Origin of the sequence: Micromonospora okii, assembly GCF_020884795.1 — a bacterium.
Classification (GTDB): Bacteria; Actinomycetota; Actinomycetes; order Mycobacteriales; family Micromonosporaceae; genus Micromonospora; species Micromonospora okii.
In genome coordinates this window covers 111,508-168,526 of the sequence record NZ_BBZF01000014.1, presented here as the reverse complement: position 1 = coordinate 168,526, position 57,019 = coordinate 111,508, and the positions used below count along the sequence as shown (strand labels likewise).

The 57,019-nt window shown below is 74.6% G+C and carries 50 protein-coding genes (1 of these 50 cut by a window edge); 32 read left to right on the top strand and 18 right to left on the bottom strand.

All coding sequences use genetic code 11. The annotated features are described in order from the left end of the window. On the top strand, positions 1-99 hold the end of the coding sequence (locus LPU43_RS07345; RefSeq protein ID WP_229399494.1) for a hypothetical protein. 555 nt of this gene lie to the left of the window's left edge; only the last 99 of its 654 coding nucleotides appear in the window; its start codon lies off the left edge, out of view; its stop codon occupies positions 97-99. A 115-nt stretch (positions 100-214) separates the two neighbouring features. Here the strand turns inward: LPU43_RS07345 and LPU43_RS07340 are convergent, their stop codons facing one another. Next, positions 215-1,501 carry a glycosyltransferase family 87 protein gene (locus LPU43_RS07340; protein ID WP_229399493.1) on the bottom strand — a complete coding sequence of 429 codons (1,287 nt, stop codon included), beginning with the start codon at positions 1,499-1,501 and terminating at the stop codon, positions 215-217. A 74-nt stretch (positions 1,502-1,575) separates the two neighbouring features. On the opposite strand from LPU43_RS07340, the gene orn reads away from it, so the two are divergent. Then, positions 1,576-2,166, top strand: coding sequence for an oligoribonuclease (orn, locus tag LPU43_RS07335; protein ID WP_255684278.1), 591 nt, complete (start codon positions 1,576-1,578; stop codon positions 2,164-2,166). A gap of 56 nt (positions 2,167-2,222) precedes the next feature. Here orn and LPU43_RS07330 read toward each other — a convergent pair whose 3' ends face one another. Then, entirely contained in the window at positions 2,223-2,414 is a 192-nt protein-coding gene (locus tag LPU43_RS07330; protein ID WP_373321669.1) for a DNA repair protein, read from the bottom strand. A gap of 227 nt (positions 2,415-2,641) precedes the next feature. Between LPU43_RS07330 and LPU43_RS07325 the strand changes: the two genes are divergently transcribed. After that, positions 2,642-3,316, top strand: coding sequence for a GNAT family N-acetyltransferase (locus LPU43_RS07325; protein ID WP_373321668.1), 675 nt, complete (start codon positions 2,642-2,644; stop codon positions 3,314-3,316). 285 nt (positions 3,317-3,601) lie between these two features. On the opposite strand, the gene LPU43_RS07320 is transcribed toward LPU43_RS07325, so the two are convergent. Beyond that, complete coding sequence (locus tag LPU43_RS07320; RefSeq protein WP_229399492.1) at positions 3,602-5,056, bottom strand: glycoside hydrolase family 3 protein; 1,455 nt, start codon at positions 5,054-5,056, stop codon at positions 3,602-3,604. Between the two features lie 170 nt (positions 5,057-5,226). Between LPU43_RS07320 and LPU43_RS07315 the strand changes: the two genes are divergently transcribed. Further along, complete coding sequence (locus LPU43_RS07315; protein WP_229399491.1) at positions 5,227-6,402, top strand: ROK family transcriptional regulator; 1,176 nt, start codon at positions 5,227-5,229, stop codon at positions 6,400-6,402. 15 nt (positions 6,403-6,417) lie between these two features. On the opposite strand, the gene LPU43_RS07310 is transcribed toward LPU43_RS07315, so the two are convergent. Both LPU43_RS07310 and LPU43_RS07305 read right to left on the bottom strand, forming a co-directional pair. Then, on the bottom strand, positions 6,418-7,425 hold the full coding sequence (locus LPU43_RS07310) for an ABC transporter permease subunit (protein ID WP_229399490.1): 1,008 nt from the start codon (positions 7,423-7,425) through the stop codon (positions 6,418-6,420). Further along, complete coding sequence (locus LPU43_RS07305; protein ID WP_229399489.1) at positions 7,422-8,468, bottom strand: ATP-binding cassette domain-containing protein; 1,047 nt, start codon at positions 8,466-8,468, stop codon at positions 7,422-7,424. Before LPU43_RS07305 ends, LPU43_RS07310 begins: the two co-directional genes overlap by 4 nt. 131 nt (positions 8,469-8,599) lie before the next feature. On the opposite strand from LPU43_RS07305, the gene LPU43_RS07300 reads away from it, so the two are divergent. After that, a complete protein-coding gene (locus LPU43_RS07300; RefSeq protein ID WP_229399488.1) occupies positions 8,600-9,442 on the top strand; it encodes an ABC transporter ATP-binding protein in 843 nt (280 codons plus the stop codon). A gap of 17 nt (positions 9,443-9,459) precedes the next feature. Next, a complete protein-coding gene (locus LPU43_RS07295) occupies positions 9,460-10,359 on the top strand; it encodes a ribokinase (protein WP_229399487.1) in 900 nt (299 codons plus the stop codon). A gap of 97 nt (positions 10,360-10,456) precedes the next feature. On the opposite strand, the gene LPU43_RS07290 is transcribed toward LPU43_RS07295, so the two are convergent. The 3 genes from LPU43_RS07290 to LPU43_RS07280 all read right to left on the bottom strand — a co-directional run bounded on the left by LPU43_RS07290 (position 10,457) and on the right by LPU43_RS07280 (position 12,381). Continuing rightward, a complete protein-coding gene (locus tag LPU43_RS07290; RefSeq protein WP_229399486.1) occupies positions 10,457-11,071 on the bottom strand; it encodes a hypothetical protein in 615 nt (204 codons plus the stop codon). 37 nt (positions 11,072-11,108) lie between these two features. After that, positions 11,109-11,588 carry a DUF6232 family protein gene (locus tag LPU43_RS07285; RefSeq protein WP_229399485.1) on the bottom strand — a complete coding sequence of 160 codons (480 nt, stop codon included), beginning with the start codon at positions 11,586-11,588 and terminating at the stop codon, positions 11,109-11,111. 202 nt (positions 11,589-11,790) lie between these two features. After that, positions 11,791-12,381: a DUF6232 family protein gene (locus tag LPU43_RS07280; RefSeq protein ID WP_229399484.1), complete on the bottom strand. Its 591-nt coding sequence runs from the start codon at positions 12,379-12,381 to the stop codon at positions 11,791-11,793. Between the two features lie 98 nt (positions 12,382-12,479). Between LPU43_RS07280 and LPU43_RS07275 the strand changes: the two genes are divergently transcribed. Both LPU43_RS07275 and LPU43_RS07270 read left to right on the top strand, forming a co-directional pair. Continuing rightward, positions 12,480-13,253, top strand: a complete 774-nt coding sequence (locus LPU43_RS07275; RefSeq protein ID WP_229399483.1) for an enoyl-CoA hydratase-related protein — start codon at positions 12,480-12,482, stop codon at positions 13,251-13,253. Between the two features lie 71 nt (positions 13,254-13,324). Then, positions 13,325-14,944 carry an acetolactate synthase gene (locus LPU43_RS07270; protein ID WP_229399482.1) on the top strand — a complete coding sequence of 540 codons (1,620 nt, stop codon included), beginning with the start codon at positions 13,325-13,327 and terminating at the stop codon, positions 14,942-14,944. Positions 14,945-14,955: 11 nt separating this feature from the next. Here the strand turns inward: LPU43_RS07270 and LPU43_RS07265 are convergent, their stop codons facing one another. The 3 genes from LPU43_RS07265 to LPU43_RS07255 are packed head-to-tail and all read right to left on the bottom strand — an operon-like array spanning position 14,956 to position 16,091. Then, positions 14,956-15,375, bottom strand: a complete 420-nt coding sequence (locus tag LPU43_RS07265; protein WP_229399481.1) for a PLD nuclease N-terminal domain-containing protein — start codon at positions 15,373-15,375, stop codon at positions 14,956-14,958. A gap of 27 nt (positions 15,376-15,402) precedes the next feature. Beyond that, the gene (locus LPU43_RS07260) at positions 15,403-15,702 is read right to left on the bottom strand and encodes a DUF202 domain-containing protein (RefSeq protein WP_229399480.1); all 300 of its coding nucleotides are present in this window, start codon (positions 15,700-15,702) and stop codon (positions 15,403-15,405) included. Next, positions 15,699-16,091: a YidH family protein gene (locus LPU43_RS07255; protein ID WP_229399479.1), complete on the bottom strand. Its 393-nt coding sequence runs from the start codon at positions 16,089-16,091 to the stop codon at positions 15,699-15,701. Before LPU43_RS07255 ends, LPU43_RS07260 begins: the two co-directional genes overlap by 4 nt. 41 nt (positions 16,092-16,132) lie before the next feature. Here LPU43_RS07255 and LPU43_RS07250 point away from each other — a divergent pair, with 41 nt between their 5' ends. From LPU43_RS07250 to LPU43_RS07210, 9 genes are all read left to right on the top strand, one after another. Continuing rightward, a complete protein-coding gene (locus LPU43_RS07250) occupies positions 16,133-16,930 on the top strand; it encodes a GNAT family N-acetyltransferase (RefSeq protein WP_229399478.1) in 798 nt (265 codons plus the stop codon). 2 nt (positions 16,931-16,932) lie between these two features. Next, the gene (locus tag LPU43_RS07245) at positions 16,933-17,337 is read left to right on the top strand and encodes a hypothetical protein (RefSeq protein ID WP_229399477.1); all 405 of its coding nucleotides are present in this window, start codon (positions 16,933-16,935) and stop codon (positions 17,335-17,337) included. Positions 17,338-17,520: 183 nt separating this feature from the next. After that, positions 17,521-18,300: an electron transfer flavoprotein subunit beta/FixA family protein gene (locus LPU43_RS07240; RefSeq protein WP_229399476.1), complete on the top strand. Its 780-nt coding sequence runs from the start codon at positions 17,521-17,523 to the stop codon at positions 18,298-18,300. Positions 18,301-18,311: 11 nt separating this feature from the next. Continuing rightward, positions 18,312-19,271, top strand: coding sequence for an electron transfer flavoprotein subunit alpha/FixB family protein (locus LPU43_RS07235; RefSeq protein WP_229399475.1), 960 nt, complete (start codon positions 18,312-18,314; stop codon positions 19,269-19,271). Positions 19,272-19,516: 245 nt separating this feature from the next. After that, on the top strand, positions 19,517-20,692 hold the full coding sequence (locus LPU43_RS07230) for a cysteine desulfurase family protein (RefSeq protein WP_229399474.1): 1,176 nt from the start codon (positions 19,517-19,519) through the stop codon (positions 20,690-20,692). 88 nt (positions 20,693-20,780) lie between these two features. After that, entirely contained in the window at positions 20,781-21,854 is a 1,074-nt protein-coding gene (gene mnmA / locus LPU43_RS07225) for a tRNA 2-thiouridine(34) synthase MnmA (protein ID WP_229399473.1), read from the top strand. Positions 21,855-21,991: 137 nt separating this feature from the next. Then, on the top strand, positions 21,992-22,999 hold the full coding sequence (locus LPU43_RS07220) for a uroporphyrinogen decarboxylase/cobalamine-independent methonine synthase family protein (protein WP_229399472.1): 1,008 nt from the start codon (positions 21,992-21,994) through the stop codon (positions 22,997-22,999). A 95-nt stretch (positions 23,000-23,094) separates the two neighbouring features. Continuing rightward, positions 23,095-23,466, top strand: a complete 372-nt coding sequence (locus tag LPU43_RS07215) for a VOC family protein (RefSeq protein WP_229399876.1) — start codon at positions 23,095-23,097, stop codon at positions 23,464-23,466. A gap of 384 nt (positions 23,467-23,850) precedes the next feature. Beyond that, complete coding sequence (locus LPU43_RS07210; protein WP_229399471.1) at positions 23,851-24,852, top strand: ADP-ribosylglycohydrolase family protein; 1,002 nt, start codon at positions 23,851-23,853, stop codon at positions 24,850-24,852. A 67-nt stretch (positions 24,853-24,919) separates the two neighbouring features. Here the strand turns inward: LPU43_RS07210 and LPU43_RS07205 are convergent, their stop codons facing one another. Then, entirely contained in the window at positions 24,920-25,552 is a 633-nt protein-coding gene (locus LPU43_RS07205) for a type II toxin-antitoxin system PemK/MazF family toxin (protein ID WP_229399470.1), read from the bottom strand. 246 nt (positions 25,553-25,798) lie between these two features. On the opposite strand from LPU43_RS07205, the gene ligA reads away from it, so the two are divergent. From ligA to LPU43_RS07175, 6 genes are all read left to right on the top strand, one after another. Further along, the gene (gene ligA, locus LPU43_RS07200; protein ID WP_373321667.1) at positions 25,799-27,916 is read left to right on the top strand and encodes an NAD-dependent DNA ligase LigA; all 2,118 of its coding nucleotides are present in this window, start codon (positions 25,799-25,801) and stop codon (positions 27,914-27,916) included. A gap of 179 nt (positions 27,917-28,095) precedes the next feature. Next, positions 28,096-30,645, top strand: a complete 2,550-nt coding sequence (locus LPU43_RS07195) for a putative bifunctional diguanylate cyclase/phosphodiesterase (protein WP_229399468.1) — start codon at positions 28,096-28,098, stop codon at positions 30,643-30,645. Positions 30,646-30,789: 144 nt separating this feature from the next. After that, complete coding sequence (gatC, locus tag LPU43_RS07190; protein ID WP_007075103.1) at positions 30,790-31,095, top strand: Asp-tRNA(Asn)/Glu-tRNA(Gln) amidotransferase subunit GatC; 306 nt, start codon at positions 30,790-30,792, stop codon at positions 31,093-31,095. Beyond that, positions 31,092-32,567 carry an Asp-tRNA(Asn)/Glu-tRNA(Gln) amidotransferase subunit GatA gene (gene gatA, locus LPU43_RS07185; protein WP_229399467.1) on the top strand — a complete coding sequence of 492 codons (1,476 nt, stop codon included), beginning with the start codon at positions 31,092-31,094 and terminating at the stop codon, positions 32,565-32,567. Before gatC ends, gatA begins: the two co-directional genes overlap by 4 nt. Before the next feature lie 13 nt (positions 32,568-32,580). Continuing rightward, a complete protein-coding gene (gene gatB, locus LPU43_RS07180) occupies positions 32,581-34,074 on the top strand; it encodes an Asp-tRNA(Asn)/Glu-tRNA(Gln) amidotransferase subunit GatB (RefSeq protein ID WP_229399466.1) in 1,494 nt (497 codons plus the stop codon). 189 nt (positions 34,075-34,263) lie between these two features. After that, positions 34,264-36,621: a thiamine pyrophosphate-binding protein gene (locus LPU43_RS07175; RefSeq protein ID WP_229399465.1), complete on the top strand. Its 2,358-nt coding sequence runs from the start codon at positions 34,264-34,266 to the stop codon at positions 36,619-36,621. Between the two features lie 88 nt (positions 36,622-36,709). On the opposite strand, the gene LPU43_RS07170 is transcribed toward LPU43_RS07175, so the two are convergent. Together LPU43_RS07170 and LPU43_RS07165 are read right to left on the bottom strand one after the other, a co-directional pair. Next, the gene (locus LPU43_RS07170) at positions 36,710-38,272 is read right to left on the bottom strand and encodes a metallophosphoesterase (protein WP_229399464.1); all 1,563 of its coding nucleotides are present in this window, start codon (positions 38,270-38,272) and stop codon (positions 36,710-36,712) included. Between the two features lie 72 nt (positions 38,273-38,344). Further along, the gene (locus tag LPU43_RS07165) at positions 38,345-39,514 is read right to left on the bottom strand and encodes a PQQ-dependent sugar dehydrogenase (RefSeq protein WP_229399463.1); all 1,170 of its coding nucleotides are present in this window, start codon (positions 39,512-39,514) and stop codon (positions 38,345-38,347) included. 159 nt (positions 39,515-39,673) lie between these two features. On the opposite strand from LPU43_RS07165, the gene LPU43_RS07160 reads away from it, so the two are divergent. Then, positions 39,674-40,600, top strand: a complete 927-nt coding sequence (locus LPU43_RS07160) for a 2-hydroxyacid dehydrogenase (protein WP_229399462.1) — start codon at positions 39,674-39,676, stop codon at positions 40,598-40,600. A 133-nt stretch (positions 40,601-40,733) separates the two neighbouring features. Here the strand turns inward: LPU43_RS07160 and LPU43_RS07155 are convergent, their stop codons facing one another. After that, on the bottom strand, positions 40,734-41,111 hold the full coding sequence (locus LPU43_RS07155; protein ID WP_229399461.1) for a PH domain-containing protein: 378 nt from the start codon (positions 41,109-41,111) through the stop codon (positions 40,734-40,736). A 204-nt stretch (positions 41,112-41,315) separates the two neighbouring features. Between LPU43_RS07155 and LPU43_RS07150 the strand changes: the two genes are divergently transcribed. Continuing rightward, entirely contained in the window at positions 41,316-42,875 is a 1,560-nt protein-coding gene (locus LPU43_RS07150; RefSeq protein ID WP_229399460.1) for a hypothetical protein, read from the top strand. A 10-nt stretch (positions 42,876-42,885) separates the two neighbouring features. On the opposite strand, the gene LPU43_RS07145 is transcribed toward LPU43_RS07150, so the two are convergent. Then, positions 42,886-43,848, bottom strand: coding sequence for a hypothetical protein (locus tag LPU43_RS07145; RefSeq protein WP_229399459.1), 963 nt, complete (start codon positions 43,846-43,848; stop codon positions 42,886-42,888). Positions 43,849-43,976: 128 nt separating this feature from the next. Here LPU43_RS07145 and LPU43_RS07140 point away from each other — a divergent pair, with 128 nt between their 5' ends. Together LPU43_RS07140 and LPU43_RS07135 are read left to right on the top strand one after the other, a co-directional pair. Beyond that, a complete protein-coding gene (locus LPU43_RS07140; protein ID WP_229399458.1) occupies positions 43,977-45,116 on the top strand; it encodes a phosphorothioated DNA-binding restriction endonuclease family protein in 1,140 nt (379 codons plus the stop codon). A gap of 281 nt (positions 45,117-45,397) precedes the next feature. Then, positions 45,398-46,129: a hypothetical protein gene (locus tag LPU43_RS07135; RefSeq protein WP_229399457.1), complete on the top strand. Its 732-nt coding sequence runs from the start codon at positions 45,398-45,400 to the stop codon at positions 46,127-46,129. 439 nt (positions 46,130-46,568) lie between these two features. Here the strand turns inward: LPU43_RS07135 and ilvD are convergent, their stop codons facing one another. Next, positions 46,569-48,416 carry a dihydroxy-acid dehydratase gene (gene ilvD / locus LPU43_RS07130; RefSeq protein ID WP_229399456.1) on the bottom strand — a complete coding sequence of 616 codons (1,848 nt, stop codon included), beginning with the start codon at positions 48,414-48,416 and terminating at the stop codon, positions 46,569-46,571. A 128-nt stretch (positions 48,417-48,544) separates the two neighbouring features. Here ilvD and LPU43_RS07125 point away from each other — a divergent pair, with 128 nt between their 5' ends. From LPU43_RS07125 to serA, 5 genes are all read left to right on the top strand, one after another. Next, entirely contained in the window at positions 48,545-50,896 is a 2,352-nt protein-coding gene (locus LPU43_RS07125; RefSeq protein WP_373321674.1) for a putative bifunctional diguanylate cyclase/phosphodiesterase, read from the top strand. Between the two features lie 188 nt (positions 50,897-51,084). After that, entirely contained in the window at positions 51,085-52,950 is a 1,866-nt protein-coding gene (locus LPU43_RS07120) for an acetolactate synthase large subunit (RefSeq protein WP_229399454.1), read from the top strand. A 120-nt stretch (positions 52,951-53,070) separates the two neighbouring features. After that, complete coding sequence (gene ilvN / locus LPU43_RS07115) at positions 53,071-53,586, top strand: acetolactate synthase small subunit (RefSeq protein WP_229399453.1); 516 nt, start codon at positions 53,071-53,073, stop codon at positions 53,584-53,586. Between the two features lie 99 nt (positions 53,587-53,685). Further along, positions 53,686-54,699, top strand: coding sequence for a ketol-acid reductoisomerase (gene ilvC, locus LPU43_RS07110; RefSeq protein ID WP_229399452.1), 1,014 nt, complete (start codon positions 53,686-53,688; stop codon positions 54,697-54,699). A gap of 264 nt (positions 54,700-54,963) precedes the next feature. Continuing rightward, a complete protein-coding gene (gene serA / locus LPU43_RS07105) occupies positions 54,964-56,562 on the top strand; it encodes a phosphoglycerate dehydrogenase (RefSeq protein WP_229399451.1) in 1,599 nt (532 codons plus the stop codon). Positions 56,563-56,658: 96 nt separating this feature from the next. Here the strand turns inward: serA and LPU43_RS07100 are convergent, their stop codons facing one another. Beyond that, positions 56,659-57,015, bottom strand: a complete 357-nt coding sequence (locus LPU43_RS07100; RefSeq protein WP_229399450.1) for a hypothetical protein — start codon at positions 57,013-57,015, stop codon at positions 56,659-56,661. Positions 57,016-57,019 lie beyond the last annotated feature (4 nt).

Genomic DNA, 57,019 nt, shown 5'->3' with positions numbered 1-57,019 from the left:
CCGTTCGCCCCCGAGCCCACCACCCAGCCGGTACGCCTCGAGACCCGCCGCCTCCGCCCGGCCGCCCCGGGCGGCCTCCGCGCCCGCCAGCGCTCCTGACCCCCTCATGCGAGCGGCCCTCCGCGCTGCCGACGCGGAGGGCCGTCTCTGCACCGGGGGAGCGGTGCTGCGGGGGGGTTCCCCGCTATATGGGACAGATTAGCCGTTCACGGCGCTACTCGGGAGATCTGTCCAGTTGGCGCGATTTTTCGCCCGACTCGGCCGGCGCGTCCGATCGCCTGACCGGCAGGGCCGCCACCAGCACCAGGCTCAGCAGCACGTACGCGTTGCGGACGAGGAACTCGCCCGGCGAGTCGGTGCGCACCGGGGCCACGCCCCAGTCGTGGAACGACACCACCCCGTAGACGATCACCGCGCCGGTGCCGACGGCCAGGCCGGTCAGCCACCGACGCCGCCGGAGCCCGGCTGGGGTCGCCGGGTCGGCCCGCAGCGCCGCGTCGGTCAGCGCCACCACCGCCGGGACGAACCAGTAGACGTGGTGGGTCCAGGTGATCGGGCTGACCAGCGCGCCGACGAGCCCGGTCAGGGTCAGCCCGGTGAGCAGGTCTCCCGCGCGGGCGGCCCGGGCGGCGCGCCACAGCCCGTACGCGGCGACCAGCAGGGCCAGCGCGAGCCACAGCGCCCGGCTCGGCTCGGCCGGTGCCGTGATCCGGCTGAGCAGGCCGAACAGCGACTGGTTGCCGGTGTAGTCGGTGCGCCCCACCCGGTCGGTGGCCCACAGTTCGTGGGTGAAGAACCGCCACGAGTCCCCGGGCGCGACGGCCGCCGCGAGCAGGGTCGCCCCGGCGGCGGTCGCCGAGGCCACGACCGCGTCCCGCCACCGCCGGGTCGCCAGCAGGTAGACGATGAAGATGCCGGGGAAGAGCTTGAGCGCCGTGGCAAGCCCGATCCCCACCCCGGCCCAGCGTCGCCGCTGCGGCACGGCGAAGAGGAGGTCGGCGAGGATCAGCACGACCAGCAGCATGTTGATCTGGCCGAGGGTGATGGTCTCCCGGGTGCTCTCCACGGCGAGGACCAGCAGCACCCCGACGGTGAGGGTGAACACCCGGGGCAAGCCGTGCCGGGCGATCACCGGGGCGAGCAGCCACCGGGTGGTCACCACCACGCCGATCCCGGTCAGGACCGTGAAGACCGCGATGGTGAGGCCGAGGGGCAGCAGCGCGAACGGGCGCAGCAGCAGCGCGCTCAGCGGGGGGTAGGTGAAGTACAGCGCGCCCTGCACCCGGTCCGGCTGCACGTAGTCGTAGAGCGGGTTGCCGGCGGCCCACCAGTCCACGGCCCGCATGTAGATCTTCAGATCGAAGAAGTCGTGCACCAGCCCGGGCAGGTACAGCGCCGGCAGCACGGCCGCCAGCGCCAGCACCGTGACCAGCCGGCGGGCCCTACGGCCACCCGGCTCGTCGACGGTGACGGAGGGTGGCGCGATCGGTTCTGCTGGCACGAGGAAACCCTAGCGGTCCGGCCCACCGATGGTGCCGAGGCGCGGTGGCGTGGGCTGCGCGTAGGCTGTGCGGCGTGGCTGACCTCCTCGTCTGGATCGACTGTGAGATGACCGGCTTGGACCTCGGCAGGGACGCCCTGATTGAGGTCGCCGCGCTCGTCACCGACCCCGACCTCAACGTGCTCGGCGAGGGCGTCGACGTGGTCATCCACGCCGACGAGGCGGCGCTGGAGGGGATGCCGGAGGTCGTCCGGACGATGCACGGCAAGTCCGGCCTCACCGAGGAGGTCCGCCGTTCCACGGTGACCCTCGCCGAGGCGGAGGACCTGGTGCTCGACTACGTCACCAGCCACGTGAAGGACCCGCGCAGCGCACCGCTGTGCGGCAACTCGATCGCCACCGACCGCGGCTTCATCGCCCGGGACATGCCGCGCCTCGACGCGCACCTGCACTACCGGATGATCGACGTCTCCTCCATCAAGGAGCTGTGCCGGCGCTGGTACCCCCGGGTGTACTTCGGGCAGCCGCGCAAGGGCCTGGCCCACCGGGCGCTGGCCGACGTGCGCGAGAGCATCCGCGAGCTGGAGTACTACCGCCGGACGATCTTCGTCCCGCTGCCCGGCCCGGACGTGGACGCCGCCAAGGCCGTCGCCGCCGAACTCTGAGCGGTTCCGCTCTCCAGCGCGGGGCCCAGCGGGCGTTCAGGCCGCCCCGGCGTGGCTCAGCGGGCGTTGAGGCCGCGCCGCGTCGAGGCCCCGGCCGGGAGCCGGTTCAGCTCCGCCCAGGACAGCGCCGGCTCCGCGCGCCGGGTGTGCCGCCCCTGCCGGTACGGCGGCTGCGCCGGAACCCGTACCTGGGCCGCCCGCCAGCGCCCCTCGACATCCTGCTCGTACCGGTCGTCACGCAGATTCATGACCATACCGTCCCAAAGAAAGTTGTACATGTATGGAATTAGGTGTGACGCGGAAGCGCTGCCTCCGGTTCCCGACTCCGCGCCGCTGACGCGAACCGAGCAACCACCCGGCGGTTCTGGATACGTCTACCCGCCGGCCGTACGCCTCAACCGGCGGGAGCCGCCCGGCCCGAGCGCCGTCGGCGTACGGTGATCATGTGGGTGCCGGCTCGGGGCGCGGTCGGCGCGTGGCGGAGGGAGCGGGGCGGGTGCTCGACCGGCGGTTGTACCTGCACCTGGCGACCTGGCTCGGGCAGTGGCCCGCCGGCACCGGGCTGCACGTGGTCCGCTCGCACCGGCGCGTCCTGCCCGCCTGGGACGGCCGGCTCCGCCCGGCGATCGCGGTCGGCGACGGTCGCGGCACGGTGCTCTCGGTCGCGCCCCGGCACGTCCCGGCGGTCCGGGCGCTCGCCGGCCGGTCCGGGCTGATCGCCGGCCTGCCCGCCGCCGTGGACCACCCCGACTGGGTGTGCCACACCGACGTGTTCCGGTGGACGCTGGCCCCCGCCCCGCTGCCCGACGTGGGGGAGTGGACCGCGCCGACCGGGCCGGGGCTGCCCCGGTGGCTGCGGCTGTTCCGCGAGGTGCTCCTGGTGCGCGACGCCGACGGGCGCTACCTGGCCGCCGCGGCGATCAAGCGGCACGACGCCCACGGGCGCGAGCTGGCCGTGGGCACCGCGCCGGACGCCCGGGGCCGGGGGCTGGCCCGCCGGCTGGTCGCCCAGGCCGCCCGCCGGGTGCTCGCCGAGGGCGCGGTGCCGACATACCGGCACGACCCGGCCAACGTCGCCTCGGCGCGGGTCGCGGAGGCGGCCGGCTTCGCCGATCGCGGCTGGCGGTCGTACGGGGTGTACCCGCCGTGACCCGGTGCCCGGCCCGTCCGGTGCGGAGCCGGGGGCGGGCCGGGCAGGGCGCGGACCGTGGATCCCGGGCCGGATCCACGGTCCGCAGCCTCCCCCCCCAGGTCCTCCCCACGGGGCGGTCGGTCGCTGCCCCGGCCGTCGTCCCGCCCATGACGTTACGTATCGAAATTGGGCCAGGCAAGACGTCGCCGGCGGGTCGGCGGTGTCGTCTATCGGTCTTGACCTGCGACGCAGCGCGCCGGGCGTCTCTCGGGGTCGTGACGCAGCGTCGCGGGTCGGGTGTCGTCAGCCGGTCAGGCCGAGGGCCTCCGCCGCCGCCCGGCCGTTGGCGTGGCTCGCCCCGTGCGTGGTGACGTAGGCGCGGACACCCGTCGGCCGCCACCGCCCCGGCCAGCCCATCTCCACCACGGCCACCGGGTGCGCGGCGGCCAGTGCGTCGACCAGGTCGACCCCGCCGGGCAGCCGGTGCAGGTGCCGGCCGACCAGCACGATCGGCCGCGCCCCGGCGAGCCCGCGCAGGCTCGCCGCGTCGGTCTCGGCAGCCACCACCCGGATCTCCTCCAGCCCGTCGAGGTGCGGCCCGAGGCCCCACGGCACCCGGCCCTCCGCGATCGTGGAGGCGGCGTGCAACTGCACCACGAGGGGGCGGCCCAGCCCCGCGACGTCGCCCTCGACCCGGACGGCCCGGCGCGCGGCGGCGTACCCCAGCTCGGGGTCGGGGGCGGTGGCCGGCGTGCCGGCGGCCCGGGTCCAGGCGGCGAGCGCGGCGGCCCGGCCGGCGGCCTCCTCCACCCGGGCGCGCTCCAGCCGGCCGTCCCCGATCGCGGCCACGATCCCGGCGGCCACCTGCTCGACCAGGTCCGCGTCCACCTCCGCGCCGATGCAGAGCAGGTCCGCCCCGGCGGCCAGCGCCAGGACGGCGGCCGGGGCGACGCCCCCGGCCGCCAGCACCGCGCCCTTCATCTCCAGCGCGTCGGTGACCACCGTTCCGGTGAAGCCGTACTCGCGGCGCAGCAGGTCGACTAGGACCGCCCGGCTGAAGGTGGCCGGGGCGTCGCCGGTCAGCGCGGGAACCCGGATGTGCGCGGTCATGATCGCTTGGACCCCGGCGTCGACGACCGCCGCGAACGGCGGCAGGTCGCGCTCGCGCAGCACGGCCGGCGAGACCTCCACGGTGGGCAGTTCGTAGTGGGAGTCGGCCATCGTCGCCCCGTGGCCGGGGAAGTGCTTGGCGCAGGCGGCGACCCCGGCGGACTGGAGGCCGGCGACGGCGGCGGCCGAGTGGACGGACACCCGGGCCGGGTTCGCGCCGAACGACCGGGTGCCGATCACCGGGTTCTCGTCGGCGGTGTTCACGTCCACGGTGGGCGCGAGGTCCACGGTGATCCCGAGGGCGGCCAGGTCGCCGCCGATCGCCGCGTACACCTGCCGGGTCAGCGCCGGGTCGTCGACCGCGCCGAGCGCCGCGTTGCCCGGGTACGGGCTGCCGGTGGCGTGGGCGAGCCGGGTGACGTCGCCGCCCTCCTCGTCGATGGCGACGAGCACGTCGGACCGGGCCGCGCGCAGCGTCGCGGTGCTCGCCGCGATCTGCGCCGGGTCGTGCACGTTGGTGCCGAACAGCGTGTGCCCGGCCAGCCCCTCGGCGACCAGGTCGACGGCCCAGTCCGGCGGAACCGGCCCCGGGTACGCGCCGAGCAGGGTGCCCAGCGCGAGCCGGCGCAGTCCTGGATCGATCCCCACGAGAACTCCCCTCTGCCGTGCCGTTCGGCACGCGCTTCCCGCCACGGATACCCGCGCGACGCCGGGGGTCGCGCGGTCACCCCGGCCCGGGTCGGCCGTTACGCTACGGTCATCCCCGCGCCCGTAGGTCGGTGTGGTGGGCAAAGTTTATGAAAATCAGAGGACGTGGCATGAGTGCGACCCGGCTGCCCGGCACCCCCCGCCTGTTGCGGGCGCTCAACGACCGCGCGGCGCTGGAACTGCTCCTCGAACGCGGGCCGCTGACCCGCGCCCGGCTCGGCGAGCTGACCGGGCTGTCCAAGGTCACCGCCTCCCAGCTCGTCGAGCGGCTGGAGGAGCGTGGCCTGGTGACCCGGGTCGGCGAGCAGGCCGGCGGGCGGGGCCCGAACGCCCAGCTCTACGCCGTGCGCCCCGGCTCGGCGTACGTGATCGGGGTGGACGTCGGGGCCGAGCGGGTCGTGGCGGCCTGCGCGGACATCACGGGCCGGGTGGTCGGCCGGGTGGAGCAGTCCACCGAGGACACCGACGACCCGGTCGGCGTGGTGCACAACGCAGTCGTGCAGGCGGCGAGCAACGCCGGGGCCGAGCTGTCCGGCGTGCGGCGGGTGGTGCTGGGCACCCCCGGCCTGGTCGACCCGGGCACCGGCGACATCACGTTCGCCTTCAACCTGCCGCGCTGGCACCGGGGTCTGCTCGCCGCGTTGCGGGAGGACCTGGACCTCCCCGTGGTCTTCGAGAACGACGTCAACCTGGCCGCCGTCGCCGAGGCGCAGTCCGGGGCGGCCCGGGAGCACAGCGAGTTCGTGCTGGTCTGGGTCGGCGCCGGCATCGGTCTGGCGATCATGCTCGGCGGCCGGCTGCACCACGGCAGCAGTGGCGCGGCCGGCGAGATCGGCTACCTGCCGGTGCCCGGCGCGCCCATCCCGCGCGACGTCACGCGCCGGGCGAAGCCGGCGTTCCAGCAGATCGCCGCGGCCGACGCGGTGCTCGCGACGGCCCGGGAGCACGGGTACGCCGCCGACTCGGCCCACGACGCGGTGCGCGCGGCCGTCGCCGCCGGCACGGCCGGCGGGCCGCTGCTCGACGAGCTGGCCCGCCGGCTGGCGCTGGGCGTGGCGGGCGCCTGCGTGGTGCTCGACCCGCCGCTGGTGGTGCTCGCCGGGGAGGTCGGGCAGGCCGGCGGGCTGGCGCTGGCCGAGCGGGTGCAGCACGAGGTCGCCGCGATCACCCTGGTCCGGCCCCGGGTGGTGCCGACCGGGCTGACCGAGGAGCCGGTCCTGCGCGGGGCGCTGCGCACCGCCCTCGACGCGGTGCGCGACGAGGTCTTCGGCAGCACCATCGGCTGATCGGCTCCCGCACCGTCACATCAGGTCGCGGCGGCGGAACGCGGCGAACGCGCTCGCCGTCAGCACGCCGACGAGCGTCAGCAGCACCGCCAGCCCCAGCGCCCAGCCGATCTGGTAGTTGCCGTCGCAGTAGCCGGTCACGCCCCGGCACGCCGTGGCGTCGGAGAGCCGGGCCTGACCGGTCAGCCACGCGTCGAGGTACGTGGAGAGCATCCAGTCCTCGCCGCGCGGCATGCCCACCACCTCCCACACGACCCGCACGCCCAGCTCCCACACCACCGCGTACGCGGTCACGGCACCGAGCGCCGCCGCCGTGCGCCGGCCCAGCGTGGCGATGGCGAAGCCGGCCGTCGCGGCCAGCAGCACCAGCACCAGCCCGCGCAGCCAGGTCAGCCCCAGCGCCGGCCAGAAGTCGCCCCCGGTCGCCCCGGGCAGCCCGGCGGTCTGCCCGATCAGCCAGAACGCCCCCAGGTAGGCCGCCGAGGCCAGCACCGACAGCAGCACCAGCGCGCCGAGCAGGGTGCCCAGCTTCGCGCCGAGCACCACGAGCCGCCGGGGACGCCAGATCAGCAGGTTGACCACCCCGCCGGTGGAGAGGTCCGCCCCGATGTACGACGCGCCCACCAGGAACCCGAACAGCACCAGGAACGCGACCAGGAAGTAGAGCAGCGGCCGGGCCTGGTCGGCGAAGGTGAACACGCCCTGGAGGTGGTCGGCGGCCACGGGCAGCCGCTCCCGCTGGCCGGGGTCGAACACGGAGCAGTCCTGCGGGTACTCCTGCGCGGCCTCCGGCGGCAGCGTGCCCCGCACGGCCGCCAGGCACTGCTGGAACGTGTCCTCGATCGCCTGTCGCTGCTGGGCCGCCGCCTGCTGCGCGGAGACGATCTCCTCCGGCGACGGGCGGTGCGAGCCGACGAGGGTGGTCACCGCCGTGACCGCCGACGCCAGCACCAGCAGCACCAGCATGAGCTGCACGAAGCGGCGCGCGGCCAGCCGCTCCAGCTCGGCCCGGACCAGGTTCACGCTTTCGCCTCCCCGGCGTCGTCGGTCGGCTCGTCGCCCGGTTCGTCGGTCAACCGGTCGCCCGGTTCGTCGGTTGGCTCGTCGCCCGGTTCGTCGGTCAGCCGCTCGCCCGGTTCGTCGGTCAGCCGCTCGCCCGGTTCGTCGGTCAGCTCCAGGAAGACGCTCTCCAGGTCGGGTCGTAGCGGGACCAGCTCGCGGACCCAGAGCCCCTGCTCGCCGAGCACCCGGCTGATCTCGCCGGGGTCCGCCGCCCCGCCGACCACGAGGTGGTCGGGGCGCTCGTCGACGGGCAGCCCGGCCCCGCGCAGCAGCTCCGCCGCCCGGTCGGGCTCCGGCACCCGGACCCGCCACTCGTGCTGGTCGTGCCCGGCGAGCACCTCCTCGACCGGGCCGGCGGCGACCCGCCGGCCCCGGGAGACGATCGTCACATGGTCGCAGACCAACTGGATCTCGCCGAGGATGTGGCTGGACAGCAGCACGGTCACCCCGGCGGCGGCCAGCGACCGCAGGAGGTCCCGCATCTCCCGGATGCCGGCCGGGTCCAGCCCGTTCGCCGGTTCGTCCAGGACCAACAGCTCCGGCTCCTTGAGCAGCGCCGAGGCGACCGCGAGCCGCTGCCGCATGCCCAGCGAGTAGCCCCGCACCTCGTCCTCGCCCCGGCCGAGCAACCCCACCCGGTCGAGCACCTCGTCCACCCGGCGGGTCGGCACCCCGCCGGCCACGGCGAGCAGGCGCAGCGTCCGGCGCCCGCTGAAGTTGCCGAAGAACTGTGGCGTCTCCACGATGGCCCCGACGCGGCCGGCCACCCGGGCCTGGGCGCGCGGGACCTCCTCGCCGAACAGCCGCATCCGCCCGGAGTCGGCGCGGACCAGCCCGAGCAGGGCGCGCAGCGTGGTGGTCTTGCCGGAGCCGTTCGGGCCCAGGAAGCCGTGGATCTCGCCCCGCTCCACCCGCAGGCCGAGGCCGTCCACTGCGACGTGCCGGCTGCGGTACGGGCCGTGGAACGTCTTCCGCAGCCCCTCGATCTCGATGACCGCGCTCACCCGGCGCGCTCCCCGTCCCGGTGCGGCATCCGCGTCCTCCCCCGTGCGGTGATCAACGACACGGTGGCCCACCCTAGGGCGTGACCGCCGCCCGTGGGGGGCGCTGCGGCGGTGCGTGGTTGGATGGGCGGGTGACTGGTGACCTGATCCCGGGCGCCGCCGGCGCCGCCCCCACCGCCACCCCCGTGGACGCGGATCTGGTGGTCAGCCTGGACGGCGTCGGCGTGCGCCGCTCGGGCACCGCGCTGCTGCACGACGTGGACTGGCGGGTCGAGCTGGACGAACGCTGGGTCGTGCTGGGTCCCAACGGGGCCGGAAAGACGACCCTGCTGAACCTGGCCGCCGGCCGGCTGCACCCGACGACCGGCAGCGCGCACGTGCTGGGCGAGCGGATCGGCCGCACCGACGTCAACGAGCTGCGCACCCGCATCGGCCTCTCCACCGCCGCCCTCGCCGAGCGGGTGCCCGCCGAGGAGCGGGTCGCCGACGTGGTGGTCACCGCCGCCTGGTCGGTGGTGGGCCGCTGGCGGGAGAGCTACGACCGCACCGACGAGGCCCGGGCCCTCGCCCTGCTCGGCCAGCTCGGCATCGGCCACCTCGCGGACCGCGGGTACGGCACCCTCTCCGAGGGGGAGCGCAAGCGGGTGCAGATCGCCCGGGCGCTGATGACCGACCCGGAGCTGCTGCTGCTGGACGAGCCCGCGGCCGGGCTCGACCTGGGCGGCCGGGAGGACCTGGTGGCCCGGCTCGCCGAGCTGGCCCACGACCCGGACGCCCCGGCCCTGGTGCTGGTCACCCACCACGTCGAGGAGATCCCGCCGGGCTTCACCCACGCGCTGCTGCTGCGCGGGGGCGGCGTGGTGGCGCAGGGTCTGCTCGGTGCCACGCTCACCGCCGACAACCTCTCCAAGACCTTCGGCGTGCCCCTGACGATCGACCGCGTCGGCGACCGCTGGGCCGCCCGCGCCGCCTGACCCTGCGAGGAGCGAGCGTGCCGCAGACCCGGGTCGCCGTGGTGGGCAGCGCCAACATGGACCTGGTCGGGAAGGCCCCGGCCCTGCCCCGGCCCGGCGAGACGGTGCTGGGCGGCGACTTCGTCATGGTGCCCGGCGGCAAGGGCGCGAACCAGGCGATCGCCGCCGCGCGGGCCGGCGCGTCCGCCGTCTTCCTCGGCGCGATCGGCTCCGACGCGTTCGGGGTCACCCTCCGGGCCCGGATCACCGCCGCCGGCGTGGACACGGGGCAGACCCGGGTGGTGTACGGGGCGTCGGGTGTCGCCCTCGTGATGGTCAGCGCCGACGGGGAGAACGCCATCCTGGTGACCCCCGGCGCGAACGCCGCCTTCACCGGCCTCACCGGGGGCGAGCTGGCCGCCGTGCGGGACGCGGACGTGCTGGTCGCCCAGCTGGAGGTCCCGGTGGCCACGGTGACCGAGGCGGCGCTGGCCGCCCGTGCCGCCGGCACCCGGGTGATCCTCAACGCGGCTCCGGCGCAGCCCGTGCCGGCGGAGCTGCTCGACGCCGTGGACCTGCTGGTGGTCAACGAGAACGAGGCGTTGGCCCTCACCGGGCGCGGCCGGGACGACCCGGGCGCGCTGCTCGCGTTGGTGCCCCGGGCGGTGCTGACCCTCGGCGGCGCGGGCGCCTGGTACGTCGACCGGGACGCCGATTCGCTGCACGTCCCGGCGGTGCAGGTCGACGTGGTCGACTCGACGGCCGCCGGCGACGCGTTCACGGCGGCGCTCGCGGTGGCCTGGGGCGAGGGGCGGAAGCTGCCGGCCGCGCTGCACTGGGCGGCGGCGGCCGGGGCGGCGTGCGTGCGCCGGCTCGGCGCGTCCGTGGCGCTGCCCGACCGGGCCGAGATCGACGCGCTCCACACCCCGCCGGCCTGACCCCGCGCTCCCCTGGTGGGGCGGCGGCCACCCGGCGTGGCGGCGCCCCGGGGTGGCGGCACCGGTCCGCCCGCCCCCCGGGCAGCCGCCCGGCGGCTCACTCGTCGGTGAGCCGCTCGCCCCGGCGACGCAGCACGCCCAGGCCGGGGATGCCGGCGACGGCGAGCTTCAGGTCCCGGGTGACGTCGAGCAGGTCGTGCAGGTCCGGCCCGACCCGGTCCAGAGTGGCCAGGATCGGCAGGACGTCCGAGGTGAGGTGCTGCTTGAGCTTCGGCAGCTCGTCGACGAGCCGGATCGCCGCGGTCACCTCCTCGTGGCTGAGCTGCTCGACGAACCGGGTCGCCATGGGCGCGCCCCGGCGCAGCGGCGGCTCGTACGCGGCGAGCAGCTCGGCGGCGGTGCCGGCCGCCCCTGCGGCGGCGTCCACGGTCGTGGCGGCCCGGCGGGCCACCGCGTCGGCCTCGCCGACCACGACGGCTGCCGCCGAGGCGACCTTGGTGGCGTCGTCGAGCACCCGGTCGGTCCGGTCGAGGGTCTCCTCGATGCGGTCCACCACCCCGTTGATCCGGGCCAGCAGCGTCTCCACCGCGTCGAGTACCGCGAACGCGCGGGCCGGGACGGCGGCGAACGAGGCGGCCGACCCGAGGGCCTGGTCGAGGGCGGACCGGGTGAGGCCGACGACGGCGCTCGGCCGCGGGAGGGGAGGAAACATGCCTCCCAGTGTGCGCCGAGCCCGCCAGGACCGCTGGTCAGCGATCTGTCTGCTGCTCGACGGCCCGCTGCACCGCGCGGTAGATCTGCCCGAACCGGAGCGCGTCCGGCGTGCTCAGCAGCATCACCTCCTGGCCGTGGTGCTGCACCCACAGCTCGTTCACCCGGTTGCCCCGCTCGTACGACCGGTCCAGCCAGCCGAGCGGCAGCTCCAGGAACGGCACCAGGGCCAGCGCGCCGACGGCGCAGGCGGCCAGGACGATCAGGGCCAGCGTCCAGTTGCCCCGGTCCTGTGCGGACCAGGCGAGCGACACGACGCAGACCAGCGCCACCAGCGGGGGCAGGGACAGCAGCAGCACCAGCACGCCCCGGCCGACGACCCGGCCCCGGACGGCGAGGGTGGTCCGCCCGCGCGCGTGCCAGACGTACGCGACGTCGGCGATCCGGACGATGTGGCCGCCCACCTGGATCGACTCGGAGGTGACCTGTACCGCGTCGTCCCGGTAATAGAGGGCCATCACTAAGCCTAACCGCGCCCCGGCGTGTCCGCCCAGACCCAAGGGAACGGCTCATCCGTGCCCTTTGGAGCTGAGTCGGCCATGACATCGCCCGGGTAGGGGCCCGCATCTCCCCGATCCGTTCACGCCATCAGCTCCAAAGGAGCCGAGCCACCGGGTGCCGACCACTCCCAGGATCGTCGGGGTCCGGCGGGCGGCGGCGCTACGGCCTGGGGCGGGGCCGGACGATGCTCCCCGGCGAGCCGATCGCCTTGCGCGGTTCCCGGGCCGCATCGGGGGCCTGCCCGGTGGGTTGGCCGGCGCTCCGCTTGGCGGGTTGGCCGGCGCTTCGTTTGGCGGGCTGGCCGGCCTCCACGGCCCGCTGCACGGCCCGGTAGACCTGCCCGAAGCGCAGCGCGTCGCGGGTGTGGAGCAGCCGTACCGGCTGGCCGCGCCAGCGGACCCACAGCTCCAACTGGCGGCTGCCCCGGGCGTACGAGCGGTCCAGGTGCTCGAAGAGGAAGTCCGCGACCGGCCCGACGGCGAGCCCGACCAGCACCGAGACCCCCACGACGGCGATGGTGACGGTGAGCGAGCGGTGCAGCCACAGCGCCAGCGCGACCCCGAGCGCGGCGGCGACCAGCGGGCCGGCGAGGGCGGCCCCGATCGCGCCCCGGCCGGCGACCACCCGCCAGGAGCGGCTGCCCCGCAGGTGCCAGACCATGCTGATCTCGGCCAGCGGGTACGTCCGGCCGTCCACCCGTACCGCCGTGGAGGTGACCTGCACCGACCTGTCGTCGTAGTACGTGACCATGGCGGACTCCGGGGTGGCGGGGCGGATGCCGGACTACTTACCCCAACGATCCAGGTCGTAAGGTTGGCGCGCGACTTCGACGAGGAAGTGAGGGCAGCGTGAGCGAGTTCGTACGGCTGGAGACCCGGGACGGCATCGGCACCATCCGGCTGGAGCGGCCGCCGATGAACGCGCTGAACAAGCAGGTCCAGGAGGAGTTGCGCGCCGTCGCGTCCGCCGCCGCCACCGACCCGGACGTCCGCGCCGTCATCGTGTACGGCGGCGAGAAGGTCTTCGCGGCCGGCGCGGACATCAAGGAGATGGCCGCGATGTCCTACGTGGACATGGCGGAGCGGGCCGCCGGGCTGTCGAGCGCGCTCGGCGAGTTCGCCCGCATCCCGAAGCCGGTGGTCGCCGCCATCACCGGGTACGCCCTCGGCGGCGGCTGCGAGCTGGCCCTGGCCTGCGACTGGCGGGTGGTGGCCGAGGACGCCAAGCTCGGCCAGCCGGAGATCAAGCTCGGCGTCATCCCCGGCGCGGGCGGCACCCAGCGGCTGGCCCGCCTCGTCGGCCCGGCCCGCGCGAAGGACCTGATCATGACGGGTCGGATGGTGGACGCCCAGGAGGCGCTGCGCATCGGCCTGGCCGACCGGGTGGTTCCGGCCGCCGAGGTGTACGACGCCGCCGTCGCGCTGGTCACGCCGTACGTGAACGGGCCGGCGCAGGCGTTGCGCGCGGCGAAGCTGGCGGTCGACGGCGGCCTGGACATGGACCTGAACTCGGGCCTGGCCTGGGAGAGCCAGCTCTTCGCGGCGCTGTTCGCCACCGACGACCGGCGCGAGGGCATGGCCGCGTTCGTGGAGAAGCGCAAGCCCGACTTCACCGGCCGCTGAGTCGAGAACGGTTCACTTTCTCCCTACCGGGCAGTAGCGTGTGGCTCCGGCCACGGACGAGGGGAGCGGCGATGACGCGGGTCGAGGGTCACGGCGGGGAGCTGGCGCTCGCGGCGCTGCGCGCGCACGGCGTCCGGGAGATGTTCACGCTCTCCGGCGGCCACGTCTTCCCGCTCTACGACGCGGCCCACTCCGCCGGCTTCCCGCTCTACGACGTCCGGCACGAGCAGTCGGCGGTCTTCGCGGCCGAGGCGGTGGCCAAGCTCAACCGCCGCCCCGGCCTCGCCGTGCTCACCGCCGGCCCCGGCGTCACCAACGGCGTCTCCGGCCTGACCAGCGCCTTCTTCAACGCCTCGCCGGTGCTGGTGCTGGGGGGTCGGGCCCCGCAGTTCCGCTGGGGCTCCGGCAGCCTCCAGGAGATGGACCACCTGCCGCTGGTCGCCCCGGTCACCAAGCACGCCGAGACGGTGTTCAACGCCGACGACATCCCGCGCGCGGTCGACGCGGCGCTCACCACCGCGCTCACCCCGCACCGGGGCCCGGTCTTCCTCGACCTCCCCCTGGAGGCCGTCTTCTCCGTCGGCGACGCCGAGCTGCCCGAGGCCGCCCCGCCCGCGCCGGTCGAGGCCGACCCGGCCGAGGTGGCGAAGGCCGCCGGGCTGATCGCCGCCGCCCACCGCCCGGTGATCATCGCGGGCTCCGACGTGTACGCCGGGGACGCCGTCGACGCCCTGCGGGCCGCCGCCGAGGCGCTCGGGGTGCCCGTGTTCACCAACGGCATGGGCCGGGGCGCGCTGCCCCCGACCCACCCGCTCGCGTTCGCCAAGGCCCGCCGGGTCGCCCTCTCCGGCGCCGACGTGGTCGTGGTGGTCGGCACGCCGCTGGACTTCCGGCTCAGCTTCGGCGACTTCGGCGACGCCCGGGTCGTACACGTGGTGGACGCCCCCAGCCAGCGGGCCACCCACGTCACGCCGGCCGCCTCGCCGGCCGGGGACCTGCGGCTGATCCTCACCGCGTTCGCCGACCACCCGGGCGACCGCGTCGACCACGCCGACTGGGTCGCCGAGCTGCGCGTCGCCGAGGACGCCGCGAAGGCCCGCGACGCCGAGGCGATGGCCGCCGAGACCGACCCGATCCGCCCCGCCCGCGTCTACGGCGAGCTGCGCAAGGTCCTCGCCCCGGACGCCATCACCATCGGCGACGGCGGCGACTTCGTCTCGTACGCGGGGAAGTACCTGGAGCCCGCGCAGCCCGGCACCTGGCTCGACCCCGGCCCGTACGGCTGCCTCGGCACCGGCATGGGCTACGCGATGGGGGCCCGGGTCAGCCACCCCGACCGGCAGGTCTGCGTGCTGATGGGCGACGGCGCGGCCGGCTTCTCGCTGATGGACGTGGAGTCCCTGGTGCGGCAGAAGCTGCCCGTGGTGATCGTGGTCGGCAACAACGGCATCTGGGGCCTGGAGAAGCACCCGATGCGGGCCATGTACGGCTACGACGTCGCCGCCGACCTCCAGCCCGGCCTGCGCTACGACCGGGTCGTCGAGGCGCTCGGCGGCGGGGGCGAGACGGTGGAGAAGGCCGCCGACCTGGCCCCGGCCCTGGAGCGGGCCTTCGCCTCCGGCGTGCCGTACCTGGTCAACGTGCTTACCGACCCGACCGACGCGTACCCGCGCTCGTCGAACCTGGCCTGAGCGCCGGCCGGTCAGACCTCCGGGCGGTCCTCCTCGCGGGGCGGGTCGCCCTCCCGGCGGCGCAGGTCGTCCTCGCGCCGCCGCAGGTCGTCCTCCCAGCGGCGGAACAGCTCCTCGTCCCGCTGCCGGGAGCGCTCCTTGAGGGAGTCGAGGAACTCGGGGTCGTCGTCCGGCGCGACCGGCCGGCGGCGGTGCTCCTCGGAGAAGCCGTTCCCCATCCGCCAGGCGGTCCGGGCCGGCCGGCCGCCCGGCGCCCGGCCGGCGACGAACCAGGCGATCGAGCCGACCAGCGGGAAGAACAGGACGATCAGCACCCAGGCGATCCGGGGCAGGCCCCGGATCGCGCCCTCCTCGGCGGAGAGACAGCTGATCAGCGCGCAGACCGCGAGCACGATCTGGGCCAGGAAGAGCAGGACGTACAGGCGGGCCATGCGCCCATCATGGCGCACCCGGGCCCGTCACCACAGCCGGGTGAGCACGCTGAGTGCGCCTAGTGTGGCCGCCCCGGCGGCGGCGAGCGCGACCACCGGCATCGTCCGCGAGCCGGTGCGGACCGGGCCCGACCCGGTGGCCCGGCCCCAGCACGACGTCAGCGTCGCCGCCCAGCCGGCCACCGCCGCGCCGGCCAGCGCGGCCCCGACGCCGCCGCCGCCGAGCGCCTGCCGGACGGTCAGCGCGGTGACCACGGTGAGCGCGAGCAGGGTGCGCCGCCAGGCCAGCCGGGTCCGCTCGGGTTGCAGCCCCGGGTCCCCGGTCACCGGCTCCCGACCCCGCCCGCCAGCACGGCCACCACCAGCAGCAGCGCGCCCAGCCCCACGACGAGGGCGAGCACGGCCGGGAAGCGGGAGGCGGGCAGCTCCTCGCCGAGCCGGATGGCCCGCTCGGTGCGGGCCCAGTGGTCCACGGCCCGCACCGCCACGACCCCGCCGAGCAGCAGCAGCGCGACGGCGATCGCCTCCCGCAGGTGCCGCAGCGGCAGCGGCGGCAGGAACTGGGCGACGGCCAGCCCGCCGCCGACCAGCGCCAGCCCGGTGCGCAGCCAGGCCAGGAACGTCCGCTCGTTGGCCAGGGAGAAGCGGTAGTCGGGCGGGTCGCCCACCGACCGCAGCTCCCGCGGGTCGAACCACCGCCGCACCGACTCCCACACGACCCCGATTATCCGCTTGGCTCCGGGCATAGCCTGGACCGATGACCGATCTTGATGTGACGACCCTGCGCGAGGCGTACGATGCCCAGCTCCGCCCGGAGATCCCCGACCCGCTGCCGGCCGGCGTGACCGTCGAGCGCGACGGCCCGCTGGTGCGCGTGCTCGGGCTCGACCACCGCGGCTTCCTGACGTACCGGAACCTGGGCGGGCTGGCCGGGGCGGAGCTGGACGAGCTGATCGCCCGGCAGGTGGCGTTCTTCCGGGAGCGGGGCGAGGCGGTGGAGTGGAAGCTCAACGGCCACGACGAGCCGGCCGACCTGGCGGATCGGCTGCGTGCCGCCGGGTTCGAGCCGGAGGGCCAGGAGACGGTGGTCGTCGGCCCGGTCGCGGCGCTGGCCGGCGCCGTCCCGGTGCTGCCCGACGGGGTACGGCTCCGCGAGGTCACCGCCCGCGCCGACCTGGAACGGATCGCCGAGCTGGAGCGGAAGGTCTGGGGGGTCGACCGGAGTCACCTGGTGCCCGGGCTGCTCAAGGAGATCGAGGCCGACCCGCAGTCGATCACCATCGTGGTGGCCGAGGCAGGGGAGACGGTGGTCTGCGCCGGCTGGGTCCGCTACCTGCGCGGCACCGGCTTCGCCAGCTTCTGGGGCGGCGCCACCCTGCCCGAGTGGCGGGGCCGGGGCATCTACCGGGCGCTGGTGGGGTACCGGGCGCGGCTGGCCCAGCAGCGGGGCCTGACGCTGGTCCAGGTGGACTGCTCCCCGGACAGCCGCCCGATCCTGGAACGACTCGGGCTCGTCGCGGTCACCACCACCACGCCCTACATCTACACTCCGTGACCATGGGACGGGGACTGACGGACGACGAGCGGCTCACCCTGAAGACCGGCGCGTTCGGCGCGGTGGCCCTGGTGGCGAACGCCGACCCCGGGATGCTCCCGCTGCTGCGGGAGAGCTTCGCGGCGTCCGGGGTGCTGGCGCGGGCGCGCGGCCCGGTGCGCGAGGCGCTGACCACCGGCCCGCTGCCGGAGCTGCCCGGCGACTCGACGCTGGAGATCGAGTCGACGGTGCTGCCGGCGCTGGGCCGGGCGGTGGAGATCCTCCGGGAGGTCTCGCCGGGGGACGTGGCGGCGTACCGGTCGCTGGTGCTGGCCGCCGCGGACGAGGTGGCCCGCGCGCACCGGGGGGTGGCGCCGGCCGAGGCGGCGGCGATCGACCGGATCCGGGAGGCGCTGGGCGGGGAGTGACCCGTCGTCCCGGTGAGCTGTGTCACTCTGACCCTCCCGGGAGCCAAAGCTACTTGTGGGTAACATTGCCCCGTGGGCAAGTGCACAACAGCCCGCGGTTGACCGGGCGTCACCGACGCGCGAGGCTGCGCCCGTGACCGGGCGAGCAATCGCAACACCAACAGGAGGGGTCGTCGAAGCGCGATGAACATCGTCGTACTCGTCAAGCAGGTGCCCGATTCGGGCGCGGACCGCAACCTGCGTTCTGACGACAACACCATCGACCGCGGTTCGGCGAACAACGTCATCAACGAGATGGACGAGTACGCCATCGAGGAGGCGTTGAAGATCAAGGAGGCGCACGGCGGCGAGGTGACCGTCCTGACCATGGGTCCGGACCGGGCGACCGAGTCGATCCGCAAGGCGCTCTCCATGGGCCCCGACAAGGCGGTCCACGTCGTGGACGACGCCCTGCACGGCTCCTGCGCCGTGGCGACCTCGAAGGTGCTCGCCGCCGCGCTGAACAACCTCAACGCCGACCTGGTGCTCTGCGGCGCCGAGTCCACCGACGGCCGGGTCCAGGTCATCCCCCACATGATCGCCGAGCGGCTGGGCGTCGCCGCGCTGACCGGCGCGCGCAAGCTCACCGTCGACGGGGCCACCCTGACCGTCGAGCGGCAGACCGAGGAGGGCTACGAGGTGGTCACCGCCTCGACCCCCGCCGTCGTCTCCGTCTGGGACACCATCAACGAGCCGCGCTACCCGTCGTTCAAGGGCATCATGGCCGCCAAGAAGAAGCCGGTGCAGACCCTCTCCCTGGCCGACCTCGGCGTCGCCCCGGCCGAGGTGGGCCTCGACGGCGCCACCAGCGCCGTGCTGGAGCACAGCAAGCGCCCGCCGCGCTCCGGCGGCGCGAAGGTCACCGACGAGGGCTCCGGCGGCGCGCAGCTCGTCGAGTTCCTCGCCACCGAGAAGTTCGTGTGAGGGGTCTGGACATGTCTGAGGTTCTCGTCGTCGTCGAAGCCACCCGCGAGTTCGGCGTCAAGAAGGTCACGTGCGAGATGCTCACCCTCGCCCGCGAGCTGGGCACGCCGAGCGCGGTCGTGCTCGGTGGCCCCGGTGCCGCCGAGGCGCTGAGCGCCAAGCTGGGCGAGTACGGCGCGGAGAAGATCTACGCCGCCGAGAGCGAGGAGATCGACGGCTACCTGGTGGCCCCGAAGGCCACCGTGCTGGCCGAGCTGGTGCGCCGGGTGCAGCCGGCCGCCGTGCTGCTCGCCTCCGCCCAGGAGGGCAAGGAGATCGCGGCCCGCCTGGCGGTCAAGCTGGACAACGGCATCCTGACCGACGTCGTCGGCCTCGACGCCGACGGCACCGCCACCCAGGTCGTCTTCGCCGGCTCCGCCATCGTCAAGTCCAAGGTCACCCGGGGCCTGCCGCTGGTCACCGTCCGGCCGAACTCGGTCACCCCGGCGCCCGCCGCCGCCACCCCCGTCGTCGAGCAGCTCACCGTGACGGTGGGCGACGCCGACAAGCTGGCGAAGGTGGTCGACCGGGTTGCCGAGCAGAAGGGCTCGCGCCCCGAGCTGACCGAGGCGTCCGTGGTCGTCTCCGGCGGCCGGGGCGTCGGCAACGCCGACAACTTCAAGCTGGTCGAGGAGCTGGCCGACCTGCTCGGCGGCGCCGTGGGCGCGTCCCGCGCGGCCGTCGACTCCGGCTTCTACCCGCACCAGTTCCAGGTCGGGCAGACCGGCAAGACGGTCTCCCCGCAGCTCTACGTCGCGCTGGGCATCTCCGGCGCGATCCAGCACCGGGCCGGCATGCAGACCTCGAAGACCATCGTCGCCGTGAACAAGGACGGCGAGGCCCCGATCTTCGAGCTGGCCGACTTCGGCGTGGTGGGCGACCTCTTCAAGATCGTCCCGCAGGCCGCCGAGGAGATCCGCAAGCGCAGGTGACGCCGCCCTCTGTCCGGGCGCGCCCGGAAAGAGGGGAGCTGATCGGCGGGCCGGGGAGCTGAGCCGGCCCGCCGATCAGCCCGTCAGGGTGCCCCTCGGGGCGATCGGTCATCCCTCGTAGTACCCCGCGACGGCCGGGAAATTCGCCCCGCGCGGGGCGCAGTCGTCGGCGGGGCCCTCCCGCCCGGGGCGCGGGCCCCCTCCGGCGTCGTCCTTCCGGCGCCCCGGTCAGTAGTCTGAACGGAATGGCATACCTGGATCACGCCGCGACGACTCCGATGCTCGACGAGGCACTGGAGGCGTACACGGCCACCGCACGCGAGGTCGGCAACGCGTCGTCACTGCACGCGGCCGGCCGCCGTGCCCGGCGTCGGGTCGAGGAGTCCCGCGAGCGGGTGGCCGCCGTCCTGGGCGCCCGCCCCTCCGAGGTGATCTTCACCGGCGGGGGCACGGAGAGCGACAACCTGGCGGTCAAGGGCATCTTCTGGGCCCGCCGGGCCGCCTCGCCGGCCCGGCGTCGGGTGGTCTCCAGCGCCGTCGAGCACCACGCCGTCCTCGACACGGTGGACTGGCTGGCCGAGCACGAGGGCGCCGGGGTGGGCTGGCTGCCGGTGGACGCCGCCGGCCGGCTCGACCCGGAGGCGCTGCGCGCCGAGCTGGCCGCGCACGGCGACGCGGTCGCGGTGGTCACCGCGATGTGGGCCAACAACGAGGTGGGCAGCCTCCAGCCGGTGGCCGCGCTGGCCGCCGTCGCCGCCGAGCACGGCGTGCCGTTCCACACCGACGCGGTCCAGGCGGTCGGCCAGGTGCCGGTCGACTTCGCCGCCAGCGGGGTCTCCGCGCTGACGGTCACCGGCCACAAGCTGGGCGGGCCCGTGGGGGTGGGCGCCCTGCTGCTCGCCCGGGACGTCGCGGCCACCCCGCTGCTGCACGGCGGCGGCCAGGAGCGCGACGTCCGCTCCGGCACGCTCGACACCGCCGGCATCGTCGCCTTCGCGGTCGCGGTGGAGGCGGCCGTGAAGGGCCAGCAGGAGTACGCGGCCCGGGTCGCCGCCCTCCGCGACGACCTCGTACGGCGGGTGCGGCACGCCGTGCCCGAGGTGGTCTTCAACGGCGACCCCGTCGACCGCCTCCCCGGCAACGCGCACTTCTCCTTCCCCGGCTGCGAGGGCGACGCGCTGCTGCTGCTGCTCGACGCCCGGGGCATCGCCTGCTCGACGGGCTCGGCCTGCTCGGCCGGGGTGGCCCAGCCCTCGCACGTGCTGATCGCGATGGGCGCCGACGACGACCGCGCCCGCTCCTCGCTGCGCTTCACCCTCGGCTACACCAGCACCCAGGCCGACGTCGACGCCCTGATCGCCGCCCTGCCGACGGCGGTCGACCGCGCCCGCCGCGCCGCCGCCCTCCGCGCCCCCCGCTGACCGCCGGCCATGACCCTGCCCACGGTCGCGCGATCGACGGCGGGCCGGCGCGGGCCGGTAGGCTCGGGCGGGAAGGGAGCGTGACGGGGTGAGGGTTCTGGCGGCCATGTCGGGCGGGGTGGACTCGGCCGTGGCGGCGGCGCGGGCGGTGGAGGCCGGGCACGACGTCACCGGCGTGCACCTGGCGCTGGCCCGCAATCCGCAGACGTACCGCACCGGGGCGCGCGGGTGCTGCACGCTGGAGGACTCCCGGGACGCCCGGCGGGCCGCCGACGTGCTCGGCATCCCCTTCTACGTGTGGGACATGGCGGACCGGTTCCACGCCGACGTGGTCGACGACTTCGTGGCCGAGTACGCGGCCGGCCGTACCCCGAATCCCTGCCTGCGCTGCAACGAGAAGATCAAGTTCGCGGCGGTGCTGGACCGGGCCGTGGCCCTGGGCTTCGACGCGGTGGTCACCGGCCACCACGCCCGCCTCGGCCCCGACGGCCTGCTGCGCCGCAGCGTCGACGCGGCGAAGGACCAGTCGTACGTCCTCGCGGTGCTGACCCGCGCCCAGCTCGACCGGTCGATCTTCCCGCTCGGCGACTCGACGAAGGCGCAGGTCCGCGAGGAGGCGGCCCGGCGCGGGCTGGCCGTGGCCGACAAGCCGGACTCGCACGACATCTGCTTCATCGCCGACGGCGACACCCGGGGCTTCCTCGCCGGGCGGCTCGGCGAGGCCCCCGGCGACGTGGTCGACGCGCTCACCGGCGCGGTGGTCGGCAGCCACAACGGCGCGTACGCGTACACGGTGGGGCAGCGGCGCGGCCTGCACCTGGACCGCCCCGCCCCCGACGGCCGGCCCCGCTACGTGCTCTCCATCACCCCGAAGACCAACACCGTCACCGTCGGGCCGGCGGAGGCGCTGGAGGTCTCCTCGGTGCGCGCCGAGCGTCCGGTCTGGACCGGCGGCGAGCCGCCGACCGGGCCGATCGAGTGCGAGGTGCAGCTCCGCGCCCACGGCGACGTGGTGCCGGCCACCGTCGAGCTGACCGGCGACACCCTGCGCGCCGAGCTGCGCCGCCCGGTGCGCGGCGTCGCCGCCGGCCAGGCCGTGGTGGCGTACCGGCCGGACCCGACCGGCGACGCGGTCCTCGGCTCCGCCACGATCGCCGCCTGACGCCCGCTCCGGGCCGTCCCGCCGCCCTGGTCCCTCTCCGCCACCCGCTCCGGGCCGTCCCGCCGCTCTGGTCCCTCTCCGCCTCGTCCTGGCCCGTCCCCGCCGCCCGGCCCCGGCGGCCCGTATACCCTTCGCCCGTGACAGAACTCGCGTGGCCCTGGCCGCCCGGCGCGGCGACCGGCATCGGCTCGCTGCCCGGCACCGACGTCGCCGAGGCGCAGCGGGTGATCCTCGGGGAACTGCCCGCCCTGCCCCACCTTCCCGAGCTGCCGGCGCGCGGCCCCGGCGCCGACCTGATCGGCCGCACGGGCGGCCTGCTCGTCGAGCTCCCCGTCGAGCTGTACGCGGCCCGCTGGCGGGTCGCCCCGCGCCCCGGGCGGGACCTGCGCCGGGCGCGGGACCTCATGGAACGCGACCTCGACCAGCTCGCCGAGCAGGCCGAGGAGTACCCCGGGCCGGTCAAGGTGCAGGCCGCCGGCCCGTACACCCTGGCCGCCTCCCTCGACCTGCCCCTCGGCGGCCGGATGCTGCGCGACCCCGGCGCGGTGCGGGACCTCACCGGCTCCCTCGCCGAGGGGCTGCGCGCCCACGTCGCCGCCGTCGCCCGCCGGCTGCCCCGCGCCACGGTGCTGCTCCAGCTCGACGAGCCGTCCCTGCCGGCCGTGCTCGCGGGGCGGGTGCCCACCGAGAGCGGCTTCGGCACGTACCGCCCTGTGCCGGAGCCCGACGCGGCGGCCCTGCTGCGCGCGGTGGTCGAGGCGGTCGGGGTGCCGACCGTGGTGCACTGCTGCGCCCCGGACGTCCCGTTGGGGCTGATCCGCGCGACCGGCGCGGCGGCGGTCGCGCTCGACCTGAGCCTGGTGCGGGATCTGGACCCGCTCGGCGAGGCGATCGACGCCGGGCTCGGCCTGCTGGCCGGCGCCGCGCCGGCGACCCCGCCACCGGACGGCCGCGCGCCGACCTCCGCCGAGGTCGCCGACCGGGTACGTCAGCTCTGGGACCGCCTCGGCTTCCCCCGCCGCCGGCTCGCCGAGCAGGTGGTGGTCACCCCCGCCTGCGGCCTCGCCGGGGCGACCGGGCAGTACGCGCGGGCGGTGCTCGCGGCGTGCCGCGACGCGGGCCGCCGCCTCGCCGACGACAGGTAAGGAAGGGCCCCCTGTTAACGCCTGGCGTAGAGAAGGGCACCCCTTTCACCCCCGAATGGGGTTTTCTGTCGTACAGGGTGGGCAGGATGACCGGCATGATCGGACAACTGCGCTCCACTGTGATCGACTGCCCCGACCCGCGCGCGCTCGCGGCGTTCTACGCCGAGCTGCTGGGCCTGTCGCTGTCGGAGGACGACTCCGACGGCGACGAATGGGTGGTGCTCGGCGGCCCGCCGGGGCGGCAGCCCCGGCTCGCCTTCCAGAAGGCGCCGGACCTGCGCCCGCCGACCTGGCCGGACCCCGAGCGGCCCCAGCAGTTCCACCTCGACGTCACCGTCACCGACATCGAGGCGGCCGAGAAGGCGGCCCTGGCGATCGGCGCGCGGCGGCTCGCGAGCCAGGACGAGGAGCGCTTCCGGGTCTACGCCGACCCGGTCGGCCACCCGTTCTGCCTCTGCTGGGACTGAGCCGTCCGCCCGCTTCGCCGGGCTGACCGCCCGTCCGCCTGCTCTGCCGGGCTGACCGCCCGTCCGCCTGCTCTGCCGGGCTGACCGCCCGTCCGCCTGCTCTGCCGGGCTGACCGCCCGTCCGCCTGCTCTGCCGGGCTGACCGCCCGTCCGCCTGCTCTGCCGGGCTGACCGCCCGTCCGCCTGCTCTGCCGGGCTGACCGCCCGTCCGCCTGCTCTGCCGGGCTGACCGCCCGTCCGTCGCGGTCGCCGGTCACGGCCCGCCCGCTCCGCCTTTGCTCCTCCCGGCGGGCGGGCGGCCCCGGCGCGACCGCTTCCGCCCGCTTCCGCCTGCGTTCCCGGCTGGTGTGGCGGCGGTTGCGCCGGCGGGGCATCATCGCCAGGATGATCGACTCCTCGCTCCGGCGGGCCTCCGGCTCGCTCTTCGGCCTCGCCTACGGTGACGCGCTGGGCCGCCCGACCGAGTTCCTGACCATCGCCGAGATCCACCGCCGCTACGGTCCGTCCGGCCCACGTGAGCTGGAGGGCGACCCGGCGCTGGTCACCGACGACACCCAGATGGCCCTCGCGGTCGGCTGGGCACTGCACGAGGCTCCCGCGCTGACCCCGGAGGCGGTCGAGCCGCTGCTGCGGCAGCGCTTCCTGGCCTGGGCGATCAGCCCGGACAACAACCGCGCCCCCGGGATGACCTGCCTGCGCGCCTGCGGCGAGCTGTCGCGGGGGGTGCGTTGGCAGGAGGCGACGGTCGCCGACTCGAAGGGCTGCGGCGCCAACATGCGGGGCACCCCGGTCGGGCTGCTCCCCGTCGACCTCGACACCCTGGCCGGGCTCGCCCAGCTCCAGGCCGGCCTGACCCACGGCCACCCGACCGGGCTGGCCGCGAGCGAGCTGACCGCGTACGCGGTGCGCCTGCTGCGCGAGGGCGCGGAGCTGGCCGAACTGCCGGGGCTGCTCACCGACCGGGCCCGGGAACAGCGCCGGGTCTACCGGGCCGACTGGCTCGGCGACCTGTGGCAGCGCCCCGGCGTCGACTCGCCGCAGGAGTTCATCGCCCTCGGCTGGGACGAGTGCCTGGCCGTCCTGGACCGGCTCACCGCCACGCTGACGCGCCCGGACGACGGCGGTGACCCGTGCCGGCGTACCGGGGAGGGTTGGATCGCCGAGGAGGCGCTGGCGACGGCGCTGCTGTGCGCGCTGTGGCACGCCGACGACCCGGTCGCCGCGCTGGCCCGGGGCGCCACCACCGCCGGTGACTCCGACTCCATCGCCGCCCTGGCCGGCGCCTTCGTCGGCGCGGCCCACGGCATGCCCGCCTGGCCCCCCACCTGGTCCGCCCAGATCGAGTACGCGGACCAGCTCACCGCCCTCGCCACCCCCCACGACTGACCTCCACCCCGTCGATCATGGGGTTGGCGGCACGACACGCCGGTGCGGGGTGCCGCCAACCCCATGATCAACCGGAGAGGTGGGGGAGGGTGCGGAGGTGGCGCCAGAGGTGGGGGGCCAGGTCGCCGGCGCGGTTGTCGAGAGCGGCCAGGGGGATGGGGATGGGTTCGGCGATGTCCAGGTAGCTGTCGTGGTCGGCGGTGGGGTCCCAGTCGCGGGTGGGTATGCGGACGTGGTCGTCCCGGTCGGACTTGTCCCGACTGGTGATCTTGAGCACGTCGACGCCGCGGTCGTCGACGCGCAGCACGAGGCAGGGGCGGACCTTCGAGCCGGTGCCGTCGGCGTACGGGACGTCGGCCCACCAGATCTCGCCCGGTCGGGGCGTGCCGGTGGGGGTGGTGGTCGGCTCGGCGCCGCGCGGGCGGGGCGTGGCGGTCGGGCGGCCGGGTGCCCCGGTGGTGGGCCGGCCCGGGCGGGCACGCCCCGGGCGGTCCCGCCCGGGGCGGTCGGAAGCGCGGTCCGGGCGGTCGGGGGTGCGGTCGGTGCGGGGGCGCTGCGGGCCGGTTCCTCCCCGGCCGGTGCGGGGGCGTCGCGGGCCGGGGCGTTCCGGGTCGTGGCTTCGCCCGCGCCACTCGCTCCACGCCCAGCCGGCGGCCACCGCCAGCAGGATCGCCGCCGCCCAGAGCAGCCAGTCCGGCATGCGCACCTCCGTCGTCCCCGGCGGCCCGCGGCGGGCGATCCGGCGGAGGCGGTGCCGCCGCGCCGGAAGGGCCCACCGGCCGCCGTCGTGCCGCGATCCTCGCACGTCGCGGGCGGGACGGCCGGTCGGGCGTGCCGGGTGGGCCGCGTATTGTCCGACCGGCCCGATACGGTGCGGGGGTAGCAGGATAACGGGAGGTCGTTAGCGGTGTCCGAAGCCGGCAGGGTGTCCGAGGAAGCCGTCCCCATGGAGACGACCCCCGCGCAGGAGGCGGCGGCGGGGGTGGAGCCGCCCCCCGAGGCGCGGGAGCGCCACGCCACCCTGAGCCAGGAGCTGACCGAGCACCAGTACCGCTACTACGTGCTGGACGCCCCGACGATTCCCGACGCCGACTTCGACCGGATGCTGCGGGAGCTGGAGGGGCTGGAGGCCGAGTTCCCCGCCCTGCGCACCCCCGACTCCCCGACCCAGCGGGTCGGGGGCACCTTCTCCACGGAGTTCACGCCGGTCACCCACGCCGAGCGGATGCTCTCGCTGGACAACGCCTTCGCCGACGAGGAGCTGGCGGCCTGGGCCGAGCGGGTGGAGCGGGACGCCGGCGGCCCGGTGCCCTACCTCTGCGAGCTGAAGGTCGACGGGCTGGCGATCAACCTGACGTACGAGAAGGGCCGGCTGGTGCGCGCCGCCACCCGGGGCGACGGGCGCACGGGCGAGGACGTCACGGCCAACGTCCGCAGCATCCGGGACGTGCCGGCCCGGCTGACCCCGTCGGCGGAGTTCCCCGACGTGCCCGAGTTCGTCGAGGTGCGCGGCGAGATCTACTTCCCGGTGGCCGCGTTCGCCGACCTCAACGCGGGCCTGGTCGAGCAGGGCAAGGCGCCGTTCGCCAACCCGCGCAACGCCGCCGCCGGCAGCCTGCGCCAGAAGGACCCGCGGATCACCGCGTCCCGGCCGCTGCGGCTGGTGGTGCACGGCATCGGGGCCCGGCGCGGCTTCACCCCGACGGCCCAGTCCGAGTCGTACGCGGCGCTGCGGGCGTGGGGCCTGCCGACCAGCGACCGCTGGCGGGTCGTGCCCGACCTGGCCGGGGTCGCCGAGTTCATCGCGTACTACGCCGAGCACCGGCACGACGTCGAGCACGAGATCGACGGCGTGGTGGTCAAGGTCGACCCGGTCTCCATCCAGGGCCGGCTCGGCTCGACCAGCCGGGCCCCCCGCTGGGCGATCGCCTTCAAGTACCCGCCGGAGGAGGTGACCACCAAGCTGCTCGACATCGACGTCAACGTCGGGCGCACCGGCCGGGTCACCCCGTTCGCCGTCCTCGAACCGGTCCGGGTGGCCGGCTCCACGGTCGCCCTCGCCACCCTGCACAACGCCCGCGAGGTGGAGCGCAAGGGGGTGCTGATCGGCGACACGGTGGTGATCCGCAAGGCCGGAGACGTCATCCCCGAGGTGCTCGGCCCGGTGGTCGACCTGCGCCCCGCCGACGCCCGGCCGTTCGAGATGCCCACCACCTGCCCGGCCTGCGGCACCCCGCTCGCGCCGGCCAAGGAGGGCGACGTCGACATCCGCTGCCCCAACAGCCGGAGCTGCCCGGCGCAACTGCGCGAGCGGGTCTTCCACCTGGCCGGGCGGGGCGCGTTCGACATCGAGGTGCTCGGCTACAAGGGAGCCGGCGCGCTGCTCGACGCGCAGGTCATCGCCGACGAGGGCGACCTGTTCGCCCTCGACGCCGAGCGGCTGCGCCAGTCGCCGTTCTTCGTGAACAAGGACGGCAGCCTCGGCAGCAACGCCACCAAGCTGCTCGACAACCTCGCCGTGGCGAAGGAACGCGACCTGTGGCGGGTGCTGGTGGCGCTCTCCATCCGGCACGTCGGCCCCACCGCCGCCCAGGCCCTCGCCCGGCACTTCCGCTCGATGGACGCGATCCGGGCGGCCACCGAGGAGGAACTCTCCTCGGTCGACGGCGTCGGCCCGACGATCGCGGCCAGCATCGTCGAGTGGTTCACCGTGGACTGGCACCGCGAGGTGGTCCGGAAGTGGGCCGACGCGGGCGTACGGATGGCCGAGGAGGCCGGCGAGGAGGGGCCGCGCCCGCTGGAGGGGCTGACCGTCGTGGTGACCGGCACCCTGAGCGGCTTCTCGCGGGACCAGGCGGCCGAGGCGGTGCAGACCCGGGGCGGCAAGGTCAGCGGCTCGGTGTCGAAGAAGACCGGCTTCGTGGTGGTGGGGGACAACCCGGGCTCGAAGGCCGACAAGGCGGCCACTCTGAAGGTGCCGATCCTGGACGAGGAGGGCTTCCGGGTCCTGCTCGACCGGGGCCCGGACGCGGCCCGCGAGGTGGCCCGCACCGCCGAGGAATGACCCGACCGGGGGCCGCGGCGGGCGTGGCGAACCTTGACCGCACTCGGCCGCGTATACCAACTTAATTACGACTCCGACCGATTCGTGGGCGTCATCTCTGAAAAGCGGCACCCAGGGCGTTTCATGGGTGCGTGCACGACGGGCGTGGGGCCCGCCGGGGCCGTTGTCCGGGAGGTGCGATGGAGCCCGCCGATCCGCGAAACTCCGTCCCGCCGGGGCGGGTGGCGCCCTTCTTCGGCTTCGTCGCCACGGTCGCCGCGCTGGCGCTGCTGGTCTCCGCCGGGCCGCTGGCCGCGCTGGCCGGCCGGCTCGGCGAGCTGCCGATGGCGTTCTGGACGATGGCGGTGCTCGCCGTGGTCTGCGACGCGCGGCCGTTCGTGCCGCCGGGGCGGCGGAGTCCCTCGGCGGTCTTCCCGTCCATCTGCTTCGCCTTCGCCATCCTGCTCGGCTGGGGGCTCGGCCCGGCCGTGGCGGTGCAGACGGTGGCCGTGGTCGTCTCCGGCTGGCGGACTGGGCACGCCCCCTGGCGCTCGGGCTTCAACGTCGCCCAGTACGCCTGCGCCCTGGCCGCCGCAGCGGCGGTCAGCGACGCCCTCGGGGCGGGCGGCATCTTCGGCGAGGGACGGCTGAGCTGGAGCGACGTGGCGGCGGTCGGCGGGGCCACCGCGGCCTGGTTCGCGGTCAACTACGGGCTGGTCACCGCCGCCGTGCGGCTGCGGTTCGGGGACCGCTGGTGGCCGGGCGCCCGGCCCCGCCTCGGCTACGAGCTGCTCTCCACCGGGTCGCTGCTGCTGCTCGCCCCGGTGCTGGTGGCCGCCGCCGGGGCCAGCGCCGCGCTGATCCCGCTGGTGCTGGTGCCGCTCTTCGCGGTCTACCGGATGGCGCGGCTCGCCCACGAGCAGGAGCAGCTCGGCGCGCTCGACCCGCTCACCGGACTGCCCAACCGCAAGGCGCTGCTGGCCGAGGTCGCCGAGCAGGTGCACCTGCACGCCGAGCGGGCCGCGAAGGGCGACCCGGACGCCCACCTGGCGCTGCTGCTGATCGACCTGGACCGGTTCAAGAACGTCAACGACGCGCTCGGCCACGCGGTCGGCGACCGGCTGCTGGTCGAGGTGAGCGCCCGGCTGGCCGGCGCGGTGGGGGAGCGGGACCTGCTCGCCCGCCTCGGTGGGGACGAGTTCGCCATCCTCAGCACCGGGCTGACCGGCGTGGACGCCGCCCGGGAGACGGCCGAACGGCTGGCGGCGGCCCTCACCGAGCCGGTGTCGCTGGACGGGCTGCCGCTCGACGTCGGCGGCTCCATCGGCATCGCGCTCTACCCGCAGCACGGCGAGGACTTCGCCACCCTGATGCGCCACGCCGACGTGGCGATGTACGACGCCAAGCACCGCAACGACACCGTCGCCGTGTACGCCGCCGAGTCCGACCACAACTCCGCCGAGCGGCTGGGGCTCCTGGCCGACCTGCGGCGCGTACTCGAGGCGGGAACGCCCGGCGCGGCGGACCGGGACGGGCCGGTGGGGGTGCGCGGCGGCGACGGCGCGGCGCTGCCCGCCCCCCTCGCCCCGGAGGCCGGCGACGGGGCCGGCGGGGGGCGGGCGCCGTCCGGCGGGACCGGGCGGTGGCGGGCGCGCCGGCACCGGGAGCCGGCCCACCCCGACGAGCTGATCAACCGGATCGTCACGGGCGCGGACCCGATCCGGCGGCGGGCCGCCGAGGCCGGGGCGGTATCGGTCGGCCCCCACGAACCGGCGGGGCCGGCCGGGGCGGCGAGCATCCGGCCCGACGAACCGGCGGGGCCCGCCGGGGCGGCGCCCGCCCGGCCCGACGAACCGGCGGGCGCGCGGGCCGGGGCGGGGCCGGCGGTCGGGGCAGGGCGGGCCGGGCCGGCGGCCGACGCGGGGCGGGCCGGGCCGGGCGCTGGCCGCCCCACGGCGGACGGGCCCGGCGACACCGGCGAGATCACCATGTACTACCAGCCGCAGGTCGCCATCGCCACGGGCGAGGTGGTGGGCGTGGAGGCGCTGCTGCGCTGGCGGCACCCGCGCCGGGGCATGGTCGACCCGGAGGAGCTGATCCGGGTCGCCGAGCAGAGCGCGGTGATGCGGCTGCTCACCCGCCGGGTGGTCGACGACGTGGTGGAGCAGCTCGCGAAGTGGTCGGCCGCCGGGATCAACCTGCGGGCCGCGCTCAACGTCAGCGTCCGGGACCTGCACACCGGCGAGATCGCCGACCAGGTCGCCGACCGGCTGGTCCGGTACGGGGTCCGGCCCGACCGGCTGCAACTGGAGATCACCGAGAGCGCGCTGATGGCCGACCCGCGCCGGGTGCTGGCCACCATCTCCCGGCTGCACGCCATCGGCGTCGCCATCGCGCTGGACGACTTCGGCACCGGGTACTCGTCGATGCAGCACCTGCGCCGGCTCCCGCTGTCCGAGGTGAAGGTGGACCGGTCGTTCGTCCTCGGGATGGCCGACGACGCCGACGACGCCGCGATCGTCCGGTCGATGATCGAGCTGGCCGGGGCGCTCGGGCTGCGCGTCGTCGCCGAGGGCGTGGAGGACGAGCGGACCTGGCGGCTGCTGCACGCCGCCGGCTGTGACCTGGCGCAGGGCTGGTTCTACGCGCGGCCGATGCCGGCCGCGGAGCTCGCCGCCTGGCTCGCCCGGTACCGGCCGCTGCGGCCGACCCCCAGGGAGGCGGAGAGCCACCCCCGCCAGTCCCGCTGACCCGGGCCCGAGCGGGGCGGAGGGGGAGTCGAGGACGCCCGGACCGTGCTGGACAATAGACTCGCTCCGGTCACCGGGCGTCATCGCCGTACGGGCGCGCCGGGCACCGACAGACGCAGCAGGACAGCCACGAAGGGGGCACTGATGGCCGCCATCTCCCGCGAGGAGGTCGCGCACCTGGCGCGACTGTCGCGGCTCGCCGTCACGGAGGAGGAGCTGGACACCTTCGCCGGCCAGCTCGACACGATCCTCCAGGCGGTCGCCCAGGTCGGCGAGGTCGCCGCGGCGGACATCCCGCCGACCTCGCACTCCGTGCCGCTGACGAACGTGCTGCGCGAGGACGTCGTGGTGCCGGGCCTCACCCCGGCGGAGGCCCTGTCGGGCGCGCCCGACGCGGAGGAGCAGCGGTTCCGCGTTCCGCGGATCCTGGACGAGGATGTGGCGTCGTGACCGACCTGACCAAGCTGACCGCCGTCGAGATCGCCGGCCTGGTCGCCGGCGGGGAGACCTCCGCCGTCGAGGTGACCCAGGCGCACCTGGACCGCATCGCCGCCGTCGACGACCGGGTGCACGCCTTCCTGCACGTCGACACCGAGGGGGCGCTCGCCGCCGCCCGCGCCGTCGACGAGCGCCGCGCGGCCGGCGAGGAGCTGGGCCCCCTCGCGGGCGTGCCGGTCGCGGTGAAGGACGTGCTGACCACCAAGGGCGTGCCGACCACCGTCGGGTCGAAGATCCTCGAGGGCTGGCGTCCCCCGTACGACTCGACGATCGTGCAGCGGCTGCGCGCCGCCGGCACGGTGATGCTCGGCAAGACCAACATGGACGAGTTTGCCATGGGCTCCTCCACGGAATACTCGGCGTACGGGCCGACCCGCAACCCGTGGGACCTGGACCGCATCCCCGGCGGCTCGGGCGGCGGCAGCTCGGCCGCCCTCGCGGCGTACGAGGCCCCCCTGGCCATCGGCTCGGACACCGGCGGCTCGATTCGCCAGCCGGGCGCGGTCACCGGCACCGTCGGCGCGAAGCCCACCTACGGCGGCACCTCCCGGTACGGCCTGGTGGCGTTCTCCTCGTCGCTGGACACCCCCGGCCCGTGCGCGCGTACCGTGCTCGACGCGGCGCTGCTGCACGCGGCCATCGGCGGCCACGACCCGCGCGACTCCACCTCCATCCCCGCGCCGGTGCCCGACGTGGTCGCCGCCGCGAAGCTCGGCGCGACCGGCGACCTGACCGGCGTGCGCCTCGGCGTGGTCACCGAGTTCTCGGGCGAGGGCGCGGAGCCGGGCGTGGTCGCCGCGTTCCGCGAGTCCGTCGACGCCCTCGCGAAGCTCGGCGCGGAGATCGTCGAGGTCTCCTGCCCGCACTTCAGGTACGCGCTGCCGGCGTACTACCTGATCGCCCCCAGCGAGTGCTCCTCGAACCTGGCCCGCTTCGACGGCGTCCGGTTCGGCCTGCGGGAGGGCGACGACGGCAACCGGTCCCTCGAGGAGGTCATGTCGCTGACCCGGGACGCCGGCTTCGGCCCCGAGGTCAAGCGCCGGATCATGCTCGGCACGTACGCCCTCTCCTCGGGCTACTACGACGCCTACTACGGGCAGGCGCAGAAGGTCCGCACGCTGATCACGCGGGACTTCACGGCCGCGTTCGAGCGGGTCGACGCGCTGATCTCGCCGACCACGCCGTTCGTGGCGTTCCCGATCGGCGCGCGCACCTCCGACCCGTACCAGATGTACCTGGCCGACCTGTTCACCATCCCGACCAACCTGTACGGCGGGCCGGGCATCTCGGTGCCGTGCGGGCTCTCCGAGGGGCTGCCGGTCGGCCTTCAGGTGATGGCCCCGACGATGGCGGACGACCGGATGTACCGGGTCGCCGCCGCGCTGGAGTCCGCCGTCGGCACGTTCACCCCACCGGCACTGTGAGGCAGGAGCACCGATGACTACGACACTGCCGGCGTACGACGAGGTCGTCGCCCGCTACGAACCGGTGATCGGCCTGGAGACCCACGTCGAGCTGGGCACGAACACCAAGATGTTCTGCGGCTGCCCGACGGACTTCGGCGGCGAGCCGAACACCCGGGTCTGCCCGGTCTGCCTCGGCCTGCCCGGCTCGCTGCCGGTGGCCAACAAGGCGGCCATCGAGGCGACGATCCGGATCGGCCTCGCGCTGAACTGCTCCATCGCCGACTGGTGCCGGTTCGCCCGGAAGAACTACTTCTACCCGGACATGCCGAAGAACTACCAGATCAGCCAGTACGACGAGCCGCTCTGCGTCGACGGGTACCTGGACGTCGAGGTGAACGGGGAGCTGGTGCGCATCGGCGTCGAGCGGGTGCACCTGGAGGAGGACACCGGCAAGACGCTGCACGTCGGCGGGGCCACCGGCCGCATCCACGGCGCGACCGAGTCGCTGGTCGACTACAACCGGGCCGGCATCCCCCTCGTGGAGATCGTCACCAAGCCGGTCCCCGGCACCGGGGCGCTCGCGCCCGAGGTGGCCCGCGCGTACGTCGCCGAGCTGCGCGACGTGATCCGCTCCCTCGGCGTCTCCGACGTGCGGATGGAGGAGGGCTCGCTGCGCTGCGACGTGAACACCTCCCTCAACCTGCCCGGCGAGGAGTGGGGCACCCGCACCGAGACGAAGAACGTCAACTCGCTGCGGTCGGTGGAGCGGGCGGTCCGCTCGGAGATCCTGCGCCAGGCGTCGGTGCTCGACGGGGGCGGCCGGATCACCCAGGAGACGCGGCACTTCCAGGAGGACACCGGGGACACCCGGCCGGGCCGGTCGAAGGAGACCGCGACCGACTACCGGTACTTCCCCGAGCCGGACCTGGTCCCGCTCGCCCCGGACGCCGCCTGGGTGGCCGAGCTGAAGGCGGCCCTGCCGGAGCTGCCCAGGCTGCACCGCCGCCGGCTCCAGGCCGACTGGGGCCTCTCCGACGCGGACATGCAGTCGGTGCTCAACGCCGGCGCGGTCGAGCTGATCGAGGCCACCGTCGCCGCCGGGGCCACCCCCGCCGCCGCCCGCAAGTGGTGGCTGGGCGAGCTGTCCCGGCGGGCCAACGAGGCCGGCATCGAGCTGGCCGACGTCGGGGCCACCCCGGGCCAGGTCGCCGAGCTGCAGAGCCTGGTCGACGCTGGCAAGCTCAACGACAAGCTGGCCCGCACCGTCCTGGAGGGCGTGGTGGGCGGCGAGGGCTCGCCGACCGAGATCATGACGAACCGGGGCCTGGAGGTCGTCTCCGACACGGGCGCGCTCACCGCCGCCGTGGACGAGGCGATCGCCGCGAACCCGGCCATCGCCGACAAGGTCCGCAGCGGCAAGGTGGCGGCGGCGGGCGCGCTGGTCGGCGCGGTCATGAAGACCACGCGCGGCCAGGCCGACGCGAAGACCGTCCGCGACCTGATCCTGGAGCGCCTCGGCGCCTGAGATGGTAAGGAAGGGCCCCTTCTTAACGCATTCTGCATAGGAAGGGGCCCTTCCTGACACCCCGCCCCGCGCCGCAGCCGACCCAGCCGCGCGCGCCCCGCACCGCACCCCCCGCACCGCACCCCCGTAACGGGCACCCCCCCGCACCCCTCGTGAGGGCGTCAACGGAGACGCCCGGATGGAGTCACCGTGAACCAGCACGACCTCGACGTCCTCGACGAGATCCAGCGGCGGGTGCTCTGGCTCGCCACCCGCATCGTCGACGCGGCCAACCACGACCGGGACACCGGCGACGGGGTGAAGGTCGGCGGCCACCAGGCGTCCAGCGCCTCGCTGGTCACCGCGATGACCGCCCTGTGGTTCGCCCACCTCGACGCCGAGGACCGGGTCGCGGTGAAGCCGCACGCCTCGCCCGTCTTCCACGCCATCCAGTACCTGCTCGGCAACCTCGACCGGTCGTACCTGCCGAGGCTGCGCGCCCGGGGCGGCCTCCAGTCGTACCCGTCGCGGACCAAGGACCCCGACGGCGTCGACTTCTCCACCGGCTCGGTCGGCCTCGGCGCCGCCGCCCCGCTCTTCGCCGCCGTCACCCGCCGGTACGTCGACGCGCACTTCGGCGAGCGCCCCCACTCCCGGTTCGTGGCCCTGATCGGCGACGCCGAGCTGGACGAGGGGAACATCTGGGAGGCCGTCGCCGACCCGGCCACCACCGGGCTGGGCAACGTGATGTGGCTGGTCGACTTCAACCGCCAGTCCCTCGACCGGGTCGTCCCCGGGGTGCGGATCAACCAGTGGCGCGGCCAGTTCGAGGCCGCCGGCTGGCACGTCGTCGAGGTCAAGTACGGCCGTCGGCTCGCGCAGGCGTACGCCCGGCCGGGCGGGGAGGCGCTGCGCGACTGGATCGACGCGATGCCCAACGAGCAGTACCAGTCGCTGTTCGGCCTGGCCGGGCCGGCGCTGCGCGCGCGGTTCCTCGACGGCGCGCCGGCCGGGATCGCCGAGCTGATCGCCGACACCCCCGACGACGAGCTGGGCCCCCTCGTCACCGACCTGGGCGGGCACGACCTCGCGGCGATGCTCGACGCGTACGCCCAGTGCGACGCGGTCACCGACCGGCCCAGCGTCGTGTTCGCGTACACGGTGAAGGGTTGGGGTCTGCCGATCGCCGGCAATCCGCGCAACCATTCGGCGCTGTTGTCCACCACGCAGGTCGACGCGCTGCGCGCCGCGCACGGCCTGGACCCGGCCACCGAGTGGGACCGCCTCGACCCGGCGACCCCGGCGGGCATCCGGGCCGGCGAGCGCCGGGAGGCGCTGTCCCGCGCGCCCCGCACGCGGGCGCTGCCGGTCACCGTCCCGGAGACCACGGGGGTACGGGCGAACAAGCCCGTCTCCACGCAGGAGGTCTTCGGCCGGGTGCTGGTGGACCTGGCGCGGGACCGGAGCGTGGCCCCCTACCTGGTCACCACCGCCCCGGACGTGGCCACCTCCACCAACCTCGCCGGGTTCATCAACAAGACCGGCGTGTTCGCCCCCACCGAGCAGCGTTCCTGGTCGGAGGACCGGATGCTGCGCTGGACGGAGAGCCCGTCGGGGCAGCACATCGAGCTGGGCATTTCGGAGATGAACCTGTTCCTGCTGCTCGGGCAGCTCGGCCTCTCCTGGGACCTGTCCGGGCAGCCGCTGCTGCCGGTCGGCACGGTCTACGACCCGTTCGTGCTGCGGGGCCTCGACGCGTTCCTGTACGGCACGTACTCCGGCTCCCGGTTCGTGGTCGCCGGCACCCCGTCGGGCGTGACCCTCGCCCCCGAGGGGGGTGCGCACCAGTCCACGATCACCGCGTCGGTGGGGCTGGAGCTGCCCGGCGTCACGCTGATCGAGCCCGCGTACGCGACGACCCTCGACTGGCTGCTCTGCGACGCGCTCGGCCAGATCGCCGCCGGGGACGCGCCGGCCAGCACCGCCGCGCCGACCGAGGACGGGGCGTACTACTTCCGGCTCAGCACCCGCCCGATCGACCAGGCCCCGTTCGAGGCGGCCCGCGCCCGCCTCGGCGACGCGGTGCTGCGCCGGCAGGCGGTCGCCGGGGCGTACCGGCTGGTGGACGCGCACGAGGCGCACCCGGAGCTGGCCGACGCGCCGGTGGTGCAGCTCGCCGCGTCGGGGGCGGTGCTGCCCGAGGTGCTGGCCGCCGCCGCCGAGCTGGCCGAGGAGGGCGTGGCCGCGCACGTGGTCGACGTGACGAGCCTGGACCGGCTGTACCGGGCATGGCAGCGCACCCTGCGCCAGGGTGTGCGCACGGCCACCGTGCCGAGCGTCCCGGGGGCGCTGCGGTCGGCGTTCGCCGACCGGGTGCCGGTGGTGACCGTGCACGACGCCGCCTCGCACGCGATGGCGTGGCTGGGCTCGGCCCTCGGCGCGCCGGCTGTGCCGCTCGGGGTGGACGAGTTCGGCCAGTCGGGCAGCGTCCGCGAGTTGTACGAGCTGCACGACCTGCTGCCGGGCAGCATCGTCAACGCCGCCCTGGCGGCCCTGTCCCTGCGCTGACCGCCCCGCCCCCGCCCCGCCCGGTGCCTCGGTGCCTCGGTGAGAAGGGGACCCTTCTCGACCGTATGCGTTAGGAAGGGGCCCTTCCTTACCGGGTGGGCGTGGGGGTCACCGGCACGTCCGCGCCGGCCTTCGGGTCCGGCACGATGTGCCGCTCCAGCATCACCTGCGACTGGCCGGTCCCGCCGACGGTGATGTCGTCGTACGCCTGGAGCAGCTTGTTCTGGTCGAGGTAGAGCACCGTCATCGACAGCGGGGTGGGCTTCTCGCCCTCCAGGCCACGCAGCCCCGCGCCGCCGGTGGACCCCTCGACCATGAGCTGGGTGGGCATCCGGCCCGGCACCTGCGGCAGCCGGGAGATCTGCCGGGCGTGGGTGTGCCCGGCGAGCACCAGCGGGCAGGTGCCCGACAGCGGGCCGGCCGACGCCGGGTCGTGGACCAGGGCGATGTCCACCGGCTTCGGGGAGTTCCGGATGGTGGCGGCGAGCTGGTCGCCGGCCCCGATCACCTGGTCGGCGACCTGCTTGGTCAGGCCGCTGCCGGCCGGCGAGGTCTCCTTGTCCGGGGTGAACCGGGGGTCGCCGATGCCGGCGATGGTCAGCCCGGCGACGGTGGTGACCGAGTTGTCCAGCACGATCGCGTTCGGCTGCTGCTTCACCGCCGCGGCGGTCTTGCCCGAGTCGTGGTTGCCCCGGACGTAGACGTACGGCTTCTTGAGCAGCCCGATCGACCCCACGTACGACGCCTCCGGCTCGCTGCCCCAGTCGGTGAGGTCCCCGGTGTCGATCACCACGTCGATGCCGAACTGCTCGACGACGGTGCGGATGAGCTGCCAGCCGGTCGGGTTGAGGTGCATGTCGGAGACGTGCAGGACGCGGGTGGTGCCCGGCGCGGGCTCGTACACCGGCAGCGCGGACACGGTGGTGTAGAGCTGGCTGACGTTGCCGACGAGGCGCTGGAGCTGCTCGGCGTACTTGGTGTAGTCGTTGGCGATCTTCCGGGCGTCGCCGACGATCGCGGGGGCGTTGACCAGCAGCCCCTCGTACCGTGGCTCCTCGATGGCCTGCGGGCGGATGGTGGACGCGGCGACGCCGAGGCTGCCGGCGGTGACCGCGAGGGCCAGGCCGCCGGCCCAGGCGGTGCGCCGGCCGTTGCGGAAGACCAGCGCGGCCAGCAGCAGGGTGACCAGCACCGTCGCGCCGGCCGTGCGCAGGCCGAGGCGCAGCACCCCGTTGCGGACGTCGGTGACGGCGGTCTGGCTGGCCCGGCTGATGCTCGCCGGGTCGTCGAGGAGCGCCTCGGTGCGGCGCTGGTCGAGCGAGCCGAGGCCCACGGTCAGGTGGGTCGGCCCGTCGTGGCTGTTCAGGTGCAGCGCGCCGAGCGGCGGGATGTCGACGGTGGTGCTGCCCTCCAGGGCGGGGGTGAGGCTCAGCTCCGCCCGGAACGGGCCGATGTCCGTGTCGACCCGGCCCCCGGCGAGGACGCCGAGCACCGCCCCCACCAGGGCGACCGCCAGCACGGCGAGGGCCACGCCCACCCGGCGCAGCGGGCCCCGCCACCTCGCCCGGGTGCCGCCCGGTCGGCCCGGGTCACGACCCGTCGCCGGGGCGTCGGCCCCGTTCTCGTGCTGCTCGTCTTCCTGCCCGTCCATGGTGAGATTCTGACCTGCCCATTGAAGGATCTTGGCAAACCCGGGGATACCGGCCGGTGTCGTCGGGCCGGGTCAGCTCCGGCCCGCGCCGCCGTCGGTGAGCACCAGGCGCAGGATGCGGTCGTCCTCGGGGGCCGGCTGGCCCCGCCCGTCGTGGTTGGAGGTGGTGACCCAGACCGACCCGTCGGGGGCGGCGACGGCGGCCCGCAGCCGCCCGTACCGGCGGGTGAGCAGCTCCCGGGGCTGGCCGAGCACGGTGCCGCCGTCGGTCAGCTCGACCAGCCAGAGCCGCTGGCCGCGCAGGCAGGCGGTGGTGAGCAGCCGATCCGTCGCGGCGAGGCCGGAGCAGGAGGCGTCGGAGGTCGGCCACTGCACCAGCGGGTCGGTGTACCGCTTGTCGCCGGCCTTCCCCTCGACCAGGGGCCAGCCGTAGTTGCCGCCCTTGGTGATCCGGTTGATCTCGTCCCAGGTGTTCTGGCCGAACTCGACGGCGTACATCCGCTTGCCGGCGTCCCAGGCGAAGCCCTGCACGTTGCGGTGGCCCAGCGACCAGACCGGGGAGCCGGGGTACGGGTTGCCGGGGGCCGGCCTGCCCTCGGCGGTCATCCGCAGGATCTTGCCGCCGAGGTTCTTGCGGTCCTGCGCCGCGTCCCGGTTGCCGGCGTCGCCGGTGCTCGCGTAGAGGAAGCCGTCCGGCCCGAAGGCGAGCCCGCCGCCGTTGTGGATGCCGGCCTTCGGGATGCCGGTCAGCACGGGGGTCGGTGCCCCGTCGCCGACCAGCTTGACGACCCGGTTGTCCCGCTCGGCGGTGTGGTAGACGAAGATCGTCCGGTCGGTCCCGTAGTCGGGGGAGACCGCGATCCCCATCAGCCCGCCCTCGCCGCCGGCGGCCACGCCGGGGACGGTCCGCAGCGGGGTGACGGTCAGCCCGTCCCGGCCGGAACCGGGACCGACCTGGAGGATGCGCCCGCTGTCCCGCTCGGTGACCAGCGCGCCGCCGTCGGGCAGGAACGCCACCCCCCACGGCACCCGCAGCCCTTTGGCCAGCGTGGTCGTGACCGCCTGCTGCCCGCCGCCGGCCGGCGCGGACGCCGACGGGGTCGGCAGGTTGGGCGGCTCGCCGGCCGGGTCGGGCGCCGGCTCGCCGAAGCTGCACCCGGCGGTGGCCAGCAGCAGGGCCGCGCAGGCCGCGCCGACCGCGCGCGACGGGCTCTTGCGGGGGTACGGGGGACGGGCGTTCACCCGGCCCAGCCTAGCCGCCGGACGGGGCGGGGCGGGGCCGCGCGGGCGGCCGGCTCGCGGACCCGGGTGGTGGGGAACGGGCGGGTCGCCGCGTGTCGCCCGACGCCGTTGCCGTGGGGGTGTCCCCCGGCGGCGACCGGGCGGCTATCGTCGGCGGGCGTGAAGGTATGGATTCCGCACCCCGCCGGCCGCACCCTGCTCGGCGACGTGCCGCCGGGCGTCACCGTCGAGGTGGCCGAGGACGCCTCGCGGCTCCCCTCCGACGCGGCCGACGTGCGATTCTGGGTGCCCCCGTTCCTGGCCGGCGGGGACGCCACCGCCCTGCTCGGCGAGCTGCCCGACCTGCGGGTGGTGCAGCTCCTCTCGGCGGGCGCGGACGCCTGGGTGGGCCGGACGCCGCCCGGGGTGACGCTCTGCGACGCGCGGGGCGTGCACGACTCCGGCACCGCCGAGTGGGTCGTCGCCGCGATCCTCTCCCACCTGCGCGGCTTTCCCGCCTTCGCCCTCGCCCAGTCCCGCCGCGAGTGGGCCTACGACGCGGTCTGCCCGACCGACGAGCTGGCCGGCAAGCGGGTCCTGATCGTCGGCGCGGGCTCCATCGGCACGGCGGTGCGCGCCCGGCTGGCGCCGTTCGAGGTGACCTTCACGCTGGTCGCCCGCACGGCCCGCCCCGCCGAGGGGGTGCACGGCGTCGACGAGCTGCCCGCGCTGCTGCCCGCCGCCGACGTGGTGGTGCTGCTGGTGCCGCTGACCGACGCCACCCGGGGCATGGTCGACGAGGAGTTCCTCGCCGCGATGCCCGACGGCGCGCTGCTGGTCAACGCCGCGCGCGGCCCGGTGGCCCGGACGGACGCGCTGGTGGCCGAGCTGACCGCCGGCCGGCTGCGGGCGGCCCTCGACGTCACCGACCCCGAGCCGCTGCCCGCCGACCACCCGCTGTGGGGGCTGCCCAACGTGCTGCTCACGCCGCACGTGGCCGGCTCGGTGCGCGGGCTGCTGCCGCGCGCGTACCGGCTGGTGGGGGAGCAGGTCCGGCGCTTCGCCGCCGGTGAGCCGCTGGTGAACACGGTGGTCGACGGCTACTGACCGGCCGCCCGCCGCCGGCCGGGGTGGCGCGGGACCGCTCAGGCAGCGGGGCCGCTCAGGCGGCGGGACCGTCAGGCAGCGGGGCCGTCACCGGTGGGGTGTCAGCCGGTAGGGCTGTCAGCCGGTGCGGCCGTCAGGCGGCGGGGTCGGAGAGGGACTGGCCGGTGGCCGCGACGAGCCGGGGCAGCTCGGCGGGGCGGACGGCGGGCAGCACCACCCGCTCGCCGTCGTCGAGCCGGGCGACCGCCCGGCCCCGGGCGTCGGCGGTCAGCTCGACGACCCGCTCCCAGGCGATGCGGCGCTGCCCGAACAGCGCCCGCAGGCGCAGCCCCCGGGCGTCCGCCTCGGTGCCGGCCCGCCAGGCCCAGACGCCGAACGCCAGCGGCACGAGCAGCACCGGCAGGAAGTACCACTTCACGGCGGCCAGCGGCAGGGCCCCGATGAAGGCGATCACCGCCGCGACCAGGATGGCCTGGTTGTGGCGGAAGCGGACGGTCTCGGCGCGGCTCACCCTCCGATGATCCCACCCGGTCCGCCCCGTCGACCCGGCGGGCGGCGACGCGGGTGACCGACACCATGAACCCGACCAGGATCACCCGCTCGCGTCGGATGCCGGACAGGAAGGCGGACCGAGCGGCCGGGGCCGGCGAGCCCCGGCTGTTGGCATGCTCGCGGCGTCCCCGCCTCATCCGGCGCGGGCCCGACGGGAGGCGCGATGCGGCCGGAGTTCCACGCCGAGTTCGACCGCGCCTACCACGGTGGGCACCACGTCGGCGGTGACTCCTTCGTCGTCGTCGACGGCGCGATGAGCGCCGAGCGGCGTCAGGCGGTGGTGATGCACGAGCTGGTCCACGCCGACCTCGTCGACAACTCGGTCTTCGGCTACCTGCAGACCCTCGTGCTGTCGCTGACCGCTGTGGGCACCCGCGCCGAACGCGCGAACGCGCGCGACCTGTTCGACACGACGATGGCGGTCTCCCTCCTCACCCAGGAGGGGCTGGCGAGCTACCGCGAGCTGGCGTACGTCGGCGCGCATCTCGGCGCGGAGGAGGCCCGGTCGTACGTCGCGGGGCTCCCGGCCGCGTACCGGGAGGGGCTCGACCTGGCCCGCCGCGCCTTCGGCGACCCGGTCGACGAGACGTACTGCGGATACTCGGCCCCGGTCTTCCACCTGGCCGCCGTCGGCCTCGGCCTGGCGGCGCTCAGCGGGCCGGTGCTCGCCGCCTACCGGCGACCCGAGAGCCTGATCGACGCCGACGCGCTCCCGTGGATCGTCGAGAACGGGCCGGATCACCGCTTCCGCCGGCTGTGCGAGAACCCGGAGGTTCCCCGCGCGTTGCACGAGGCGGCCTGGTGGCTCGGCCGCCGGGGGGTCGAGTCGACCGTCGAGTCCGTGTCCCGGGCGTTCGACCTGGTGCAGGAGTTGATCGCGGAGGCCGCCCCCGCGATGCCGTTCACGAGCCGGCGGGTTCGCCGGGCGCAGGCCGCCCGGCTGCGCCCGCACTGGAACGCGTACTTCGCGGAGCGGAACACCGAGACGTCCGGCACCGTTCTCGTGCCCGGCTCCGCCGACGTGACCTTCGACCGGGCCCTGCGAATGGCCCACGTCCTGCCGGGGGGCGGTCGCACGAGGGTGGCGTTGGCGGAACCGGTCCCGATGGCGCTCCGGGAGTTCGTGCGGACGCACCGGCGGGAGCGGACCAGTGGCGTCCGTCGTCTGGTGATCCTCGCCGACCGGCGACGGCTCGGCCCCGCAACGGCGGACATCGACGTCGTCGCCGCGTCCGTCCCCGTCCGGACGCCCAACCCGGGCCCGCACTCTCCGGTCGTGCGGTCCCGGCCCACCGTGCTCACGGTGGCGTCGCTGCCCGACTTCGCCGCCGTCAGCGGCGAGCTCTCCGAGGCCGGCTGCATCTGGTACTCGCACTACAGCCGGATCGAGGCGTTCCGCTCGCGGGACGGTGGCCTCGCCGGTCCGGCCATCGCGCAGTATCCGACGCCGTGGGAACTGCTCGAAGCGCTCGACTCCGTCGGCGCGGGGCCGGTGCGGGCGTCGTACGGGCGGCACGTCTTCGGCGGCGAGGAGCTCTTCGGCGTCTCGTGGGACGACACCTTCCGGTTCACGCTGGTGAGCGCGCTGCAGGCCGAGGCGCTGTTCGACCGGCTCCGGCACCGCGTGGCCCGGGTGCCGGAAGGGGGCCGCCGAGCGGGCGGGCAGACGGTGCCGGACCGTCTCCTGGCCCGGTTGGCCCTGCTCGGCTTCACCGGTCGCTAGCCGGGCCGACTCATCTCCTGATCAGCTCGAAGATCACGCCGATGCCGTCCGCCGCGGCGGGACCGCCGATCGCCCCGGCGGCGAGCGTCGCCACGGCCAACCAGTCGAGCCGCGACGAGACGAGCTGGACGACCTTGTCGCCGGTCGCTACGGCGAGGTTGTCGGTGAGGTCCGGTCGCGCGGAGTAGACGCTGCGGTAGATCTGTGCGAGCTGGGCCGGCACGGTGGGCGGGGACGCCACGAGCCGGCGGGCGCTCCACCGGCTGAGCCGGCTTCCCCTCTCGGCGGCCAGCTCCGGCCGGGTGCCGAGGAAGACGACGCACGGGAGCGACCCCTCGCACCCGATGTCCCGCGCGAGTTCCTCGATCTCCCGGGCCGCCGTCGGCGGCGGGATCACCGCCAGGTGGAGGTCGCGTCGGGCGCCGTGCTGCGGAGTCAGCGCGGCCCGCCACTGGGCGCGCTCCTCGACGAGGGAGCGGGCCGCCTCGCCGTCGAGGTCCGACTCGCGGAACAGGATCAGCGAGAACGACCGGAGCCGCCGGACGTCCCGGTCGAGGTGGGGCACCAGGAAGTCCGCGATGGCCGCGCGCAGGTCCGCCCGCAGCCGGCCCGGCTTCTCCAGGTACGCGCGCAGGTCGTCCGGGACGCGGACGCCGGTGTCCTCGCCGAGCGCCTCCAGGTCACGGGTCAGGCGCAGCAGCGCGGAGATCGCGGCCGACGCGGCCGGGCCGCCGCCGTACCCGACGCCGGTCCGCTCCTGCGCGGGCAGGGCCCGGTAGCAGGCCACCGCCTCGGCCAGCGCATCCGACACGGGCCGGTGGGCGCGCGGGTCGACCGTGGCGCCGATGACGCGGATCACCTCGTGCGCGGGCCCCGTGCCCGGCAGGACGCGCATGGCGCCGTAGCCTTCCGCGCCGGGGGTCGGCCACGCCGACGGCCGCAGCAGCGCGGGAAGGTCATCTGAAGTACGCACGACCGGGCCTCCTCGCTGCCGCCCATCGGAGCCCGACGGTAGCGAGAACGGGCAAGGCCCCGGCTTTCTCGTCCTCAGTCTATTGTGGAATCCGGGGCGGGTGAGGGCTGGCTGCGGGGGGTGGCACCGTGAGCGAGAGGGATACCCGGCAAGCCGGTCGGACGCCGCAGTTGCTGCTGCAGTTGCGGGGCGGGGCCGACGTGCGCGGCCCCCAGCACTACGAGCATTCCGTCAAGCGGGGTGTCCCCCTCACAGAAATCGCGGCCGAACTCGGGCCCGATCTGGCGGTCCTACAGCGGCTCTATCCGGACGGCGTCGCCCGGCTCTGGGGATCGACACCAAGCAGCCAGAAAGACAACGCCGAGGTGCGCGCGCTCCGTGCCCGTCGGGTTGGCGATCATGTCTTTTTCTGCGCCGACGAGATCTTCTACTCCCGCGCCCGGATCCTGCACCTGTTCCGAAATCCGGCGGTGGCGAAGCAGATGTGGCAGACCGATGGCGACGGGCGGACCTGGGAACACATCATGGCGCTGGGCGAGGTCAAGCCGTTCTTCCGCCCGGTGCTGGCCGAACCTCTCCTGCGTCGTCTCGGGCTTCCCGTTCCGCTGCGCAGCCTCACGCTGGTCAGCGCCGCCGAGTACGCCGCTGTCCTGCGATTCCTGCCGGGCATGCCTGGCCCGGTGCCACGGCCACAGCCGTCCGTGCTGGCTCGGACGAACAGTTGGCGCTTCTTCGCGGCCGTACAGGATGTCGTCGATACAACCCGCCGTACCCGCTGCAGCGCAGCGGCCCAGAACGTGCCGCTGACGATGCTGTGGGCCATCGGGAGGATCGCAGCCGGTGGGGACCGTCTCACACAGTGGGCCGACGCCAGGGCCAGTCTCATGCCTGTGCTCGATCGGTATGGCTCAACCGGTATGTTCGGAAAGCCGGGTGAATACCCGTTGGCTCCGGTTGCTGGCAGCGAACTATGGGATATCAGGACGCCGGAGGGCTGGGAGGCCGAGCTGTCCGGTTCCCGGGGCGGTGTGGTGCTCGGTACGCCCGACGCCCTATCGCTGGGATTCTCTCCCGCCGTCGCGGATCTGCTGAACGACGTCGAAGTGCGGCGTCGTGCGGTGGCGATGCTGTCCAGGATATCGATGGTCGCTGTCGACTGGCCGGCGCTGCTGGCTCAGGTCGGGCTTGCCGGTTACGACTCTGCCACCGGAGCGGCTTGCTCCTCGCCCCTGACTACCGGCGAGCCAGGCTCGAACCTATCGGCCTAGAGAAGATCCGTCCATGTCCACCGCATCGTCCGCAGTGGAATTCGACATCGGCGGGATGCCGGTGGTCGAGAGGTGGTTCTCGTACCGCAAGGCCAACCCCGGTGGAGCAGCGTCAGCGGAGCGGCCGACCCGAAATCACCATCTGAACTTGAGTAATCACTATCTGAGCACACGCCCCGTCGTGGAACGTATTTCTCACAGGTCGAGTCCTCTCGGTAAGGGTGTCCACCCGCAACCGCCACCGGTACGGCGGCTGCGGCCCCCCATCCCAGGGAGGAAGCATGTCCACACGTCTGAGGCAGCACACACGGCGATCCACCCTCACCCTGCTCACCGGCGCCGCTCTGGCGACGCTGCTGTCGGTGGCCCCGGCCACCGCAGCCACCGCGGCTCCGCTCGACGGTCGTCCCGGCAGCCGTGGCGGGGTCGGCACGGCGGCGCCCGGGGCGATCGTGCACCAGGTGCCGCAGGTGCCGCTCACCATCAACGGCGAGCCGGTCCCCGCGAGCGCGATCACCAGGTACAACGGCCGACCCCTGTACATGGCCGTGGTTCCGGGCGGGAGCCCGAACGGCCAGCTCCAGGCGTTCACCAAGCCCGCTGACTTCGAGCGCTTCGTTCATGAGCAGGGCGGACCGGAGCGAGTGCTGACCCCTGAGCCCGCCGCCGCTCGAAACCCGGTCTCGCCACCGAAACGCCCGGGAACCGGGCCCGGCCAGACCGACAATTCGGTCTACGCCGGCTCTTACCTCTACTCCGGTGACAACGGGACGTTCTACAATCTCTTCATACCGGCGGGGTGGGCGGCCAGCAACCTGAAGCAGGTGGACATGGTGTGCGTCGTCTGGTGTATCAGCTGGAACGACGAGGCATCGTCCGCGGTCTCCGACTATGGTATGACCCTTTTTGAGCACATCGGGTTCGGTGGGTCCGCACTGTACATTTCCGCCGGTTTCCACCCCTACCTGGGGAGCTACGGCTGGGACAATCGGACGTCATCCTTCAGGGGTTGATCTCTTCGTTCCACATCGGCGGCGCGGCGCTGTGTAAGGCTCTGCCGAGCGCGGGCGCAGTCCACCGCCGACCGCAACGACGACCGGTAGACCGGGTGCCCGTGCTGGCCGATGCCGGCCGGAGGCCGCCACCAGGCCAGCACGGCATCCCGAACCGGCCGGCGCTGGCCTGTTCGCGGCGCGGAGTTCACCGGTGGACGAGGGCCGGGCTGCGGGCGAACGTGACCCCGACCGCCACGCCCAGCGAGGTCGCCGACCCGATGCAGCGGTTCGACGACTACACGGTCCGGCTCCGCGCGGACCTGGGCCGGACGCAGTGGCGCTCGCTGGTTGCCGACGGCAACGGCGGTCCTGGCGGCACCCGTCCGCTTCGTCGCTCTAGTAGCGGAGGTGAGAGGGGGCACCTTCTCTACCGTATGCGTTAAGAAGGTGCCCTTCCTTACTCCGGGACGCGGCGGTAGGCGCCGTCGCTGGCCGAGGTGGCCATCGACGCGTACGCGCGCAGGGCGGCGGAGACCGGCCGCTGCCGGGCGACCGGCGTGTACGGCCGGTCGCGCTTCTCCTGGGCGATGCGGCGCGCCTGGAGCACGTCGTCCGGCACGTCGAGCGCGATCGAGCGGGCCGGGATGTCGATGACGACCTCGTCGCCGGTCTCGACCAGGGCGATCAGCCCGCCGGAGGCCGCCTCGGGGGAGACGTGCCCGATGGAGAGGCCGGAGGTGCCGCCGGAGAAGCGGCCGTCGGTGAGCAGCGCGCAGGCCCGTCCCAGCCCGCGCCCCTTGAGGAACGAGGTGGGGTAGAGCATCTCCTGCATGCCGGGGCCGCCCTTCGGGCCCTCGTACCGGATCACCACGACGTCCCCGGCGACGATCTCCTTGGCCAGGATCGCGGTGACGGCGTCGTCCTGCGACTCGTACACCTTGGCCGGGCCGCGGAAGGTCAGGCACTCCTCGGGCACCCCGGCGGTCTTCACCACGGCGCCCTCGGGGGCGAGGTTGCCGTGCAGGATGGCCAGCCCGCCGTCGGCGCTGTAGGCGTGTGCGAGGTCCCGCACGCAGCCGCCCGCCGCGTCGGTGTCGAGGGTGGACCAGCGGTTGGTGGTGGAGAACGGCTCGGTGGTGCGCACGCCGCCCGGGGCGGCGTGGAAGAGCTCGACCGCCTCCGGCGTGGCCGAGCCGCCGCGCACGTCCCAGTCGGCCAGCCACTGGGACAGCGAGGGGGAGTGCACCGAGTGCACGTCGCGGTGGAGCAGGCCGGCGCGGTCCAGCTCGCCGAGGATGGCCGGGATGCCGCCGGCCCGGTGCACGTCCTCCATGTGGTACTGCGGCGAGTTCGGCGCGACCTTGGCCAGGCAGGGCACCCGGCGGGAGATCGCGTCGATGTCGGCCACCGAGAAGTCCAGCTCGGCCTCGCGGGCGGCGGCGAGCAGGTGCAGGATCGTGTTGGTCGACCCGCCCATGGCCACGTCGAGGGCGACGGCGTTCTCGAACGCGGCCCGGTTGGCGATCTCGCGGGGCAGCACCGAGGCGTCGTCGCCGTCGTACCAGCGCTTGGCGATCTCCACGGCGGTGCGGCCGGCCTCGACGAAGAGCGACCGGCGCGCGGCGTGGGTGGCCAGCGTCGAGCCGTTGCCGGGCAGCGCCAGGCCGATGGCCTCCGTGAGGCAGTTCATCGAGTTGGCGGTGAACATGCCGGAGCAGGAGCCGCAGGTCGGGCAGGCGGAGCGCTCGATCTCGCCGAGCTGGTCGTCGGTGACCGCCTCGTTGGAGGAGGCGATCATCGCGTCGATCAGGTCGATCTTGGAGTGGACCACGCCCTCGATCGCCACGGTCTTGCCGGCCTCCATGGGGCCGCCGGAGACGAAGACGGTGGGGATGTTCAGCCGCAGCGCGGCCAGCAGCATCCCCGGGGTGATCTTGTCGCAGTTCGAGATGCAGACCAGGGCGTCCGCGCAGTGCGCGTTGACCATGTACTCCACCGCGTCGGCGATCAGCTCCCGGCTGGGCAGGGAGTAGAGCATCCCGCCGTGGCCCATGGCGATGCCGTCGTCCACGGCGATCGTGTTGAACTCCCGGCCGACCCCGCCCGCCTCGGCCACCGCGTCGGCGACGAGGCCGCCCATGTCCTTGAGGTGGACGTGGCCGGGCACGAACTGGGTGAAACTGTTCGCGATGGCGACGATCGGCTTGCCGAAGTCGTCGTCGGTCATCCCGGTGGCCCGCCACAGGGCCCGGGCGCCGGCCATCGTCCGGCCGTGCGTGGAGGTCTTCGACCGCAGCTCAGGCATGGCTACCAGTCTGACACCGCCCGGCGGCACGCCCCGGGGGAAGCGGTCCGTGTCCCAACAGATGCACACCCGGGCCCCCGCGTGGGGAGGACATCCGGCACAGTTGGGACGTGCACTTCCCCCCGGGCATGGTCGCCGTCGCGGTGCTGAGCGGGCTCGTCGCCGCCGTCGCCACCGCACTGCTGGTCGCCCGCGCCCGCCGGGCCGGGCGCGCCTGCGGCCGGTCCGCCGCCCTGGTCGCCGTCGCGGCGGCGCTCGCGCTGGCCAGCCTCCTGGTCGGGCTGACCGCGGCGGTCGCCGGCGGCCACCCGGCGCACGGGCAGGGGCACAACGTCGGCCTGGCCACCCTGGTCTCCGTCGGCATCGCCGCGAGCGCGTTCGCCTTCGGCGCGGGCCTGCTGCGGCTGCCCGGCGCGGGCGTCACCCGGGCCGCGACCGCCCGGCTGCTGCTCGACGGCCTGATCATCGCGACCGCCCTCTGGTTCGTCGGCTGGGTGCTGTTCTCCGAGCCGACCCGGCTGCTCGCCACGGCCACCCCGATGTCCCACGCGCCGATCCTGCTGGCCACCGTCGCCGTCGCGCTCACCGCCGGGCTCACCCTGGTCGTGCTCCTGCGGGCCGCCGCCCCGCGTCGCCGGCTGGCCTGGCTCGGCGGCGGGATCACGGCGGTGACCTGTGGTGGGCTCGGCATCGCCGGCGGGCTCTGCCAGGCCGTGCCGGGCATGGTGTCGGCCGGGGGCGCGCTGCTCGCGGCCGGGCTGCTGACCGCCGCGCTGACGGTGCACGGGGCCGTCCCGCCCGGGCAGATCGACGTCGACCTGATCCGCCGCGACGGGGCGCACGCCTTCGTCCCGATGGGCGCGATGGCCGCCTCCGCGATGTACCACCTGCTCCAGGGCGGCCGGTTCGACGCCCTGGGCATCGTCGCCGGCAGCATCGAGGGCTTCGCGCTGGTGACCCGGCAGTACCTCGCGCTGCACGACGTGCGCCGGTACGCGGGCCGGCTGGCCGAGCGGGAGGCGCACTTCCGTGAGCTGGCGCACACCGACCCGCTGACCGGCCTGGCCAACCGGCGGGGCCTGCTGGGGGCCCTGGCACAGAGCACCGCCGCCGGCACCCCGTGCGTGCTCCTCGGGCTCGACCTGGACGGTTTCAAGAACGTCAACGACATGCGCGGGCACGACGTCGGCGACGAGGTGCTGGCCGAGGTGGGCCGGCGGCTGCGCGGCAACCTGCGCCCCGGCGACCTCGCCGCCCGGCTGGGCGGCGACGAGTTCGCGGTGCTCATGCCCGGGGGCCCCGTCGAGGCGGGGCGGGTCGCCGAGCGGCTGCTCGGGGTGCTCAGCCGCCCGTACGACCAGCCGGGCGGGCCGGTCTTCCTGTCGGTGAGCATCGGGGTGGCCGGGCAGCCGGACGAGCCGGACACCGAGCTGCTGCTGCGCCACGCCGACCTGGCCCTGCGCTACGCCAAGCAGCGCGGCAAGAACCGGATCGAGCACTACGACGCGGCGTACGACCAGCTCCTGCGCCGGCGCACGACGCTGGAGCACGAGATGCGCGGGGCGATCGAGCGCGGCGAGCTGCGGCTGGTGTTCCAGCCGGTGGCGTCGCTGCCGTCGATGCGGCCGGTGGGGGCGGAGGCGCTGCTGCGCTGGCGGCACCACGAGCTGGGCGGAATCGGGCCGGACGAGTTCATCCCGCTGGCCGAGGAGTGCGGGATGATCGCCAAGCTCGGCGCGTGGGTGCTGGACCAGGCCTGTTCCCAGCTCTCCCGCTGGCTGGCCGCCGGGCACGACGTGTGGGTGTCGGTGAACGTCTCGCCCCGTGAGCTGCACGCCCCGGAGTACGTCGTCCAGGTCGCCGACGCGCTGCGCGCCCACCGCGTGCCGCCGCAGCGGCTGGTGCTGGAGGTCACCGAGCACGCTGTCGCCACGGACCTCGACGAGCTGGTCCGGCGGCTGACCGCGCTGCGGCGCACCGGCGTCCGGATCGCCCTGGACGACTTCGGGGCGGGGTACTCCTCGCTCGGCCAGCTCCGCCGACTGCCGATCGACATCCTGAAGATCGACCACAGCCTGGTCGCCGAGCACGAGCCGGTGCGCCCCGTCGGCACCGACGGCCCGCCGTTCGCGCCGATGGTCGACATCGTGATGCGCCTGGGGCACCAGCTCGGGCTGGAGGTGATCGCCGAGGGAGTGACCACGCGCCCGGAGCTGGCCGCGGTGGTCGCCGCCGGCTGCCGGTTCGGCCAGGGCGCGCTCTTCGGCTGGGGGGTGCCGGCCGAGCATCTGGAGGCGCTGCTGGAGGCCGCCACGTCGCCCGGAGCCCGTCGTGCGACCGGGCCCGCGCAGCGCCTCCCGTGGGAGGCTTCCGCGCAGCTCACACCGGGTGCGGGCGGCGCGCCGGAGGGGGATCCGCCGAAGTCCGTGAACCAAAATGTGGGATCAGTTGACTCATCGCATGAGATGCGTCAGGCTTGACCGCATGTCGTCGAACCGGTCTCCGCGAGTACTTATCTGAGCGCACTCTCCTGGTCGAGAGTGCGCTGGCCCCGTGCGTGAAGCACGAGGGCCGTTTTTATTGCCGTCGGACCCCGGCGGGGCGGGCCGACGCCCGCGCCGCACCGCTTGAAGAGCCCCAGCCACTCCAGCCGAAGGCCTGAACCGCAATGACGAGACCCACGCCAGAGACACTCGCCCACTCCGCCCGCCGAGCCCGCACCGCCGAGCCCGCGACCGAGGCCGCTGCGGCCGGCCGCGCCGCCGCCCCGGCGGTACGGCAGCCCGAGCCCGTCCAGCTCTCCGGGGCGGCCTCCCTCGTGCGGTCCCTCGAAGCGCTCGGCGTCGACGTCGTCTTCGGCATCCCGGGCGGGGCGATCCTGCCGGCGTACGACCCGCTCTACGACTCCGCGGTCCGGCACATCCTGGTCCGGCACGAGCAGGGCGCCGGCCACGCCGCCACGGGATACGCCCAGGCCACCGGCAGGGTGGGCGTCTGCATGGCCACCTCCGGCCCGGGCGCGACGAACCTGGTCACCCCGATCGCCGACGCGTACATGGACTCGGTGCCGATCGTGGCGATCACCGGCCAGGTCGCGCGGCCGGCGATCGGCACGGACGCCTTCCAGGAGGCCGACATCCAGGGCATCACCCTGCCGATCACCAAGCACAACTTCCTGGTCCAGACGGCCGAGGAGATCCCGCGTGTCCTCGCCGAGGCGTTCCACGTCGCCTCCACCGGCCGACCCGGCCCGGTGCTGGTGGACATCCCCAAGGACGTCCTCCAGGCGCAGACCACCTTCGCCTGGCCGCCGACGCTGGACCTGCCCGGCTACCGGCCGACCCTGCACCCGCACGGCAAGCAGATCCGCGAGGCCGCCCGGCTGATGGCGGCGGCCCGCCGGCCGGTGTTCTACGTCGGCGGCGGCGTGCTGAAGGCCGGGGCCACCGAGGGGCTGCGCAAGCTGGCCGAGCTGACCGGCATCCCCGTGGTCACCACGCTGATGGCGCTCGGCGCGTTCCCCGACTCGCACCCCCAGCACCTGGGGATGCCCGGGATGCACGGCACGGTGGCGGCGGTCTACGGCCTCCAGAAGGCCGACCTGATCGTGGCGCTCGGCGCCCGCTTCGACGACCGGGTCACCGGCAAGCTGGACTCGTTCGCCCCGGACGCGGCCGTCGTGCACGCCGACATCGACCCGGCCGAGATCGGCAAGAACCGGCACGCGGACGTGCCCATCGTCGGCGACGCCCGGCACGTGATCGACGAGCTGACCGCCGCGGTGACCGCCGAGCGGGCCGCCGGCCGGCAGGCCGACCTCGCCGACTGGTGGAACCAGCTCGACGACCTGCGCAACCGGTACCCGCTGGGCTACGAGGAGCCGGCCGACGGCACCCTCTCCCCGCAGTACGTGATCGAGCGGCTCGGGAAGATCGCCGGGCCGGACGCGATCTACGTGGCCGGCGTCGGCCAGCACCAGATGTGGGCCTCGCAGTTCATCTCGTACGAGAAGCCGCACACCTGGCTCAACTCCGGCGGCCTCGGCACGATGGGGTACGCGGTGCCGGCGGCGATGGGCGCGAAGGTCGGCAAGCCGGACACGGTGGTCTGGGCGGTGGACGGCGACGGCTGCTTCCAGATGACCAACCAGGAGCTGGCCACCTGCGCGCTGGAGGGCATCCCGGTCAAGATCGCCGTGATCAACAACGGCAACCTCGGCATGGTCCGGCAGTGGCAGACGCTGTTCTACAACGAGCGGTACTCCAACACCGAGCTGGGCACCCACAAGCACCGCATCCCCGACTTCGTGAAGCTCGCCGAGGCGCTCGGCTGCGTCGGCCTGCGCTGCGAGAACGCGGCGGACGTGGACGCCACGATCGAGGCGGCGATGGCGATCAACGACGCCCCCGTCGTGATCGACTTCGTGGTCGGCAAGGACGCGATGGTGTGGCCGATGGTGGCCGCCGGCACCAGCAACGACGAGATCATGTTCGCCCGCGGCGTCCGCCCGGCTTTCGACGAGGACGACATCTAGTCATGACCGAATGCACCGAGCGAAGCGAGGGCCGTGAGGGCATGACAAGGAAGGTGTCGTCGTGACCGAATGCACCGAGCGAAGCGAGGGCCGTGAGGGCATGACAAGGAAGGCACTGCAATGACCCTGCACACGCTCTCCGTGCTCGTGGAGAACAAGCCCGGCGTGCTGGCCCGCGTCTCCGGGCTCTTCTCCCGGCGCGGCTTCAACATCGACAGCCTCGCGGTCGGCGAGACCGAGAACCCCGACGTCTCCCGGATCACCATCGTGGTCAACGCCGACTCGTCCCCCCTGGAGCAGGTGACCAAGCAGCTCAACAAGCTGGTCAACGTGCTCAAGATCGTCGAGCTGGACCCGCAGGTCTCGGTCGCCCGGGAGCTGCTGCTGGTCAAGGTCCGGGCCGACCGCGCGGCGCGCGGCCAGGTGCTGGAGACGGTCAACCTGTTCCGCGCCCGGGTGGTCGACGTCGCGCCCGACACGTTGACGATCGAGGCCACCGGGACCCCCGACAAGCTGGACGCGCTGCTGCGCGACCTCGAACCGTACGGGATCAAGGAGATGGTGCAGTCCGGGACGGTGGCCATCGGGCGCGGCTCGCGCTCGATCGCCGCCGGCCCCTCGCTGCGGGCCGCCTGATCCCACCGGGTAGGCCGGCCCTGCGGCCGCCTGCTCCCCAACCACCACCGCACCAGCGACCGACGGGCCACCTCGGGCCGTCGTACGAAAGGGAAGTCAATGAGCGTTGAGGTGTACTACGACGACGACGCCGACCTGGGTCTGATCCAGGCCAAGAAGGTGGCGGTGATCGGGTACGGCAGCCAGGGTCACGCCCACGCGCTGTCGCTGCGCGACTCCGGCGTCGACGTGGTGATCGGCCTGCCGGAGGGCTCGAAGAGCCGGCCGAAGGCCGAGGAGCAGGGCCTGCGGGTGCTCACCCCGGCGGAGGCCGCGGCCGAGGCCGACGTGATCATGATCCTGGCCCCGGACACCGCCCAGCGGACCCTCTACGCGGAGTCCATCGCGCCGCACCTGTCGGCCGGCAAGGCGCTGTTCTTCGGCCACGGCTTCAACATCCGGTACGACCTGATCAAGCCCCCGGCCGACGTGGACGTGGCGATGGTCGCCCCGAAGGGCCCGGGTCACCTGGTCCGCCGCCAGTACGTCGACGGCAAGGGCGTGCCCTGCCTGGTCGCCGTCGAGCAGGACGCCACCGGCGGCGCCCTGGCGCTGGCCCTGGCCTACGCGAAGGGGATCGGCGGCACCCGGGCGGGCGTGATCCGGACCACCTTCAAGGAGGAGACGGAGACCGACCTCTTCGGCGAGCAGGCCGTGCTCTGCGGCGGCGCGGCGGCGCTGGTGCAGACCGGCTTCGAGGTGCTCACCGAGGCCGGCTACGCCCCCGAGGTGGCCTACTTCGAGTGCCTGCACGAGCTGAAGCTGATCGTCGACCTCATGTACGAGGGCGGCATCGCGAAGATGCGCTACAGCATCTCCGACACCGCCGAGTACGGCGACCTCTCCCGTGGCCCGCGCGTCGTCGACGCCCGGGTCAAGGAGGAGATGCGCAAGATCCTGGCCGAGGTCCAGTCCGGCGAGTTCGCCCGGGAGTGGGTGGCCGAGGACGAGGCCGGTCGCCCGAACTTCAGCAAGTGGCGGGCCGAGGGCGCGGCGCACCCGATCGAGGAGACCGGCCAGAAGCTGCGCTCCATGATGAGCTGGGTCGACCGCCCGATCACCGAGACCGCCTGAGTTCTGCCCCGACGCGGCGACCCGCCCGACGCCCTTCCCGGCGCCGGGCGGGTCGTCGCTGTCTTTTCACCATCCCGTAACACCGCCGACACATCCTCCTGTGAGGGCACTCACCCGGGGGTCCGGGGCGCAGCGACCCGCTCGCGCCCTACGATCGCGGTAGGTGCGTAGCCGGCACCTGACGGCCATGGCACGACTCAGCGCGGGGCGCAGCGCGGCGTCCCGGCGTCCCGGCCGACCGCCACACAACCTCTACGAGGACTGATGACTCCAGTCGTACTGATCGCCGAAGAACTCGCTCCCGCCGCCATCGAGGTGCTCGCCCACGACTTCGACGTCCGCCACGTCGACGGCACCGACCGCCCGGCCCTGCTCTCCGCGCTCTCCGAGGCCGACGCGGTGATCGTGCGCAGCGCCACGCAGATCGACGCCGAGGCGATCGCCGCCGCCCCGCGGCTGAAGGTGGTCGCCCGCGCCGGCGTGGGCCTGGACAACGTGGAGGTGCCGGCCGCCACCGCGCGGGGCGTCATGGTCGTCAACGCACCCACCTCGAACATCGTCTCCGCCGCCGAGCAGGCCGTCGCGCTGCTGCTGGCCGTGGCCCGCAACACCGCCAGCGCCAGCGCCGCCCTCAAGGCCGGCGAGTGGAAGCGGTCGAAGTACACGGGCGTCGAGGTGCAGGGCAAGACCGTGGGCGTGGTCGGCCTCGGCCGCATCGGCGTGCTCTTCGCGTCCCGGATCGCCGCCTTCGGCACCCGGCTGATCGCGTACGACCCCTACATCCAGCCGGCCCGCGCCGCGCAGCTCGGGGTGCGCCTGGTCGGGCTGGAGGAGCTGCTGCGGGAGAGCGACTTCATCTCGATCCACCTGCCGAAGACCCCGGAGACCGTGGGCCTGATCGGCGAGAAGGAACTGGCGATCGTCAAGCCCGGCGTGCGGATCGTCAACGCCGCCCGTGGCGGCCTCGTCGACGAGCAGGCCCTCGCGGACGCGATCGCCGAGGGCCGGGTCGGCGGCGCCGGCGTCGACGTGTACGCCAAGGAGCCCTGCACCTCCTCGCCGCTGTTCGCCTTCGACAACGTGGTGGCCACCCCGCACCTGGGCGCCTCCACCGCCGAGGCGCAGGACAAGGCGGGCCTGGCCGTGGCGAAGAGCGTGAAGCTGGCCCTCCAGGGCGAGTTCGTGCCGGACGCGGTCAACGTGCAGGCCGGCGGCGTGGTCGCCGAGGACGTCCGCCCGCTGCTGCCGCTGGCCGAGAAGCTGGGCCGGGCGTTCACCGCCGTGGCCGGCGGGGTGGCCGCCAGCGTCACCGTCGAGGTGCGCGGCGAGATCGTCAACCACGACGTCTCGGTGCTGAAGCTCGCCGCCACCAAGGGGCTGTTCAGCTCGGTGGTCGAGGAGCAGGTCACCTACGTCAACGCGCCGCACCTGGCCGCCGAGCGGGGCGTCGAGGTGAGCCTGGTCAGCCAGGCCGAGACGACCGACCACCCGACCCTGGTCACCGTCCGCGGCGTGCTGCCGGACGGCCGCGCGGTCAGCGTCTCCGGCACGCTCGCCCACAACGGCGTCCGGGACGTGCCGAAGCTGACCGAGGTGGACGGCTTCGACGTGGAGATCGGCGCGGAGGGCATCCTGCTCTTCCTGCGCTACGCCGACCGCCCGGGCGTGGTCGGCACCGTCGGCACCCTGCTCGGCGAGGCCGGCGTCAACATCGCGGCGATGCAGGTGGCCCGCCGGGAGGCCGGCGGCGAGACGCTGATGACCCTCACGGTCGACCAGGCGCTCGGCGCCGACCTGCTCACCTCGGCGGCGGACTCGATCGGCGCGGTCTCGGCCAGCGCCGCCGACCTGCGCGACGAGTAACCGTCCACGCGGGACCGGCATCCGGTCCACGGGGGACACGACGGGAGGGGCCCGGCCGCCACGGCCGGGCCCCTCGCCGTACGCGGGGCGCGTCGGTCAGCGGTGGGCGCGGGCGGGCGGCGGGTAGACGGAGCCGTCCTGGTAGTCGAAGAGCATCAGGTCGTGCTCGCCGGCCAGCCGCTCGATGTCGAGCAGCACCTGGTCCTCGCACGCGGGGTTCAGGTTCATCTCGATGTGGTCGTTGGCGGTGTGCAGCGGCACGACTGCCCAGGGTGAGCCGGGGCGGGCCGGCCGGTCCGGATAACTGGCGACGATCGCCCGGTAGAAGGCGACGACCCGTGGGTCCGGGTAGCGTTCGACGTGCTGCCCCTGCCGGCACCGCTGCACCGCTGCCCGCACGTCCGCGGGCGTGGCCCCGGCCGGGAGGGCCCACACGCTCAGATCGAAACTCACGGCG

Coding starts and splice junctions, on each gene's coding strand:
- LPU43_RS07235 (WP_229399475.1), top strand. CDS start 18,312: ATGTCTGAGGTTCTCGTCGTCGTCGAAGCCACCCGCGAGTTCGGCGTC.
- LPU43_RS07285 (WP_229399485.1), bottom strand. CDS start 11,588: ATGGCCCTCTATTACCGGGACGACGCGGTACAGGTCACCTCCGAGTCG.
- LPU43_RS07170 (WP_229399464.1), bottom strand. CDS start 38,272: ATGGACGGGCAGGAAGACGAGCAGCACGAGAACGGGGCCGACGCCCCG.
- LPU43_RS07290 (WP_229399486.1), bottom strand. CDS start 11,071: ATGTTTCCTCCCCTCCCGCGGCCGAGCGCCGTCGTCGGCCTCACCCGG.
- LPU43_RS07280 (WP_229399484.1), bottom strand. CDS start 12,381: ATGGTCACGTACTACGACGACAGGTCGGTGCAGGTCACCTCCACGGCG.
- LPU43_RS07250 (WP_229399478.1), top strand. CDS start 16,133: ATGACCGATCTTGATGTGACGACCCTGCGCGAGGCGTACGATGCCCAG.
- ilvN (WP_229399453.1), top strand. CDS start 53,071: ATGACCCTGCACACGCTCTCCGTGCTCGTGGAGAACAAGCCCGGCGTG.
- LPU43_RS07125 (WP_373321674.1), top strand. CDS start 48,545: ATGGTCGCCGTCGCGGTGCTGAGCGGGCTCGTCGCCGCCGTCGCCACC.
- LPU43_RS07330 (WP_373321669.1), bottom strand. CDS start 2,414: ATGAATCTGCGTGACGACCGGTACGAGCAGGATGTCGAGGGGCGCTGG.
- ilvD (WP_229399456.1), bottom strand. CDS start 48,416: ATGCCTGAGCTGCGGTCGAAGACCTCCACGCACGGCCGGACGATGGCC.
- LPU43_RS07210 (WP_229399471.1), top strand. CDS start 23,851: ATGATCGACTCCTCGCTCCGGCGGGCCTCCGGCTCGCTCTTCGGCCTC.
- LPU43_RS07205 (WP_229399470.1), bottom strand. CDS start 25,552: ATGCCGGACTGGCTGCTCTGGGCGGCGGCGATCCTGCTGGCGGTGGCC.
- ilvC (WP_229399452.1), top strand. CDS start 53,686: ATGAGCGTTGAGGTGTACTACGACGACGACGCCGACCTGGGTCTGATC.
- LPU43_RS07120 (WP_229399454.1), top strand. CDS start 51,085: ATGACGAGACCCACGCCAGAGACACTCGCCCACTCCGCCCGCCGAGCC.
- LPU43_RS07240 (WP_229399476.1), top strand. CDS start 17,521: ATGAACATCGTCGTACTCGTCAAGCAGGTGCCCGATTCGGGCGCGGAC.
- LPU43_RS07150 (WP_229399460.1), top strand. CDS start 41,316: ATGCGGCCGGAGTTCCACGCCGAGTTCGACCGCGCCTACCACGGTGGG.
- LPU43_RS07245 (WP_229399477.1), top strand. CDS start 16,933: ATGGGACGGGGACTGACGGACGACGAGCGGCTCACCCTGAAGACCGGC.
- LPU43_RS07215 (WP_229399876.1), top strand. CDS start 23,095: ATGATCGGACAACTGCGCTCCACTGTGATCGACTGCCCCGACCCGCGC.
- ligA (WP_373321667.1), top strand. CDS start 25,799: ATGGAGACGACCCCCGCGCAGGAGGCGGCGGCGGGGGTGGAGCCGCCC.
- gatC (WP_007075103.1), top strand. CDS start 30,790: ATGGCCGCCATCTCCCGCGAGGAGGTCGCGCACCTGGCGCGACTGTCG.
- LPU43_RS07265 (WP_229399481.1), bottom strand. CDS start 15,375: ATGGCCCGCCTGTACGTCCTGCTCTTCCTGGCCCAGATCGTGCTCGCG.
- LPU43_RS07135 (WP_229399457.1), top strand. CDS start 45,398: ATGTCCACACGTCTGAGGCAGCACACACGGCGATCCACCCTCACCCTG.
- LPU43_RS07315 (WP_229399491.1), top strand. CDS start 5,227: ATGAGTGCGACCCGGCTGCCCGGCACCCCCCGCCTGTTGCGGGCGCTC.
- LPU43_RS07230 (WP_229399474.1), top strand. CDS start 19,517: ATGGCATACCTGGATCACGCCGCGACGACTCCGATGCTCGACGAGGCA.
- LPU43_RS07195 (WP_229399468.1), top strand. CDS start 28,096: ATGGAGCCCGCCGATCCGCGAAACTCCGTCCCGCCGGGGCGGGTGGCG.
- gatB (WP_229399466.1), top strand. CDS start 32,581: ATGACTACGACACTGCCGGCGTACGACGAGGTCGTCGCCCGCTACGAA.
- serA (WP_229399451.1), top strand. CDS start 54,964: ATGACTCCAGTCGTACTGATCGCCGAAGAACTCGCTCCCGCCGCCATC.
- LPU43_RS07270 (WP_229399482.1), top strand. CDS start 13,325: ATGACGCGGGTCGAGGGTCACGGCGGGGAGCTGGCGCTCGCGGCGCTG.